At 70.3% G+C, this 43453-nt stretch carries 32 protein-coding genes and 2 pseudogenes; 14 read left to right on the top strand and 20 right to left on the bottom strand.

Annotated features, from left to right (window positions below; genetic code table 11):
- Together RMT89_RS32645 and RMT89_RS32650 are read left to right on the top strand one after the other, a co-directional pair.
- Positions 1–178: substrate-binding domain-containing protein (locus RMT89_RS32645; protein ID WP_315887383.1), on the top strand; the 178-nt coding region annotated here is incomplete at its 5' end.
- Between the two features lie 66 nt (positions 179–244).
- On the top strand, positions 245–2287 hold the full coding sequence (locus RMT89_RS32650; RefSeq protein WP_315887353.1) for a glycoside hydrolase family 31 protein: 2043 nt from the start codon (positions 245–247) through the stop codon (positions 2285–2287).
- Positions 2288–2339: 52 nt separating this feature from the next.
- Here the strand turns inward: RMT89_RS32650 and RMT89_RS32655 are convergent, their stop codons facing one another.
- From RMT89_RS32655 to RMT89_RS32675, 5 genes are all read right to left on the bottom strand, one after another.
- Positions 2340–3059: a GH12 family glycosyl hydrolase domain-containing protein gene (locus RMT89_RS32655; RefSeq protein WP_315887354.1), complete on the bottom strand. Its 720-nt coding sequence runs from the start codon at positions 3057–3059 to the stop codon at positions 2340–2342.
- A 36-nt stretch (positions 3060–3095) separates the two neighbouring features.
- Positions 3096–5282, bottom strand: a complete 2187-nt coding sequence (locus tag RMT89_RS32660; protein WP_315887355.1) for a glycosyl hydrolase family 95 catalytic domain-containing protein — start codon at positions 5280–5282, stop codon at positions 3096–3098.
- A gap of 88 nt (positions 5283–5370) precedes the next feature.
- Positions 5371–6300, bottom strand: a complete 930-nt coding sequence (locus tag RMT89_RS32665) for a carbohydrate ABC transporter permease (RefSeq protein ID WP_315887356.1) — start codon at positions 6298–6300, stop codon at positions 5371–5373.
- Positions 6297–7331 (bottom strand): ABC transporter permease subunit, encoded by a 1035-nt coding sequence (locus RMT89_RS32670; RefSeq protein WP_315887357.1) that lies wholly within the window; start codon positions 7329–7331, stop codon positions 6297–6299. Before RMT89_RS32670 ends, RMT89_RS32665 begins: the two co-directional genes overlap by 4 nt.
- Before the next feature lie 27 nt (positions 7332–7358).
- The gene (locus RMT89_RS32675; RefSeq protein ID WP_315887358.1) at positions 7359–9053 is read right to left on the bottom strand and encodes an extracellular solute-binding protein; all 1695 of its coding nucleotides are present in this window, start codon (positions 9051–9053) and stop codon (positions 7359–7361) included.
- Positions 9054–9376: 323 nt separating this feature from the next.
- On the opposite strand from RMT89_RS32675, the gene RMT89_RS32680 reads away from it, so the two are divergent.
- Positions 9377–12196, top strand: a complete 2820-nt coding sequence (locus RMT89_RS32680; protein WP_315887359.1) for a glycoside hydrolase family 3 C-terminal domain-containing protein — start codon at positions 9377–9379, stop codon at positions 12194–12196.
- A 157-nt stretch (positions 12197–12353) separates the two neighbouring features.
- On the top strand, positions 12354–12680 hold the full coding sequence (locus RMT89_RS32685) for a hypothetical protein (protein ID WP_315887360.1): 327 nt from the start codon (positions 12354–12356) through the stop codon (positions 12678–12680).
- 63 nt (positions 12681–12743) lie between these two features.
- On the opposite strand, the gene RMT89_RS32690 is transcribed toward RMT89_RS32685, so the two are convergent.
- The 3 genes from RMT89_RS32690 to RMT89_RS32700 form a co-directional block, all read right to left on the bottom strand.
- On the bottom strand, positions 12744–14189 hold the full coding sequence (locus RMT89_RS32690; protein WP_315887361.1) for an aldehyde dehydrogenase family protein: 1446 nt from the start codon (positions 14187–14189) through the stop codon (positions 12744–12746).
- A 135-nt stretch (positions 14190–14324) separates the two neighbouring features.
- A complete protein-coding gene (locus RMT89_RS32695; protein ID WP_315887362.1) occupies positions 14325–16010 on the bottom strand; it encodes a PucR family transcriptional regulator in 1686 nt (561 codons plus the stop codon).
- 110 nt (positions 16011–16120) lie between these two features.
- Positions 16121–18220: an ATP-binding protein gene (locus tag RMT89_RS32700; RefSeq protein WP_315887363.1), complete on the bottom strand. Its 2100-nt coding sequence runs from the start codon at positions 18218–18220 to the stop codon at positions 16121–16123.
- Positions 18221–18459: 239 nt separating this feature from the next.
- On the opposite strand from RMT89_RS32700, the gene gabT reads away from it, so the two are divergent.
- Both gabT and RMT89_RS32710 read left to right on the top strand, forming a co-directional pair.
- Positions 18460–19794: a 4-aminobutyrate--2-oxoglutarate transaminase gene (gabT, locus tag RMT89_RS32705; RefSeq protein ID WP_315887364.1), complete on the top strand. Its 1335-nt coding sequence runs from the start codon at positions 18460–18462 to the stop codon at positions 19792–19794.
- Positions 19795–19971: 177 nt separating this feature from the next.
- Complete coding sequence (locus RMT89_RS32710) at positions 19972–20814, top strand: phosphatase PAP2 family protein (protein WP_315887365.1); 843 nt, start codon at positions 19972–19974, stop codon at positions 20812–20814.
- Here RMT89_RS32710 and RMT89_RS32715 read toward each other — a convergent pair.
- The 8 genes and pseudogenes from RMT89_RS32715 to RMT89_RS32750 all read right to left on the bottom strand — a co-directional run bounded on the left by RMT89_RS32715 (position 20753) and on the right by RMT89_RS32750 (position 30527).
- Positions 20753–22557 (bottom strand): annotated as a pseudogene (locus RMT89_RS32715) (chitinase). The gene RMT89_RS32710 and the pseudogene RMT89_RS32715 sit on opposite strands and share 62 nt — an antisense overlap.
- Positions 22558–22784: 227 nt before the next feature.
- Positions 22785–23231 (bottom strand): hypothetical protein, encoded by a 447-nt coding sequence (locus RMT89_RS32720; protein WP_315887366.1) that lies wholly within the window; start codon positions 23229–23231, stop codon positions 22785–22787.
- 122 nt (positions 23232–23353) lie between these two features.
- Positions 23354–24772, bottom strand: a complete 1419-nt coding sequence (locus RMT89_RS32725) for an FAD-dependent oxidoreductase (RefSeq protein ID WP_315887367.1) — start codon at positions 24770–24772, stop codon at positions 23354–23356.
- Positions 24773–24796: 24 nt separating this feature from the next.
- Entirely contained in the window at positions 24797–25597 is an 801-nt protein-coding gene (locus RMT89_RS32730; RefSeq protein ID WP_315887368.1) for an ABC transporter permease, read from the bottom strand.
- Entirely contained in the window at positions 25598–26521 is a 924-nt protein-coding gene (locus tag RMT89_RS32735; protein ID WP_315887369.1) for an ABC transporter permease, read from the bottom strand.
- Positions 26521–27696, bottom strand: coding sequence for an ABC transporter ATP-binding protein (locus tag RMT89_RS32740; RefSeq protein WP_315887370.1), 1176 nt, complete (start codon positions 27694–27696; stop codon positions 26521–26523). Before RMT89_RS32740 ends, RMT89_RS32735 begins: the two co-directional genes overlap by 1 nt.
- A complete protein-coding gene (locus RMT89_RS32745) occupies positions 27693–28940 on the bottom strand; it encodes a spermidine/putrescine ABC transporter substrate-binding protein (protein ID WP_315887371.1) in 1248 nt (415 codons plus the stop codon). Before RMT89_RS32745 ends, RMT89_RS32740 begins: the two co-directional genes overlap by 4 nt.
- Positions 28941–28994: 54 nt before the next feature.
- Entirely contained in the window at positions 28995–30527 is a 1533-nt protein-coding gene (locus tag RMT89_RS32750; protein ID WP_315887384.1) for a gamma-aminobutyraldehyde dehydrogenase, read from the bottom strand.
- Between the two features lie 211 nt (positions 30528–30738).
- On the opposite strand from RMT89_RS32750, the gene RMT89_RS32755 reads away from it, so the two are divergent.
- The 3 genes and pseudogenes from RMT89_RS32755 to RMT89_RS32765 all read left to right on the top strand — a co-directional run bounded on the left by RMT89_RS32755 (position 30739) and on the right by RMT89_RS32765 (position 33534).
- Positions 30739–31293 carry an NADAR family protein gene (locus RMT89_RS32755; RefSeq protein WP_315887372.1) on the top strand — a complete coding sequence of 185 codons (555 nt, stop codon included), beginning with the start codon at positions 30739–30741 and terminating at the stop codon, positions 31291–31293.
- 378 nt (positions 31294–31671) lie between these two features.
- A pseudogene (locus RMT89_RS32760) lies at positions 31672–32800 on the top strand (adenosine deaminase).
- Positions 32797–33534, top strand: a complete 738-nt coding sequence (locus RMT89_RS32765) for a glycerophosphodiester phosphodiesterase (protein WP_315887373.1) — start codon at positions 32797–32799, stop codon at positions 33532–33534. The pseudogene RMT89_RS32760 and the gene RMT89_RS32765 overlap by 4 nt, the downstream one beginning before the upstream one ends.
- Here the strand turns inward: RMT89_RS32765 and RMT89_RS32770 are convergent.
- The 4 genes from RMT89_RS32770 to RMT89_RS32785 all read right to left on the bottom strand — a co-directional run bounded on the left by RMT89_RS32770 (position 33479) and on the right by RMT89_RS32785 (position 38507).
- The gene (locus RMT89_RS32770; protein WP_315887374.1) at positions 33479–35122 is read right to left on the bottom strand and encodes a sigma-70 family RNA polymerase sigma factor; all 1644 of its coding nucleotides are present in this window, start codon (positions 35120–35122) and stop codon (positions 33479–33481) included. The two genes, RMT89_RS32765 and RMT89_RS32770, sit on opposite strands and share 56 nt — an antisense overlap.
- Before the next feature lie 65 nt (positions 35123–35187).
- Positions 35188–35727, bottom strand: a complete 540-nt coding sequence (locus RMT89_RS32775; protein ID WP_315887375.1) for a hypothetical protein — start codon at positions 35725–35727, stop codon at positions 35188–35190.
- A gap of 53 nt (positions 35728–35780) precedes the next feature.
- Positions 35781–36959 (bottom strand): spermidine/putrescine ABC transporter substrate-binding protein, encoded by a 1179-nt coding sequence (locus RMT89_RS32780; RefSeq protein ID WP_315887376.1) that lies wholly within the window; start codon positions 36957–36959, stop codon positions 35781–35783.
- 108 nt (positions 36960–37067) lie between these two features.
- On the bottom strand, positions 37068–38507 hold the full coding sequence (locus RMT89_RS32785) for a gamma-aminobutyraldehyde dehydrogenase (protein ID WP_315887377.1): 1440 nt from the start codon (positions 38505–38507) through the stop codon (positions 37068–37070).
- 167 nt (positions 38508–38674) lie between these two features.
- Between RMT89_RS32785 and RMT89_RS32790 the strand changes: the two genes are divergently transcribed.
- The 5 genes from RMT89_RS32790 to RMT89_RS32810 all read left to right on the top strand — a co-directional run bounded on the left by RMT89_RS32790 (position 38675) and on the right by RMT89_RS32810 (position 43334).
- Positions 38675–39205, top strand: coding sequence for an Lrp/AsnC family transcriptional regulator (locus RMT89_RS32790; protein WP_315887378.1), 531 nt, complete (start codon positions 38675–38677; stop codon positions 39203–39205).
- Between the two features lie 19 nt (positions 39206–39224).
- Positions 39225–40589 (top strand): aspartate aminotransferase family protein, encoded by a 1365-nt coding sequence (locus tag RMT89_RS32795; protein ID WP_315887379.1) that lies wholly within the window; start codon positions 39225–39227, stop codon positions 40587–40589.
- Between the two features lie 179 nt (positions 40590–40768).
- The gene (locus RMT89_RS32800) at positions 40769–41509 is read left to right on the top strand and encodes an ATP-binding cassette domain-containing protein (RefSeq protein ID WP_315887380.1); all 741 of its coding nucleotides are present in this window, start codon (positions 40769–40771) and stop codon (positions 41507–41509) included.
- Positions 41491–42828, top strand: a complete 1338-nt coding sequence (locus tag RMT89_RS32805; RefSeq protein ID WP_315887381.1) for a hypothetical protein — start codon at positions 41491–41493, stop codon at positions 42826–42828. Before RMT89_RS32800 ends, RMT89_RS32805 begins: the two co-directional genes overlap by 19 nt.
- A gap of 98 nt (positions 42829–42926) precedes the next feature.
- Positions 42927–43334, top strand: coding sequence for a VOC family protein (locus RMT89_RS32810; protein ID WP_315887382.1), 408 nt, complete (start codon positions 42927–42929; stop codon positions 43332–43334).
- The last annotated feature ends 119 nt before the right edge of the window (positions 43335–43453 follow it).

A 43453-nucleotide genomic window follows, 5' to 3' on the forward strand; every position in this document is an offset into this window, starting at 1 on the left:
CCAGGTCGCCGTCCAGGCCTCGGTACGCCTGACCTCCGTCTCCATCCCCGCCCAGGACATGGGACGGCACGCCGTGGAACACCTCGTCGCCAAGCTGGAAGGCCGGGGCAAGGACGAAGTCGTCCTCATCGCCCCCGAATTGACGGTCCGGGCGAGCTCGGGACCGACCGCTTCCTGACCAGTACGTCCCCCTGCGGCCCCCGCGGGGGCGGCTTCCCCCTGTCCTCGTTCAGGAGTACGCCTCGTGAATCAGCCTGCCGAAACCCAAGCAAAGGTCAGCCTGGCGCAGTCCTCCCCCACCGTCGGCACGTTCCGCGAGCGGGGCGGCGCGCTGGAGTGGTGCGGCCGTCAGGAGACCGTCCGTGTCGAGCCGTGGGGTCCGGACGCGGTGCGGGTACGGGCCCGGCTCGGTGGACCGATCCTTGAGGGGCTGCCGGGCGCGCTCCTCGACGAGGCGCCGGCGACCTCCTCCACCGTCAAGATCGAGGACGGGCGGGGGCAGTTGACCGTCGGCGCGCTCACCGTCGACATCGACGCCGAGGGCCTGATCCGCTTCCGGCGCACGGCGGACGGCGAGGAGCTGCTGGCCGAGGAGCGCGCCCACTTCTGGTGGCCGGGCTCGCGCCTCTACACGGCCGTCGGCAACGGCCACCACCGCCTGGAGCAGCGCTTCGCCGCCTACGACGACGAGAAGCTCTACGGCCTCGGCCAGCACCAGCACGGCCGTCTCGACCAGAAGGGCCTGGTCCTGGACCTGGTCCAGCGCAACGCCGAGGTCGGCATCCCGGTGCTCACCTCCAGCCGGGGGTACACCCTGCTGTGGAACAACCCGGCGATCGGCCGGGTGGAGCTGGCGCACAACGGCACGCGCTGGGTGGCGGACTCGGCCCGGCAGATCGACTACTGGATCACCGCGGGCGACCCGGCCGAGGCGCAGCGCCGCTACAGCGCGGTGACCGGCCGTACGCCGATGCTGCCCGCGTGGGCGGCCGGCTTCTGGCAGTGCAAGCTGCGCTACCGCACCCAGGACGAACTCCTCGCCGTGGCACGCGAGTACAAGCGCCGGGGCCTCCCGCTCGACGCGATCGTCTGCGACTTCTTCCACTGGACGCACCTGGGCGAGTGGAAGTTCGACCTCGGCGAGTGGCCGGACCCGGCGGCGATGGTCCGTGAACTGGACGAGCTGGGCGTCAAGTTGGTGGTCAGTGTCTGGCCGTCGGTGTCCCCGCTGTCCGAGAACCACCCGGTGATGGAGCAGCGCGGCTACTTCATCGGCACCCAGTACGGCCCGATGGCGCACGCCGACTGGCCGGACAAGGAGGTCGCCTCCACCGTCCAGGTCGCCTTCTACGACGCCACCAACCCGGACGCCCGCGAGTTCGTGTGGTCGAAGGTGAAGTCGAACTATCTGGAGCCCTACGGCATCACCGCCTTCTGGCTGGACGCCGGCGAGCCGGAGCTGAAGCCGGGCTTCCAGGAGAACCTGCGCTACTGGGCGGGCCCGGGCCTGGAGGTCGGCAACCTGTACCCGGCGGAGAACGCCCGCACCTTCTACGAAGGGCTCTCCTGCGAGGGCGAGTCCGACATCGTCACGCTCAACCGCTCGGCCTGGGCGGGCAGTCAGCGCTACGGCGCCGCGCTGTGGTCCGGTGACATCGGCACCGACTTCCCCACCCTGCGCCGCCAGATCGCGGCCGGTCTCAACACCGCGCTGTCCGGCATCCCCTGGTGGAACACCGACATCGGCGGTTTCCACGGCGGCGACCCCGAGGACCCGGCGTACCGCGAGGTCATGGTCCGCTGGTTCCAGTTCGGGGCACTGTCCCCGCTGATGCGTCTGCACGGCTTCCGCGACCCGGGCATGCCGCTGGGCCCGGACATGACCGGCGGCCCCAACGAGGTCTGGTCGTACGGCGAGGAGGCCGGGGCGATCCTGGAGCGGTATCTGCGGCTGCGCGAGCGGCTGAAGCCGTACGTCCTCCAGGTCATGCGGGAGGCGCACGAGGAGGGGCTGCCCGTGATGCGGCCGCTGTTCCTGGAGTTCCCCGAGGACCAGGCCGCCTGGTCGGTGGACGACGCCTATCTCTTCGGCCGGGAGCTGCTGGTGGCGCCGGTTCTGACGGCGGGCGCCACGGCCCGGACGACGTATCTCCCGGCGGGCGCGAGCTGGACGGACGCGTGGACGGGTGAGACGTACGAGGGCGGTACGGCCCTGACGGTCGACGCTCCGCTGGACCGCATCCCGCTGTTCCTGCGGGACGGGGCCGAGCTGCCGATCGCCGGATGACGTGTGCGGCCGGTCCCTTGGCGGAGGGTCCGGCCGCACGCCCGCTACCCGGTCAACTGCTGCTGACCGTCAGGTTGTTGGTGATGAAGTCCAGGCCGCCGGAGGACGAGGTGATCTCGTAGCCGAACTGGACGTCACCGATCGTCTCGTTGCTGGACATCCAGCCCTTGGTGTTCGCGATCCAGGTGAGGATCGGCTTGATGTTCACCGTGCCGGAGTTCGAGTCCGAGGTGCGCAGGAACGAGAAGACCTCGTTGGCGCCGTTGTTGCCCTTGTAGACGTTCCAGGTGTGGCCGCCGAGGGTGACCGAGCCCTGGGATGTGCCGAGCGGGCCGACGGCGCCGTTGTAGTTGACCCACAGCATGATCTCGTAGTCGTAGTCCGTGTCCCAGATGTCGTACGACGTGTTGTAGGCGCCGGCCGACGGGACGGTGACGTTGTAGTTGCTGGTCAGCGAGGCGATCGAGGAGATCGTCTTGTTGACCACCTTCTTCGTGTTCGGGTACGACTTGATGCCGCCGGTGTTGGGGTGGTTGGCCCAGACACCCCAGTTGGTGCCGGAGTTGGCCCAGACGCACTGGCTGCCGGCGCCGGAGCCCCAGATGTTGTTGTAGAGCGTGTAGCCGTTCAGGGTGGTGTTGCCCCACTGGTCGCAGGAGCTCCAGACGGCGGCGTGGGCGGGGGCGGAGGCGAGGCCGACGGTGGCGCCGAGAGCGAGCGCCGGGGCCAGCAGGGCCTTGGTGATGCGGCTGAGCGTGCGGGTTGTTGCCATGGTGTCCCTTCCATGGGTGGGGGGAATTGCGGGGAGTTACCACGTCCCTGGGGTGAGGACGTGGTCTTCTCCGGCGACGAGGTCGAGCGGTCTCGCGCCGGTGGAAGTCCTGAGCTCGACACGGCAGGTGCGGCCGGGGCGGACGACGGCTGTGCGGGTGGTGCCCCAGCTGAGGTCGATCTCGGCGCCGAACCTGGTGCGGATGCCTCTGAGCCGGCCGCTCGCGGAGGGCGGCGCGGGCAGTAGCACCAGCCGGTCGGGGGTCGACTGGACGAGCGCCTCGATCAGCACCGCGGGCAGGGCGTGTGCGGCGTCCGCGTTGTAGACGTGGCGGTTCGGGTAGTGCGCGCTCATCAGGGAGGCGTGGAAGAAGTCGCCGTCCAGGACCTGGCCGAGGGCGTGGGTGACGCGTTCGCCGTCACGCAGGCGGGCGGCGACGAGGGCGTGGTGCAGATGGCCGTGCGCGGAGTCGTTCTCGGCGCCGCGGAGTTCGAGGGCGCGGTGCGCGGCCCGGGCGAGGTCCGGGGTGTCGTAGGGGTTGATCTCGTGGAGGGGCCAGACGCCGTAGAGGTGGCTCAGGTGGCGGTGGTCGTAGGTGTCCTCCAGGCCGGGCCAGGCCCATTCGGCGAGGGCGCCCTGGTCGTTGACGCGGTGCGGGGGGAGGCGGTCGGCGAGGGCGCGCCACCCCGCCGCCCGCTCCGGGTGGTACTCGGCTGCCGTACGGAGCGCGTGGCGGGCGGCCGACAGGTCCATGGCCGCGTTGACCGTGCCCCAGCTCGCGTTCGCGGGCCGGTTCTCGGGCGAGTAGGAGGGGACGACGACCAGTCGGCCCTCGTCGTCGGTGCGGGTGAGGAAGTCCTCGTAGAACTGGGCGACTTCGGCGAGGGCGGCGGCCGTACGGGGGTCGCGTGCGCCGTGCGTCTCGTCGTGCTCGACGAGTGGCTTGAGCAGCCAGTCGGCGCCCGCGGTCCACAGGTGCAGCGGGTACTCACGGCTGAAGTGGTACGTGTGCCCGGACTCGCCGTCGGTGTGGGAGGGCGCGAGGATGCCACGGCTGCCGAAGATCGCGCGGGCGTTGTCGCGCCAGTCGGAAAGCTGACGGTGGATCAGGGCAGCGAGGGCCTCGGTGACTTCGGGGAGGGCCGCGGCGGCCGCTGACGCGGTCTGGAGGTTGAGGTTGGCGTTGGTCGTGAAGGCGCCCGACCAAGCCGTGTTCCAGTCGCCGGTCCACAGTCCGGTGAGCCGGGGCGGCAGCAGACCGCTGCTGGACAGGAGGTGGTAGCGGCCGGCTGCGAAGAGCCGCTCCAGCAGCGCCGCGCTACGGGTCCGCTTGAGCAACTCCGAGCCGGGCAGGGCGCGTTCCGTCGGGTCGCCGCCCAGGTCGAGGGTGACGCGTTCGTAGGCGGTGCGGTGCAGCGGCAGATGGCGGGCGAGGAGAGCGTCGTAGGGCCGCTCGCTGTCGGGGAGCAGGTCGCGCAGGGCGCGGCCCTCCTCGATCACGTCGAGTTCGCCGGTGTGGCGACGGACCCGGGTGAGCAGCAGGACCGACGCGGCCCCCTCGAGGCGCAGGCCGGGGGGCGCGAGCGCGGCGGTGCCGCCCGTGACCATGACGAGGGTGACGCCGGTGCAGGCCAGGTCGCTGCCCGGGTAACGGGCGCGCAGGCCGAGCAGGGCGCCGTCGGAGGTGAGCAGCGCGCTCTGGCCTACGCCCAGGCCGTCCGGGGCGCCGGGGAGGCGGTGGTCGAGGGCGATGTCGAGGTGCGGGCCGGGGGTGGTGACCCGCTGGACGATCACGTCGTCCGCTCGGGAGACGAAGACACGGCTGGACCAGCCTTCGGTCAGGGCTGTCGTCTCGCCGGTGGTGAAGTCGACGGAGCGGCGGTAGCCGGGGGCGTCGCCTTGTCTGCGCAGCCGTGTCTGGAAGGCGGGGTGGAAGGGCTGCACCCATTGGAGGGGGCGGTTGTCGGTGAAGCTCTCGGCGGCGGTGGTGTCGCCGGCCAGCAGGCGGTCCTGGAGTTTCCGGAGTTCTGCGGCCAGCTGCGGAGGGCGGGCGTCCTCGCTGCCGTTCGGGCGGACCAGGGTGTGCTGGGTGACGATGACACGGTCGTCGTTCGGATCTCCGAACACAAGGGCGCCGTGATGGCCGTTGCCGCTCAGGAAGGCGTCCTCCCAGCGGGCGGCGGGGGCGGGTTCCCAGGTGCCGTGGACCGGGGCGTCGGTCATGGCTTCAGCCCTTATGTGTGGCGCGCGCATGACACATACCTCGCTCTAGGAGAAGGGGGGCGGGGACCAGCCACGACGAACCCGCAGGTCAACCCTTGACCGCCCCCGTCAACATGCCCTTCTTGAAGTGCCGCTGGACAAAGGGAGAGAGCACAGCCACCGGGAGCAGCGCCATCACCATGACCGCCATCTGCACAGCGAGCCCCGACAGTTGCCCCGTCTTGATGGCCTGCCCCAGCCCCACCGGCGCCTCCTGCTTCTGCACCAGCTGAATCATCACGTTCTGCAGCGGCATCATGTCCTGATCGTTCAGGTACAGCGACGCGTTGAACCAGGCGCTCCAGTACCCGACCGCGTAGAACAACGTGATCACGGCGACCACGGCCCGGGACAACGGCAGGATGATCTGCCAGAGAATCCGGAAATCCCCCGCTCCGTCGATCCGCGCGCTGTCGGTCAACTCCTGCGAGATCCCCATGAAGAACCCGCGCAGCACCAGGATGTTGAAGACACTGATGGCACTCGGCAGGATCAGCGCGAGATAGCTGTCGGTGAGACCGAGCGTCTGCACCAGCAGATACGTGGGAATCAGCCCCGCGCTGAAGAACATCGTCGCCAGCAGGGTCATCAGAATCCACCGGTGGGCGAGCGACCCACTGCGGGAGAGCCCGTACGCGCACAGCACGGACACCGTCATCGAGAACGCCGTACCGACGACCGTGACCAGCACACTGATGATCGCCGCCCGTGTCACCTGCCCACCGCTCAGCAGCTCTTGATACGCCACGAAGGTGATGCCCTTGGGCACCATCACCAGACCGCCGGCCTCGTCGATGGTCTTGCGCGTGGAGAGGCTGGTGACGATGACGATCCAGAGCGGGAAGAGGATCGCGAGGCAGGCGATGCCGAGCACCAACCCCTTGCCGGCGAGACCGACCTTCGTGGGCTGTTCCTCCCAGACCGGCCGGGGCGGCGCGGCCCACCGCTTGCGTACTGACTTGTCGATCACCGCGGTCACTTCTTGTACACCCCCTGCTCGCCCATCAGATGGGCCACCTTGTTCGCGGCCAGGACGAGTCCGATGCTGATGACGCCCTTGACGAGCCCCGCGGCGGCCGCGTAGCCGAAGTCCTGGTTGCGGACGCCGTTCCACCACACGAAGGTGTCGAGCACTTCCGACGCGCCCGGTCCCACGGCATCGCGTTGGAGCAGGATCTGCTCGAAGCCGACGGTCAGCGCGTCGCCGACGCGCAGCACCAGCAGCAGCGCGATCACCGGCCGCAGCGCGGGCAGCGTGACGTGCCACATCCGGCGCCAGCGGTTCGCGCCGTCCATCGCCGCGGCCTCGTACAGGTCGGGGCTGACGGCCGCCAGCGCGGCCAGGAAGACGATGATCCCCCAGCCGGCGTCCTTCCACACCGCCTGCGCGGTGACCAGGAACTTGAAGGTGCTCGGGTCGGTCATGAGGTCGAGCCCGTCGTACCCGTGGTCGCGCAGCAGTGTCGAGAGCAGCCCGGCGCCCCCGAGCAGCTGCTGGAAGACCGCGATCACCAGCACCCACGAGAAGAAGTGCGGCAGATACAGAACGGCCTGCGCGATCGCCCGCACCCGGGGCCTGACCACGCTGTTGATGAGCAGCGCGAGCAGGACCGGGATCGGGAAGAACAGCACGAGCTGGAGGAAGAACAGCACCAGGGTGTTCTCGACCGCCTGCCAGAACGCGGAGTCCTCGAAGATCCGCTGGAAGTTCTCCAGGCCCACCCAGGGGCTGTTCCAGATGGAGACGATGCCGTTCTCGCTGATGTAGGGGTCGTAGTCCTGGAAGGCGACCACATTGCCGAGGATCGGCACGTAGTTGAAGAGCAGGACCAGGACGACGGCCGGCAGCGTCATCAGCAGCAGGAGGCGGTCGCGTCCGAACCTGTGCCGCAGACTCGGTTTCCCCGAGGGCGGCTTACCCCCCGGCCCGGTGGCGCCGTCGGACGCCACCGGGGACTTCGCCGTCGTGTCGGCCTCGGCCCTGCTCCGGGGCACCGTGCTGTGGGACACGGCCTTCTCCTTGCCTCGAACCGCGGATCAGTTGGCCGCACTGCCGTTCTCGTCGAGGATCTTCTGGTACCAGTCGCGCAACTTGTCGCCGCCCTTGCTCTTCCACTCCGAGACGAACTGCTGCACGTCGCTGATCTTCTTGCGGCCGCGGACGACGTCGTCCTCGAGCTGCTCCAGGTCGTTGGTGAGGTTGGTGTAGCGGGCGGGCTCGGTGATCTGCATGCCGTAGAAGGCGGGCTTCTTGGTGAAGGCGCCCATCCGCTGCTGCCACTCGACCTGCCCCTTGGCGACGTCCGGGAAGTCCGGGTGGGCGATGGTGGCGGCGGGACTTGCGACCATGACAAAGGCGTTGAGGACCTCGTTGTTGCCCTTGTCGTTCTTGATCGGGACGCCGTCCTTGACGGTGTAGTGGGTGCCCTCGACGCCGTAGTTGGTGAGCATGTACTCCTTGGTGCCGTACGGCGCCGCGGTGACGTTGGCGACGGCCAGCGCGTCGCGGATCACCGCCTCGGAGGCGTTCTTGCTGACGAAGGCGAAGATGTTGGCCGGGTTCGTGGCCCACAGGATCGGGTCGCCGCCGTCGTGGCCGAAGATGTCCATGCCCCAGATCTTGAAGTCGGGGTTCTGGGTGGCCTGGGAGGCGGTCTGGCCGTACCAGTTGGAGATGTCGTTGTGCCAGATCAGGAACTCGCCGGCGGCGAACTTGGGGGCCGGGTCGGTGGCCTGGCTCTTGCCCAGCTCGAAGTCGGGGTGGACGACCCCGGCAGCGAACAGCTTGCGGGTCCACTCGAGCGCCTCGAGGAACTCCTCGGTCTCGATGCGGTTGACCAGCTTGCCGTCGACCACGTTCCAGCCGAGCGGCTTCTCCCCGCCTCCCAGGGAGCCGAAGGAGTTGAAGGCGGTCCACTTCATGTCGCCGCACGCCCACCGCTTGGCCCTGGCATTGGTGATCTCCTTGCACAGGGCCAGGAACTCGTCGGCTGACCTGGGAACTTCGTAGCCCTCCTTCTCGAAGATGTCCTGGCGGTAGCAGGGCACGATGTTCGGGACGTACGAGGCCGGCATCGGCAGACCGCGCAGCGCGCCGCCGAAGATGGAGCGCTGCCAGGCGTCCGTCGGGATCGCCGCGAGGTTCGGGTACTCCTTGACCTTGTCCCCGGAGAGGTAGGGGCCCAGGTCGGCGAACTTGCCGATGATGGCGTTGGGTATCTTGCCGCCCATGTTCCAGCCGGGGATCACCACGACGTCCGGGATGTCGCTGGAGGCGAGCACCGCGCCGAGCTTCTGGTCGTAGGTGTTGCCGTCCTGGTTCTGCCACTGGACGTCGACGCCGATCAGGTCGTTCATCGCCGTGTAGTAGGGGTTGTTCCCCTTGGGCGGCGAACCCCAGAACGGCGACATGATGGTGACCTTGCCGCCCTTGCCGAGCTTCTTCGGGACCGACGTCTTCAACCCGGCGAGGTCCAGCTTGCTGGTGAAGCCGATCGCGGAGCCGTTCTTGGACGGGATGTCCGGCGTCACCACATTGCTGGCGACGTAGGCCGGAAGGATCTTCTTCGCATCCTTGCCCGACGTGGTGCCCTCGCGCGAGCCGCCGCCCGAATCGCCGCACGCGGCAAGCAGCGGCATGCCTCCCGCCACCGCTGCGGCGGCGACCGCCGACGAGGCGAGGAAGCTTCTCCGGCTGGGTGCGGAGGAGTCGGAGGAGGCGTTCGGCGTCATTGCGTCAACCCTTCATGGCGCACCTGGACACCCGGCGGTGGGCCGTCGGCTGCGGTGTCGTAAGTGGAACTGGCTGAGCTGAAGCAGTCCTTCGATCTCTGTACGACCGGCAGTCGAAGCGCTTCGATGTTGCTGTGAGGTTAAGTGAACGCCCATGGACGCACAAGGGTCGCTCCCAAGATTCCTCCGGCGCAGAAGACCCAACCCTTTCTTATGCGCTGCTTGAATGGACCGTCCTGATCCCTTGACACCCGCCCCTGTGTCGAATGAGCATCGAAGCGCTTCGAAGCAGCCGCGCCGATCCATCGCAAGGGGATCTCCAAGTGATCGCACCATCGCCACCCAACCCGCCGTTCCGCGAGCCGCGCTTGCCGTTCGCGAAGCGCGTCGACGACCTTCTGTCGCGGCTCACGCTCGACGAGAAGATGGGATTTCTGCATCAGTTCGCGCCGGCCGTGGAGCGGCTCGGTGTCGCCGCGTTCCGCACCGGTCAGGAGGCGCTGCACGGTGTGGCGTGGATGGGTCCGGCCACGGTGTTCCCGCAGGCGGTCGGGCTCGGCGCGACCTGGAACCCGGATCTCGTGCGCCGGGTGGGCGAGGCGGTGTCGAAGGAGGTCCGTGCGATGCGGGCCCGCGACGAGCGGGTGGGCCTGAACGTGTGGTCCCCGACGGTCAATCTGCTGCGCCACCCTTTGTGGGGCCGCACCGAGGAGGGCTACTCCGAGGACCCGAAGCTGACCTCGGCCATCGCCACCGCCTACACCCAAGGGCTGCGGGGCGATCACCCGGTGTACTGGCGCACCGCGCCGGTCCTCAAGCACTGGCTGGCCCACAACAACGAGACCGACCGCGACACCACCTCCGCCTCGGTCCGCCCGCGCGTCCTGCACGAGTACGACCTGCGCGCCTTCCGCGAGACGGTCGAGGCGGGCGCGGTGGCCGGGGTGATGCCGGCGTACAACCTGGTCAACGGCCGCCCCAACCACCTCTCCCCGTACCTGCGCGAGCAGTTGCGCACCTGGACCACCGAGGAGCTGCTGGTCTGCTCGGACGCGGGCGCGCCGTCCAACCTGGTCGACTCCGAGCACTACTTCGACACCCACGAGGAAGCGACCGCGGCCGCGCTGCTGGCCGGTGTCGACAGCTTCACCGACCACGGCACCGACGGTTCGAGGATCACCGCCCGGGTACGGAAGGCGTACGAACAGGGCCTGTTGGGCGAGGACGACATCGACACCGCGGTCCGCCGCCAGCTCTCGGTCCGCTTCCGCCTCGGCGAGTTCGACGGCCACGAGGACCCCGGCGCCTTCGACACCCCCGACCACCGCGCCCTCGCCCAGGAAGCCGCCGAGCAGGCGGTCGTCCTGCTCCGCAACGACGGCGTACTGCCGCTCGCCCCCGGCACCCGGATCGCCGTGGCCGGACTGCTCGCCGACGAGTGCAAGCTCGACTGGTACAGCGGCACCCTCCTCCACCGCTCCACCCCGCTGGAGGGGCTCTACGAGCGCTTCGGCGCCGAGCTCGTGCAGTTCGCGGAGGGCGTCGACCGCGTACGGCTGAGGACGTCGTCGGGTCTTTTCCTGTACGTCCCGGAAGGCGCCGCCTCCGACGAGGTGCGCGGCGCCGAGGGCGCCCTGGATCCCGCGCTGCTCGCGGGCCGCACCGATCTCCCGCCCCTCACCACCGCCGCCCTGGGCACCGAACTCGCGCTCGTGGACTGGGGGGAGGGCGTGCTGACGCTGCGCGCACCGGACGGCCGCTATCTGTCGGTCGCCGAGGACGGGTACGTACGCGCGTCCGCCGACCAGCCCGGCGGCTGGGTCGTCCAGGAGACCTTCCGGCTGGAACCGCACGGCAACGGACACCTCCTTCGGCACATCGGTACCGGTCGCCACGTCTCTGTCGCCGCCGACGGCGTGAAGGTTGCCGAGGAGAACCCGGAGGTCTTCGACCTGGTCGTGAGCGAGCGCGGCGAGCAGGCGGTGACCCGGGTCGCGGCCCAGGCCGACGTGGTGCTGGTGGTCGCGGGCAACGACCCGCACATCAACGGCCGCGAGACCGAGGACCGTACGACCCTGCAGCTGCCCGCCCACCAGGAGCGCCTCCTGCACGCGGCCCGAGCCGCCAACCCGAACACGGTGCTGGCCCTGGTCTCCGCCTACCCGTACGCGGTCGAACCAGGCTCCCTGGCAGCCCTCCTCTGGACGGCCCACGGCGGCCAGGCCGCCGGCACCGCGCTGGCCCGGATCCTGGCCGGCGACGTCTCCCCCGCCGGCCGCCTCCCGCAGACCTGGTACGCGAGCGACGCCGACCTCCCCGACCTCCTCGACTACGACGTGATCGGCGGCCGTCAGACCTACCTCTACTTCGAGGGCACCCCGCTCTACCCGTTCGGCCACGGCCTGTCGTACGCGTCCTTCACCTACGGCGACCTGGCCACGCGCGTGACCGGGGAGTCGGTGCGGGTGTCCTTCACGGTGACCAACACCGGCGACCGGACGGCCGACGAGGTCGCCCAGGTCTACACCCGCGCCGTGGACCCGTCGGTCCCGCGCCCCCGCCGGGAGCTGCTGGCGCACCGCCGGGTCACTCTCGCCCCGGGCGAGCGCACCGGGCTCAGCTTCGAAGTCCCGTTGTCCGCCTTCGAGTTCTGGGACGTGGCCCATGGCCGCCGGCATCTCGACCCGGGCCCTTACGACCTGATGGCCGGCGGCTCCAGCGAGGACATCCGGCTGCGGACGACGGTGGCCCTGGACGGGGAGCCGGTGCCCCCGCGTGCGGTGCGTGAACGCGGGCTGGACGCGGCCGACTTCGACGAGCAGAGCGGTACCGCGATCGTCGACCGCACGAAGACGGCGGGCGACGCGGTGACGCCCGCCGGGGACCGCGCGGGCGAACTCCTCTTCCGCGCCTGCGACTTCGGGACCGGGGTCACAGAGGTGACGGCGACGGTGGCCGGCCAGGGAACGGTGGAGGTGTCCCTGGACGGCGCCCCACCGCCGGCGACACTCACAGCGAACGCTCCGTCAGGACCGTACGCCTACGCCACACTCACCGCCGACTTCACGGCGGAGGGCGTCCATGACGTCCGCCTCAGACTGCGCGGCCCGCTGCGGCTCGCGCACGTCGGCTTCTCCGGTTGAGGGTCCGGAGCAGGCCGACACAGAGGAAGGGGCCCGGGACCGGAAGGCATCGGCGCCGGGCCCCTTCGGCAGCCTATATGAAAATGGCTCCCATTAGTCAGACGCCGGGCGCGGAAAGACCGCGACGGCCGGGAACCGGCTGTGGCAGTCTGCCGCCATGTCAGCCGAACTCCGCGAGCACGCGGGCCGCCACTACGCCGTCCAGTTCACCTACGCGCTGCCCGACGACGCCTGGGCCGTGGAGCTGAGCGAGGCCAGGCCGGCGCCGGAATCCTGGGGCGACACCCCCGGCGCGCAGACCCATCTGCCCGGACCGGCCTTCGCGGTGGCACTCGTCCCGGACGAGGACCCGGAGCGGGAACCGACCGTCCGCCTCTACAGCCCCGACGAGCGCGTGATCCCGTACGAGATCATGCGGTGGTACATGGAGCTGGTGGCCGACCAGGTGGAGAGGTGCCGGATCGCCTACGAGGCCGAGGGCTGACCTACGCCGACGGCCGGAGCCCCCGCACAGTGGGCTCCGGCCGTCGGGGCCGTCGGGTCCGGCTCAGAGGGCGAGGCCGGTGAGGACCAGCACCCGCTCGTAGGTGTAGTCGTCCATCGCGAACTTCACGCCCTCGCGGCCCACACCGGACTGCTTGGCGCCGCCGTACGGCATCTGGTCCGCGCGGTAGGACGGGACGTCACCGACGACCACACCGCCGACCTCAAGCGCGCGGTGGGCGCGGAAGGCGGCCTGGAGGTCGTGGGTGAACACGCCCGCCTGGAGGCCGAACTTGGAGTCGTTGACAGCGGCGAAGGCCGCGGCCTCGCCGTCCACCTTCTGCACGGACAGCACAGGACCGAAGACCTCCTCGCAGGCCAGCGTGGTGCCGGCCGGCAGGTCGGTCAGGACGGTCGGCGCGTAGGAGGCGCCGTCGCGCTTGCCGCCGGTGAGCAGCGAGGCGCCTGCCTCGACCGCCTCCTGGACCCACGCCTCGACGCGCTTGGCGGCGTCCTCGCTGACCAGCGGGCCGACGTCGGTCTTGTCGTCGGAGGGGTCACCGGTGACCTGGGCCTCGACGGCGGCGACGATCCGCGGGAGCAGACGGTCGTAGACCGAGGCGTCCGCGATCACGCGCTGCACCGAGATGCAGGACTGGCCGCCCTGGTAGTTGGAGAAGGTCGCGATCCGGGTCGCGGCCCGGTCGAGGTCCTCGTCGCTCGCCCAGTCGCCGAGCACGACGGCAGCGCCGTTGCCGCCCAGCTCCAGCGTGCAGTGCTTGCGCGGCACCGAGTCCATGATCGCGTAGCCGACCTTCTCGGAGCCGGTGAAGGAGATCACCGGCAGCCGCTCGTCCTGGACGAGGGCGGGCATACGGTCGTTGGCGACCGGCAGGATCGACCAGGAACCGGCGGGCAGGTCCGTCTCGGCGAGGAGGTCGCCGATGATCAGGCCGGAGAGCGGGGTCGCCGGGGCCGGCTTGAGGATGATGGGCGCACCGGCGGCGATCGCGGGCGCGATCTTGTGCGCGCACAGGTTCAGCGGGAAGTTGAACGGCGCGATGCCGAGCACGACGCCCTTCGGGAAGCGCCGGGTCAGCGCGAGCCGGCCCTGGCCGCCGAGGTCGGTGTCCAGGCGCTGGGCCTCGCCGCCGTTGAAGCGGCGGGCCTCTTCGGCGGCGAAGCGGAACACGGAGACGGCACGGCCGACCTCACCGCGGGCCCACTTGATCGGCTTGCCGTTCTCGGCGGAGATCAGCTGCGCGATCTCCTCGGTGCGCTCGACCAGACGGCGGCTGACGTGGTCCAGGGCGGCGGCCCGTACATGCGCCGGGGTGGCGGCGAACTCGTCCCGCACGGCGTACGCGGCGGCCACGGCCTCCTCGACCTGGGCGTCGGTCGGCACGCTCACCTTGCCGACGACACGGCCGTCCCACGGCGAGGTGACGTCGAAGGTGTCCTCGCCGGAGACCTGGCGGCCGGCGAGCCAGAAGGCGTGGGTGGAAGTCATATGAGTCCCGGCCCTTCCGCGTTGGGGGTGGGTGTTCCTTGGTTCGGGGTCCACGGTAGGGGCGCGGGGGCGGTGTGGCGTTTGTCCGAGTCGTAGTAGTGGCGGGTGGGGGGCACTACGGATTGGCGGGGTGGCCTACTCGGCCGACGTCGCCTTCAGTGCCAGCCACAGCTCCATGCGTACGTCCGGGTCGTCCAGGGAGCGGCCGAGGATCTCCTCGACGCGCCGCATCCGGTAGCGCAGGGTGTGCCGGTGGACGCCGAGGTCGGCCGCGGCGGCGTCCCACTGGCCGTGCCGGGACAGCCAGGCCCGCAGCGAGGCGACCAGGTCGCCGCGGCCGGTCGCGTCGTGCTCGTGCAGGGCCCTGAGCAGCCCGTCCGCGAACGCCCGCACGGCGTCGTCCGCGAGCAGCGGCAGCACCGATCCTGCGGCCAGCTGCTCGTGTTCCACGATCACCCGCCCCCGCCGCCGGGCCACCGACAGCGCCTGTTCGGCCTGCTTGTAGGCGGCGGCCGCGGCGATCGGACCGGCCGGCGCCGAGAGCCCGACGACCAGTTCGTCCTCCTCACCGGTCGCCGCCTCCCGTACGGCGCTGCCCGCCCGCGCCGCCTCCAGCGCCGTCGCGTACTCCGCGCACGCGGACACCGCGGCGCCGTCGTCCGCGGCGAGCACCACGAGACGCTCCCCCTCCGGTACGACCAGCACCGCCTCCCCGGCGCGCGCGGCTGCCGACTCGACGATCTCGGCGAGCGCGCCGAGGGGGTCGCCGTTGGCGTCGGAGGCGGCGGCGAGGGCGGCGGCCGAGGGCTTGGCGCCTGCGGGCACGCGCGGTGGGTTCTCCACGGCGGCCAGGGCGGCCGACGCCGAGCCCGACACCGCCACGGACTCCGCGACGATCATCCGGAAGGGCGCGTCGAGCAGGACGCCGTACAGCTCCCCGGCGACCGCGCGGGCGTGGTCCGGCTCGCCCGCGAGCAGCATGCGCAGTACCGCCGTGCCCAACCGCTGCTCGGCGGCGTGCAGGGAGCGGGAGCGTTCCGTGGTCAGGGTGAGCAGTGCGATGGCCGAGTGGACGGCGTAGCGCTCGGCGGTGCCGAGGGCCGCGGCCGTGCCGACCGCGAGCGCCGCGCGCGGCCTGCGGCCGGTGCCCAGGCTGTGCAGTTCGACCCGGTCCTCGTTCTCCGGGCCGCCGACCACGGACGAGGCGGGCGCAGGGCGTTCCCGCAACCGCTCCACGTCCGCCGTGATCCGTGCCGCCCTGCGGCCCGCCCACTCGGGGGCGGTGGCGACGACCGCGCCGGAGGCGTCGTAGAGCGCGGCCCAGCCGTCGACCTGCGAGGCGAGCGCGGCGAGCAGCCCCTCGGGCCCGTCGGTCAGCGCCTGCTTGGTCAGCTCGCGCTGGGCGGCGAAGCCGGCCGTGACCGCCCGGTACTGGTCGGCCGCGATGGCCGCCGACACGGCCTTGCTGATGGCGAGGAAGGGCGTGCGGCGCGGGACCTCCAGCAGCGGCAGCCCCTCCTGCCGGGCCGCCTCGACCAGGGCGGCCGGGATGTCCTCGTAGTTCACCCCTACGGCGAACCCGAGCCCGACGACCCCGGCGCCGACCAGCCGCTTCACATAGCGGCGCATCGCCTCGGGGTCCTCCGCGTCCAGCTTGAGCGCGGTGATCAGGAGCAGCTCCCCGCCCTCCATGTAGGGCACGGGGTCGGCGAGCTCGCTGACATGCGCCCAGCGGACGGGCACGTCCAGGCGGTCCTCGCCCGCACGCACGGTGAGTTTGAGCGCGGAGTGATGGACGAGCGAGGCGAGCGTGGGGGGCATGAGGCCTTCAGGTCGGTGAAGTCTGCGTGATCATTGTGATCATTTGGCCGCCGCGTATGAACGGCCTATGCCGATTCTGCCTCACCGTATGGTCGCCGTGCCGCCTCGATTCAGTCCCGCAGATCCACCAGCAGCGGCGGCGCGTGCTCGCCCCGCACATCCGTCAGCGACAGCACCGCGTGCCCCGGCGGCACGGCGTGCGCCAGCTCGGACGCCGACCAGCGCTCCCTTTCGACCTGCCGCACCGTGACGGCCCGCGCGGTCGGCGCCTTGCCGGTGATCACCCGCCGCACCGCGTGCAGCGCCTTCCCGGCCGGCGTCTCCGCGATGATCTGCCGGTCGGTGACGTCCCGCGCCTCGGTCCACTCCTTGCCCCACACCTCGGCGAAGTCCTGCCCGTCCCACGGTGTCAGCCCCGACAGCGCCATCCGGCACCCGGCGGCCCCGAGCAGCGGCCCGCGCAGCGGCCTGGGCACGTCGTCCAGGCTGCGCAGGGTCAGCACGGCCCCGGCGTTCCCGGACCGCAGTCGCTGGATCCCGCGTACGGCCTCGGGCGTCACCACGCCCGTCGCGTCGTCGAGGATCAGACAGGCGAACAGCGACCGGTCCTCGCGCACCGCCACGCTCGCGCTGAACTGGGCGAGCACCAGACGCGCCAGCATCCGCGAGGCGTCCGCGTGCCCGCGCGCGGGCAGGTCGATACGGACCCGCACGGGATGGTCGAGCGCATTGAGCGAGAACGGCCGCGACTGCCCGGACGTATCGAAGAACCCGGCGAACGCGGGCCGGTCCAGCAGCGCCACCCGGTCGGCGAGGACTCCCCCGACATCACCGGGATGCCCCATCTGCCGCTCCCGCGCGTCCAGTTCCCGCAGCAGCGACTCCTGCCCCGAGCCGTCCAGCGCGGTACGCAGCGCCGCGAGCGGTCCGGGCGCGCCGTCGAGCAGCCGGCGCAGCTCGGGCACGGACGGGAAGCGCCCGTGCACCGCCCGGAACGGGCCGAGCAACTGGGCCAGCACGGTCGTGGAGCGGCGGCTGTCGCTGCCGGGATGCGGATCGGCGAGGTCCCCGACCAGCGCCTCGGCGAGCACGGCCGCGGCCTCGTCGGGGTCGGTGGTCCCGCCGTACAGGTCGAGGTCGTACACCGATTCCGGATTCCCGATGCGTACGACGACGTCGTAGGCGTCGGCCGGGCCGAGCCCCGCGCCCGCGGCGCCGACCACCACGACCGCGGCGCGACCGGCGAGGGCGTGCAGGCACAGCGACTCGGCGAGCGGACGGACGACGGCGCCGGTCTTGCCGGAGCCGGCCGGGCCGACGGCGAGCAGGGAGGTGCCGAGGAGCTCGGGGCCGAGGGCGAGTCCTGTGCTCCGGTAGGCGTAGGGGTTGCGGGGGTCGTCGGCGGTGGTGCCGAGGCGGACCTGGCCGGTGACCAGGTCGTGCCGGGAGAGCCGGGTGGGCAGATCGCGTTCGCCGGAGGGGTGCAGACAGGCGGCGGCGCCGTCCTTGAGCACGGCGCCGGTGAAGGTGGCGAGGCTGTGCCGGCCGCTGCGCACGCTCTGCCAGGCGCGGGTGATCCGGGCGTGGTCGACGTCCCGCATCAATCCGGCCTTCGCCTCGGCGGCGAGCCGCTCGGCTGCGTCGACGGCGCCTGCGGCACGCAGCTGGGGCCATTCGGCGGGGTCCTGCTCGGGCGCGGGTGGACGTTCGGCCACGGGGGCCCGGCGGGGCCAGGCGGACGGGCCGTAGCGGCGCCAGACCTCGCTCCAGCGGCCGAGGCGGCCCACCGCGAACATGATCGCGAGGGCGATGAGGGTGTAGTAGGTGTACCAGAGGATCGCGTTGCCGACGCGGTCGTTGTTCTCGCGCCAGGAGTCCGGGGTGAACAGCTCCAGCGGCAGCACCCACCAGCCGCCGAGATAGCCGTTCCACAGCAGCGACCAGATCAGCCACCCCACCAGAAACGCGATCAGCGCCCCGCTCAGCAGCTGCCGCCCCGGGATCTGCTCCGGCTCCTCGTCCGGCCGCGGCCGATGCCCGAACCGCCAGACGCCGGGCAACGCCTCCGGCCGGGGCGTCCGCAGCCACGCCAGGAACGCCGAACCGTCCGGCATCGGCGGCGCCGAGGGCCTCGGTGGGACAGCGGAGCGTGATCGCGGCACCGGAGTCGCATGCGTACCCCGCGCGTCCTGCGTCCCGTCGCTGTCCATCGCCCTTGCCCCCTGACCAGCCGTTCCCTACACCGTCAGCGAGCCAATCTAACGCCCCCGCAAGGGGAGTTCACGGTTAGCCGCCCCGGCACGGTCGGGGGAGCCTTACTCCCGCTATGTCCATCACGGACAACGGGGCCCGCCGACAACGCCCACATGGAGCATGCCCACCCCCCGTTCCCCGCCCTAGCCTGCGAGAAAAGAGAAGACAAGCGTCCGCAACACCCCAGGAGCCCCTCATGACCGACCTTCCGCAGGAGCGCCGCGTCGTCACCGCCATCCCCGGCCCGAAGTCGCAGGAGCTGCAGGCCCGCCGCACCGCCGCGGTGGCGCAGGGCGTGGGCTCCGTGCTGCCGGTGTTCACCGCGCGCGCGGGCGGCGGCATCATCGAGGACGTCGACGGCAACCGCCTCATCGACTTCGGCTCCGGCATCGCCGTGACCTCCGTCGGAGCCTCCGCCGAGGCCGTCGTACGGCGCGCCTCCGCGCAGCTCGCCGACTTCACCCACACCTGTTTCATGGTCACCCCGTACGAGGGCTACGTGGAGGTCGCCGAGGCCCTCGCCGAGCTCACGCCGGGTGACCACGCCAAGAAGTCCGCGCTGTTCAACTCGGGCGCCGAGGCCGTCGAGAACGCCGTCAAGATCGCCCGTGCGTACACCAAGCGCCAGGCCGTCGTCGTCTTCGACCACGGCTACCACGGCCGCACCAACCTGACGATGGCGCTGACGGCGAAGAACATGCCGTACAAGCACGGCTTCGGCCCGTTCGCGCCCGAGGTCTACCGCGTGCCGGTCGCCTACGGCTACCGCTGGCCGACCGGTGCCGAGAACGCCGGTCCGGAGGCCGCCGCGCAGGCCATCGACCAGATCACCAAGCAGGTCGGCCCGGAGAACGTGGCCGCGATCATCATCGAGCCGGTGCTCGGCGAGGGCGGCTTCATCGAGCCGGCCAAGGGCTTCCTGCCGGAGATCGTGAAGTTCGCGAACGCCCACGGCATCGTCTTCGTCGCCGACGAGATCCAGTCCGGCTTCTGCCGTACCGGCCAGTGGTTCGCCTGTGAGGACGAGGGCATCGTCCCGGACCTGATCACCACCGCCAAGGGCATCGCGGGCGGTCTGCCGCTCGCCGCCGTCACCGGCCGCGCCGAGATCATGGACGCCGCGCACGCGGGCGGCCTGGGCGGCACCTACGGCGGCAACCCGGTGGCCTGCGCCGGTGCGCTCGGCTCGATCGAGACGATGAAGGAGCTCGACCTCAACGCCAAGGCGAAGAACATCGAGGCGGTCATGAAGGCCCGCCTCGGCGCCATGGCCGAGAAGTTCGAGATCATCGGCGATGTCCGCGGCCGTGGCGCGATGATCGCCATCGAGCTGGTCAAGGACCGTGCCACCAAGGAGCCCCACGCGGAGGCCACCGCCGCGCTCGCCAAGGCCTGCCACGCCGAGGGCCTGCTGGTCCTGACCTGTGGCACCTACGGCAACGTGCTGCGCTTCCTGCCCCCGCTGGTCATCGGCGAGGACCTGCTCAACGAGGGCCTCGACATCATCGAGCAGGCCTTCTCCCGTATCTGACGCACCTGTGGCCCCAGCCCTTTCGCGCCGTGTGCTCGGGGGACTGGGGCCGCGGGGGTCAGAGGGTGTGAAGAAGGTGTGCGAGGTCTCTGTCAGGACTCGATTCCGACTGTCTTGGACGCACCCCCTGTCGTAGGTTCTACCCAGATGAGAGATACACCCCGCCCACAGGGGACTGTGGGCGACATCAGGACGGGGCCTCCCCAGCTTCGACCTGGTCGTGCCCTCGCGCACATGAACGGGGCCTCTGGCTCCGGATCTCCTCACCGATCGGACAGTCGCTCGCCCCAAACCCCCCGGGGCGCGCGACCATCCGATCCGGACGGCCGCCTCGGAACCACCCCCCCTGTTCCGGGGCGGCCGACCTCCCTCCTCTCCCTTCTGGGACTTCTCGGGCTTCCCGCCCTTCTCTTCGCGCTGATCACCTGGCAGGTCGTGGCCGACGGCCCGCTGGTGAGGGTGGACGAGCGGCTCAGCAGAGCCCTCGTCCACCCCGATCACGTCTCCGAACTCCTGTCCGACCTGGGCAACATCCAGGTAGCGGTGCCCGTCCTCGTGGCGAGCCTGGTGTACGTCGCCCTGCGGTCCCGGCGCAGTGGTACAGACCGTTGGTGGCTGCCGGCCGGCTGCGCCCTGCTGCTCATGGCCCTGGTCCCGGTCCTGGTCGTCCCCCTCAAGGAGCTGACCGACCGCCCGGGCACCCCGGCCGTCCCGCCGGCCACCGGCTACTTCCCGTCCGGCCACACCGCGACCGCCGCCATCGCCTACGGCGCCGCCACCCTGCTCCTCCTCCCCTGGCTCCGCTCCACGTTCGCCCGCCGTCTCTGCGTGACGGTCTGCGCCGCCCTCGTGCTCGGGGTCTCCTACGGTCTGGTCCGGCGCGGCTACCACTGGCCGCTGGACGTCGTGGCCAGTTGGTGCCTCGCGGCGGTCCTGCTGACCGGCTACATCCTGTTCGTCAGCCGAAGCAGCCGTCGAAGGTCCGCTGGAACTCCCAGTTCGAGTACCGGTCCCAGTTGATCGACCACGTCATCAGGCCCCGCAGCGCGGGCCAGGTGCCGTGGGTGGTGTACGAGCCGCAGTTCACCTTCTTCGTCAGGCAGTCGAGGGTCTTCACGACCTCGGCCGGAGGGACGTGACCGTTGCCCGCGTTCGTGGACGCCGGCATGCCGACGGCGATCTGGTCGGGGCGCAGCGGCGGGAAGACGGTGTTCGCGTCGCCCGCGACCGGGAAGCCGCTGAGCCGCTGAGCCGGTGAGCCGGTGAGCCGGTGAGCCGGTGAGCAGCATGTCGGTCATCGCGATGTGGAAGCCGGCGCCGCCCATGGAGTGGTACTGGTTGTCGAGGCCCATGACCGGGCCGAGTTGTAGTCCTGGACGTACAGCAGGGTCAGGTCGTCGCGCAGGGCGTGGATGACCGGGAGATACCGCCCGCCCTCGGGTCCTGGCCGCCCCACTTGCCGGTGCCGTAGTACTGGTAGCCGAGCTGGACGAAGAAGGTCTCCGGGGCCGTCGTCAGCACGAAGTCGTCGCCGTACCTGGCCTTCAGGGTCTTCAGGGCCGAGATCAGGTTCACGATCACCGGAGTCCTGGGGTTCTTGAAGTCCGTGTCATCGGCGTTCAGGGAGAGCGAGTGGCCCTCGAAGTCGATGTCCAGGCCGTCGAGGCCGTACTCGTCGATGATCTTCGAGACCGAGCTGACGAAGGTGTCCCGCGCGGCGGTCGTCATGAGCTGCACCTGGCCGTTCTGGCCGCCGATGGAGATCAGCACCTTCTTGCCCGCCGCCTGCTTGGCCCTGATCGCGGCCCTGAAGTCGGCGTCGCTCTCGACGTCCGGGCACTCGGCGACCGGGCAGCGGGTGAAGCGGATGTCGCCGGAGGTGACCGAGGTCGGCTCGCCGAAGGCCAGGTCGATGACGTCCCAGCTGTCGGGGACGTCGGCGAGCCGGGTGCAGCCGGAGCCGTTGGCGAAGCCGGCGTGGAGTTAGCCGACGAGGGCGTGCGGCGGGAGGTCGGAGGAGCCGCCTCCGCCCGCGGTGGTGGTCGCGATGACCGTGGCGGACCTCGCGGACTCGCCGGCGTCGTTCACGGCGGTGACCTGGAAGGCGTACGCCGTCTGCGGTGACAGTCCCGTCACCGTCGCCGAAGTACCGCTCACCGTCCGGACCTTGACCCCCTCGCGATAGACGGCGTATCCGGAGGCACCCGTCGCCGCGGTCCAGGACAGCGCGACGCTGGAGGAGGTGATGGTGCCGGTCCTCAGGCCGGTGGGCGGGGCGGGCGGCCGGCCGGGGTCGACGGACGGGCCGACCAGGGAGATGTCGTCGGCGTGGTAGGCGCCGGTGCCGTACCAGCCGTGGGTGTGGACCGTGACCTTGGTGGTGGACGGGCCGGTGCGGAAGGTGGTGCTGAGCTGCTGCCAGGCCGGGGCGGACCGGGTCCAGGCCGAGACGTCGGTGGTGCCGGTGCCGCTCGCGCCGAGGTAGACGTAGGAGCCCCGGACATATCCGGACAGCGCGTACGAGGAGTCCGGTTTCACGGTCACCGTCTGCGCGCACCGGGCGTTGTCGCTGCCGGCCGGCGTCGCCTGCAGCGCCGAACTGCCGCTGCGCACCGGTGAGGTGACGGTGGTGCCCGCCGTACAGGTCCAGCCGTCCAGGCCGGACTCGAAGCCTCCGTTCCTCGCCAGATCCGCGTCGGCCGCACGGGCGGCCGACGAGAGCGCGGTGATGCCGGACACGGCCGGCAGGACGGCCGTGAGCATGGCGACAATGGGTCTGGAGCGGTCCACAAGCGCCTCCGGGCATGGGGGAATTGGAGGGGTGGAACGCGGCTCAACTTGGTCCAGACCAATCAGCTTGTCAAGACTTGTCGCCGGGTGCCGTGACCTCCCTCAAGGGAGCGAGGCTGTATCGAAGTGCGGCTCCGCCGCGGGGCGCGACCAGCCACGACGCCGCCGCAGCCGACCGACAACCCGTCGCGGCACCCGGCTCAGTCGTCATCGGCCAAGCCGGCGGCAGCCTCGTGCATGGCCAGTTCGAGCAGCGCGGGATCGGTGAGGGTGCCGGAGCCGTCCGGCGGGACCAGCCAGCGGACGCCGCCGGTGGCCCGGCCGGGGTAGGGCACCACGATCCAGGTACCGGGCCCCGCCGTGCGGATGCCGGTGCCGAGCCAGCGGGCCGCGGTGCCCGGCGGTACGAGGAAGCCCATACGTGCGTCGCCGAAGTCGACGAGCACCGGGCCGGGTTGGTCGAGGATACGGGTCAGTACATCGAGCGTCGGATAGCCGAGCTCGGCCGGCAGGATGAGCACGTCCCAGGCCTTCCCGGCGGGCAGCAGCGCCACCCCGAGCGGGTTGCGCTCCCATTCCCAGCGGCACGCCTCCGGATCCGGTGCCACGGACGCGAGCCACTCGACCGCCGTCTTCGCCCCTGTCATGACGGGGACCTCCCTTTCCGTCGTGGACGCCTAGTGCGTCACGAGGGAGAGGGAGGTCCCCGCCGGGCATTACGCGGGTTTCCGCAACCTTTTGAAGTGAACGGGAGCGCGGCCGGAGCGCGTCAGCTGTCGAAGCCCAGACCCAGCCGGTCCATCGTCTTCAGCCACAGGTTGCGCCGCCCGCCGTGCGCGTCGGCCCGGGCCAGCGACCACTTGGTCAGCGCGATGCCGGTCCAGGCGAACGGCTCGGGTGGGAAGGGGAGCGGCTTGCGCCGGACCATTTCCAGTTCGGTCCGCTCGGTGGGCTCCCCCGCCAGCAGGTCCAGCATCACATCGGCACCGAAGCGGGTGGCCCCTACGCCCAGCCCCGTGTAGCCCGCCGCGTAGGCCACCTTGCCCTGGTGGGCGGTGCCGAAGAACGCCGAGAAGCGCGAACAGGTGTCGATCGCGCCGCCCCAGGCGTGGGTGAAGCGAAGGCCCTCCAGCTGCGGGAAGCAGGTGAAGAAGTGGTCGGCAAGCTTGGCGTAGGTCTCCGGGCGGTCGTCGTACTCGGCGCGCACCCGGCCGCCGTACGGATAGATGGCGTCGTAACCGCCCCACAGGATCCGGTTGTCGGCGGAGAGCCGGAAGTAGTGGAACTGGTTGGCGCTGTCCCCGAGGCCCTGGCGGTTCTGCCAGCCGATCTCCTTGAGCTGGTCGTCGGTGAGCGGCTCGGTCATCAGGGCGTAGTCGTAGACCGGGACGGTGAAGGCCCGCACCCGCTTGACCAGGTTCGGGAAGATGTTGGTGCCGAGGGCGACCTGACGGGCGCGGACCGTTCCGTACGGGGTGCGTACGGCCATGCCGGCGCCGTACGGCTTCAGGTCCAGCGCGGGTGTGTGCTCGTAGACCCGCACCCCGAGCCGGACGCAGGCCGCCTTCAGGCCCCAGACCAGCTTGGCCGGGTTGAGCATGGCGACGCCCCGGCGGTCGTGGAGGCCGGCCTGGAATGTCGGTGAGTCGACTTGTTCCCGTACGGCGTCGGCGTCCAGGAACTCGACGCCCTCGGCGAGTCCACGGCGCTCGATCTCCTCGTACCAGTCGCGCAGTTCCCAGGCCTGGTAGGGCTCGGTGGCGACGTCGATCTCGCCGGTGCGTTCGAAGTCGCAGTCGATGCCGTGCCGGGCGACCGCCGCCTCGATCTCGTCGAGGTTGCGGGCACCCAGCTCCTGAAGCTTGTGGATCTCGTCCGGCCAGCGGGTGAGCCCGTTGGGCAGACCGTGGGTGAGGGAGGCGGCGCAGAAGCCGCCGTTACGGCCCGAGGCGGCCCAGCCCACCTCGCGGCCCTCCAGCAGGACGACATCCCGCCCGGGGTCGCGCTCCTTGGCCAGGAGCGCGGTCCACAGTCCGCTGTATCCGCCGCCGACGACCAGCAGATCGCAGGTCTCGGCGCCGGTGAGGGCGGGCTCGGGATGGGGCTTGCCGGGGTCGTCCAGCCAGTACGGGACCGGCTGGGCTTCAGAAAGTGCCTTTGTCCAACGGCTCATGGCGCTTGGGGCCATGATTTCAACTCCCTACGACTGCGCTTATGCCTTTTGCTTGTTGCGGCGGTTGCTGATGACCATCGAGGCCAGGACGAACAGTACGGCGATGATGAACATGGCCGTGCCGATGACATTGATCTGAACGGGCGTTCCGCGCTGTGCCGAGCCCCAGACGAACATGGGGAAGGTGACCGTCGAACCCGCGTTGAAATTGGTGATGATGAAATCGTCGAAGGAGAGCGCGAAGGCGAGCAGCGCGCCCGCGGCGATTCCGGGTGCCGCGATCGGCAGGGTGACCCGGAGGAAGGTCTGCAGCGGGCCGGCGTAGAGGTCCTGCGCGGCCTGCTCCAGCCTCGGGTCCATCGACATGACGCGCGCCTTGACGGCCGTCACGACGAAGCTGAGGCAGAACATGATGTGGGCGATGAGGATCGTCCAGAAGCCCAGTTGCACGCCCATGTTGAGGAACAGGGTGAGCAGCGAGGCGGCCATGACGACCTCGGGCATCGCCATCGGCATGAAGATCAGCGAGTTCACCGCGCCGCGCGCCCGGAACCGGTAGCGGACCAGGGCGAAGGCGATCATCGCGCCGAGGACCGTGGCGCCCAGCGTCGCCCAGAAGGCGATCTGGAGGCTGAGGGCGAGCGAGGAGCACAGCCCCGACACCCCGCACGGGTCGGTCCAGGCGTCGGTGGAGAACTTCTGCCACTCGTAATTGAAGCGGCCCTTCGGGTCGTTGAAGGAGAACACCGTCACGACGACGTTGGGCAGCAGCAGATATCCGAGGGTGACAAGCCCCGCGATGACGACGAGATTGCGCTTGAGCCAGTTGACGAAGGCCATTTAAACCAGGTCCTCCGTCCCCGACCTGCGGATGTAGAGCGTGACCATGATGAGGATCGCGAACATCAGGATGAAGGAGAGCGCCGCGGCCGTCGGATAGTCGAGAATCCTGAGGAACTGCGACTGGATGACATTGCCGACCATGCGGGTGTCGGTGGAGCCGAGCAGATCGGCGTTGACGTAGTCACCGGCGGCCGGGATGAAGGTGAGCAGGGTGCCGGAGACGACACCCGGCATCGACAGCGGGAAGGTGACCTTCCGGAAGGTCGTGATCGGCTTGGCGTACAGATCGTTCGCCGCCTCGTGCAGCCGGCCGTCGATGCGCTCCAGCGAGGTGTAGAGCGGAAGGATCATGAACGGCAGGAAGTTGTACGTCAGACCGCAGACGACCGCCAGCGGGGTGGCCAGCACCCGGTCCCCCGCCGTCATGCCGAGCCAGCTGGTGACGTCCAGGACGTGCAGCGAGTTGAGCGCGCCGACGACCGGGCCGCCGTCCGCGAGGATCGTCTTCCAGGCGAGGGTGCGGATCAGGAAGCTGGTGAAGAAGGGCGCGATCACCAGGATCATGATCAGGTTCCGCCAGCGGCCGGCCCGGAAGGCGATGAGATACGCCAGCGGATAGCCCAGCAGCAGACACAGGATCGTCGCGGAACCGGCGTACAGCACCGACCGCAGGAACTGCGGGTAGTACTCGGTGAGCGCGTCCCAGTAGGTGGCGAAGTGCCAGGTGACCTCGTAGCCCTGCTCCAGCGAACCGGTCTGCACCGAGGTGGAGGCCTGGTAGACCATCGGCAGCGCGAAGAACACCAGCAGCCAGGCGAGTCCGGGCAGCAGCAGGAGGTACGGCGTCCAGCGGCCCCTCTTGCGCGGGGGCTTCTTCTCGGGGGCGGGCGCCAGGGGCGGCGCCTCGGTGACCGTCGCCATCAGACCGCCTCTTCCTCGGTGCCCGCGGAGCCCACTGTCCCGGCAAGCAGGGACTGGGCGGCGTCCATGCCGAAGGTGTGCGCCGGGGACCAGTGCAGGACCACGTCGGCGCCGGGGACCAGACGGGCGTCGCGGTCGACGTTCTGGACGTAGACCGAGAGCTCGGGGCAGACCGGGCTGTCGATGACGTACTGCGTGGAGACGCCGATGAAGGACGCGTCGGCGATCTTTCCGGTGACGCGGTTGCGGCCGTCCGGGATCTCCCCCGCGTCGTCGGCGTGCGTGAGGGAGATCTTCTCGGGCCGCACGCCGACCAGCACCTTGCCGCCGGTCGTGGTGGGCGCGGAACAGCGTGCCTCGGGCAGGACGAGCTTGCCGCCGCCCGCCTTGAGGACGATGTCCTCGCCGCTCTTCGCGTCGACCTCCGCCTCGATGAGGTTGGAGGTGCCGAGGAAGTTGGCGACGAAGGTGGTCTTCGGGTTCTCGTACAGATCGGCGGGGGCGCCGAGCTGCTCGACCCGGCCCGCGTTCATCACGGCGACCGTGTCGGCCATGGTCATGGCCTCCTCCTGGTCGTGCGTGACATGCACGAAGGTGATGCCGACCTCGGTCTGGATGCGCTTGAGCTCCAGCTGCATCTGGCGGCGCAGCTTGAGGTCGAGGGCGCCGAGCGGCTCGTCGAGGAGGAGCACCTTGGGGTGGTTGATCAGCGCGCGGGCGAGGGCGACGCGCTGCTGCTGGCCGCCGGAGAGCTGATGCGGTTTCTTGCGCGCCTGCTCGCCGAGCTGCACGAGCTCCAGCATGTCCTCGACCTGCTTCTTCACGCTCTTGATGCCGCGTCGGCGCAGGCCGAAGGCGACGTTCTCGAAGATGTCGAGGTGCGGGAAGAGGGCGTAGGACTGGAAGACCGTGTTCACCGGCCGCTTGTAGGGCGGCAGCCGGGTCACGTCCTGGTCACCGAGGAAGACGGTGCCGGAGGTCGGCTCCTCAAGTCCCGCGATCATGCGCAGGGTTGTGGTCTTGCCGCAGCCGGAGGCGCCGAGCAGGGCGAAGAAGGAGCCCTGGGGAACGGTCAGGTCCAGCGGGTGTACGGCGGTGAAGGAACCGTACGTCTTGCTGATGCCCGTGAGGCGGACGTCGCCGGTGTTGTCGTTCTTGGTGGTCACGTCGATCACGCCCCAGTCAGCTTCGCGAACTTCGTTTCGAATTCGGTCTCTTCCTTCGAGCTCAGCGAGCGGAAGGCGCGGGACTTCGCGGCCATGGCCTTGTCGGGGATGATCAGCGGGTTGTTCGCCGCATCCTCGTCGATCTTCGCCAGCTCCTCCTTGACCCCGTCGACGGGACAGACGTAGTTGATGTACGCGGCGAGTGCGGCGGCCGCCTTCGGCTCGTAGTAGTAGTCGATGAGCCGTTCGGCGTTGGTCTTGTGCCGGGCCTTGTTGGGGACCAGCAGGTTGTCGGTCGACGTCATGTAGCCGCTGTCCGGGATGATGAAGTCGATGTCCGGGCTGTCCGCCTTGAGCTGGACGACGTCTCCGGCCCAGGCGATACAGGCGGCGAAGTCTCCGCTGGACAGGTCGGAGGTGTAGTCGTTGCCGGTGAAGCGGCGGATCTGGCCCTTGTCGACGGCCTTCTGGATACGGGCGATCGCCGCGTCGTAGTCGTCGGCGGTGAAGTTCCCCGGGTCCTTGCCCATGTCGAGCAGCGTCATGCCGATGCTGTCGCGCATCTCGGACAGGAAACCGACCCGGCCCTTGAGCTTGGGGTTGTCGAGCAGATCGGAGAGGGTCTTCACCTCGACGCCGTCCAGCGCCTTCTTGTTGTAGGCGATGACCGTCGAAATGCCCTGCCATACATACGAGTAGGCGCGCCCCGGGTCCCAGTCCGGGGAACGGAACTGGGAGGACAGGTTGGCGTAGGCGTGCGGCAGGTTGGAGGGGTCCAGTTTCTGGACCCACCCGAGGCGGATCAGCCGGGCCGCGAGCCAGTCGGTGACGCAGATGAGGTCGCGGCCGGTGTCCTGGCCGGCCGCCAGCTGCGGCTTGATCTTCCCGAAGAACTCGACGTTGTCGTTGATGTCCTCGGTGTACTTGACCTTGATGCCGGTCCGCTCGGTGAACCGGTCGAGCGTCGGGTGGCGCTTCCCGCTCTCGTCCACGTCCATGTACTCGGTCCAGTTGGAGAAGTGGACGGTCTTCTCCTTGGCCGAGCGGTCGTCCGAGGAGACTCCGCCCTCGGTCTTGCCGGCGGCCGGGATGCCGCAGGCGCTCAGCGTTCCCAGACCGCCGACCGCGAGCGCGCCGCCGGCGGAGGCGCGCAGCAGGGAACGGCGGCTGAGTGATGCCCTGCCGTTGCGGAAGCTGCGCCGCATGGCGGCCACTTGGGCCGGGGACAGGCGGTCTGGCTCGAACTGCTCCATGCGCTTGGTGCCCTTTCGGGAGGGTGGGCGGCCGCGGATCAGGCGGCCTGGCTGCTATCGGTCCCCGAAGATCGTGCGGTGCCAGTCCTTCCTGACGACCGCCGTGTTGTCGAACATGACGTGCTTGAGCTGCGTGTACTCCTCGAAGGAGTAGGCTGACATGTCCTTGCCGAAGCCGGACGCCTTGTAGCCGCCGTGCGGCATCTCGCTGATGATCGGGATGTGGTCGTTCACCCACACACAGCCCGCCTGGATCTCGCGGGTGGCACGGTTGGCCCGGTAGACGTCCCGGCTCCAGGCGGAGGCGGCGAGTCCGTACGGGGTGTCGTTGGCGAGCGCGATCCCCTCGTCGTCGGTGTCGAAGGGCAGCACGACCAGAACCGGGCCGAAGATCTCGGACTGGACGATCTCGCTGTCCTGGCCGGCGTCCGCGACGAGGGTGGGCCGGTAGTAGGCGCCCTTCTTCAGCTCCCCCTGCGGGGCCTCGCCGCCGGTCACCACGCGCGCGTAGGCGCGCGCCCGGTCCACGAACCCGGCGACCCGGTCGCGCTGGACGTGGGAGATGAGCGGGCCGAGGTCGGTGCCGGGGGCGAAGGGGTCGCCGAGCCGGACGCTCTCCATGAGGGCGGCGGTCCGCTCGACGAACGCCTCGTACAGCGGCCGCTGGACGTACGCGCGCGTGGCGGCGGTGCAGTCCTGGCCGGTGTTGATCAGGGCGCCCGCGACCGCGCCGTTGGCCGCGGCCTCCACGTCGGCGTCGTCGACGACGAAGGGCGCCTTGCCGCCGAGCTCCAGGTGGATCCGCTTGACGGTGGCGGTGGCGATCTCGGCGACCCGCTTGCCGACGGCGGTGGACCCGGTGAAGGAGGTCATGGCGACGTCCGGGTGCCCGACGAGATGCTCACCCGCCTCCTTGCCCGTCCCGGTGACGATGTTGACGACACCGTCGGGGATGCCCGCCTCGGTGCAGGCCTCGGCGAACAGCAGCGAGGTCAGCGGGGTCAGCTCGGCGGGCTTGAGCACGATGGTGTTGCCCGCGGCGATCGCCGGGAGGATCTTCCAGGCGGCCATCTGGAGGGGGTAGTTCCAGGGGGCGATGGAGCCGACGACGCCGATGGGCTCACGGCGTACGTAAGAGGTGTGGTCGCCGGAGTACTCACCGGCGGACTGCCCCTGAAGATGCCGGGCGGCACCGGCGAAGAACGAAGCGTTGTCGATCGTCCCCGGCACATCGAACTCGCGGGTCAGCTTCAGCGGCTTGCCGCACTGGAGGGACTCGGCGCGGGCGAACTCCTCGGCGCGGTCGGCGAGGACTGCGGCCAGCTTGTGCAGCGCGTCGGAACGCTCGCCGGGGGTGGCGGCGGACCAGCCGGGGAAGGCCTCTCGGGCCGCGGCGACGGCGGCGTCGACGTCGCTTGTGCCCGCCAGTTCGTAGGTGAGGACCTCCTCGCCGGTGGCCGGGTCGACGACGCTGTGGGTACGGCCCGAGGTGCCCTTGACCGTACGGCCGCCGATGTACTGCGCGCCGGCCGCGAAGCGCTCGTGTGCGGGGAATCGTTCCGGGGTGGCGTTGCCCGGGTTGTGCATGTCGCTCTCCTCCGCCTTCGCCTCGCTGTCCACGGGGGCGGGTGGCGTAGCTCCAGCTCGATTTGAGTGCCGATCCTGACAGAGCAAGTGGACTCCAACAAGTGATTCCGTTGTTGCCTTTTGGTTACGCGACGGAATCTGTCGACCAGGTGTCGAGTGAAGGGGAAAAAGCCAGGACGGAGTGTCAGTGGTGCGTGCCAGACTCGCGTGCATGGGAAAGATCGATTCTCGGGATGTCCTGGTCAGGGAGGTCCGCGCGGGGGCGGGTATCAAGTATCTGCACTTCTGGGGACATCGGCAGAGGCCCGACGGCCGGATCGGCGCGAGCTGTCTGAGCCAGTGGTGGCCGTCGCCGTTCACGGTGGACGGGGTGGCGTATGCGACGGCCGAGCACTGGATGATGGCCGGAAAGGCCCGCCTGTTCGGCGACGCGGAGGCCGAGCGACGGGTTCTGGCCGCCGAGCATCCCGTTCAGGCGAAGAACGCCGGGCGGCTGGTGCGGGGGTTCGACGAGGAGATATGGGGGCGCGAGCGGTTCGGCATCGTGGTCGAGGGCAGCGTGCACAAGTTCGGGTCGGACGAGGCGCTGCGGGGGTTTTTGCTGGGGACGGGGGAGCGGGTGCTGGTGGAGGCGAGTCCGGTGGATCGGGTGTGGGGGATCGGGCTCGCGGCGAATGACGAGGCGGCGGGGGATCCGGAGCGGTGGCGGGGGCCGAATCTGTTGGGGTTCGCGTTGATGGAGGCGCGGGAGCGGTTGCGGGGGTAGGGGGTTGTCGCCCCCGCCGCCCCTGCCCGTCCCTCCCCCGGAGGGGGGACCCCCAGCAGGGGCTGCCGCCCCTTCGACCCGGCCCCGAGGCCCCCGGGCCCCGACCCCGAAGCCACGGTATGCCGAAGCCCCTCCGCGCCCGCCGAGGCGGCGCCCGGGGACGGCGGTGCCCCAGGGCTCCGCTCCGCCCCGGACCCGGCGGCGTCCGGCCCGCCGCCCTTCGTCAGCCCGACCTTCCCCGCGGCCCCGGACTCCCCCGGCGCAGCCGGCGTCGGCGTGTCGTCGGACCTGCGCGGGACCCCCTCTGTCTGCGTCCCGTCATGCTACGGCGCCGCCCACCACCGCGCGGCCCCGGCCTACGATGATCCGGAGTCATCGATCAGCCGATCACCGCGTCCCGCCGCACCCCGGCCGAGGACGCCGTTCCCGGGGAGGAACCTTGACCGACCACACCGCCGCCGGCCTCGTGGGCGCCACGCGCGACCTGCACGCCTTCATCGCCGGACTGCCCAAGGCCGAACTCCATGTGCACCACGTCGGCTCCGCCTCCCCCCGGATCGTCTCGGAGCTGGCCGCCCGCCACCCCGACTCCAAGGTGCCCACCGACCCCGAGGCCCTGGTCGACTACTTCACCTTCACGGACTTCGCCCACTTCATCGAGGTGTATCTGTCCGTCGTGGATCTCATCCGCACCCCGGAGGACGTACGTCTGCTGACGTACGAGATCGCCCGCGATCTGGCCCGGCAGCGGGTGCGGTACGCCGAGCTGACCATCACCCCCTTCTCCTCCACCCGCCGCGGCATCGACGAGCGCGGCTTCATGGACGCGATCGAGGACGCCCGCAAGGCTGCCGAGGCCGAGTTCGGGACCGTACTGCGCTGGTGCTTCGACATCCCCGGCGAGGCGGGTCTTGAGTCGGCCGAGGAGACCGTACGGCTCGCCACCGATGACCGGCTGCGCCCCGAGGGCCTGGTGTCGTTCGGGCTCGGCGGGCCCGAGATCGGCGTACCGCGGCCGCAGTTCAAGCCGTACTTCGACCGGGCCATCGCCGCGGGCCTGCACTCCGTGCCGCACGCCGGTGAGACCACGGGGCCCGAGACGGTCTGGGACGCCCTGACGCATCTGGGCGCCGAGCGCATCGGACACGGCACCAGTTCCGCGCAGGACCCGAAGCTGCTCACGCACCTCGCGGAGAACCGGATCCCCCTGGAGGTGTGCCCGACCTCCAACATCGCCACCCGCGCGGTGCGCACCCTCGACGAGCACCCGATCAAGGAGTTCGTCCGGGCCGGCGTCCTGGTCACGATCAACTCCGACGACCCGCCGATGTTCGGCACCGACCTCAACACCGAGTACGCGGTGGCCGCCCGTCTGCTGGAGCTCGACGAGCGCGGTCTGGCCGAGCTCGCGCACACCGGCGTCGAGGCGTCCTTCCTCGACGAGCCCGGCAAGGCCCGTATCAAGGCCGAGATCGACACCTACACCGCCGCCTGGCTCGCCCCATGAAGCACCTGAACCGGACGATCACCGCGGTCGCCCACCGCGGCGACCCCTATCTGTTCCGCGAGAACACCCTCGACTCGCTGCGTTCGGCGATCAGCAGGGGCGCCGACGCCGTGGAGATCGACGTACGGCTGACCCGCGACGGCGTGCCCGTCCTGCTGCACGACGCGTCGCTGAAGCGGCTGTGGGAGCTGGACCGCCCGCTGCTCGCGCTGTCGGCGGACGAGGTACGCGAGCACACGGTCGGCAAGGTTCCGACGCTGGCCGAGGCACTCGCCCGGACCGACGGCACCCGCGTCATGCTCGATCTGCCCGGCACCCCGGATGTGCGCACCGCGCGCCGGGTCGTGGACGTCGTACGGGAGGCGGGCGCGGCCGACCGCGTGTACTACTGCGCCGGTGCCCCCGCCATGCTCGCCGTGCGCGCCGCGGACCCGCGCGCCGAGATCGCGCTGACCTGGACGACGCTGGCGCCGCCGCGGCCCGCGCTGCTGGACGCGGTGCGGCCGCGCTGGCTCAACTACCGTTTCGGGCTTGTCGACCGGGCCCTCGCCGAGCGGGTCCACCGCGGGGGGCGCCTGCTGTCGGTCTGGACCCCCGACACCCGCCGGTCGATGCGCCGGCTGATCACCCTGGGCGTCGACTCGATCACCACGAACCGCATCGACGCGCTGCACACGCTCACACGCGCGAACGCCGCGCCACCGTCGCCGGATCGGCGGGGGTCGCGCGCGTGACGTACTGCGGGACGGGCGCGGTGTCGTCGCCGGTGTCACGGACCAGGCCGTAGCGGATCGCGCCCTGGTCGGGGCCGTAGTGGACGTCCTTGTCCACTGCGGCCCAGTCCGTCGGCATGACGGTCAGCCCGTAGGAGGCGCCGCGCTCGTTCACGTGGAGGGTGACGGTGCCGTCGATGTAGAAGTACTCGTTCTGCCACATCTGCTGGGTGCCGTCCGGCAGCACCGTGTAGCCGATGTCCGGGCCGCCCATGCCGGTGACGTACCCGCGATCGGAGCCGTCCCCGGTGACGTCGTCCATACGGCGCCCGCCACCGGACGCGACATGGAACAGCTTGCCCTTCAGACCGGTCCAGGTCGGCATCGTCAGACCGCCGGGCCGGTCGTGCGGGGCGATCTGCCAGCGCACCAGCACATAACCCCGCCCGCTGAGCGTCACGCTCTCGCCCCGGTGCTGCATGACGGCCTTCGGGCCCCAGGTGCTGGTGAGCCCGGCCTCGGTACGGCGGGGCAGGGCGCCGGGGTCCGCGTCGGGGTCCGGCGCCTTGTCGACGGTGTCGACGACCGTGCCGTAGAGCTGGACCTTCCGCTGAGTCACCGACGGGGTGGGGGAAGGACTCGCCGAGAACTTCGGCGACGGCGAGGGGCTGGTCACGGTGGGTGCGGAGGCACGCGGCGGCGGTTCGTCGGACGGGACGGTGACGACGTAGGCGCCGCCCGCGACGATGGTCGCTCCGGCGGTCACCGCGACCACGGGCTGGGTCAGCGCGCCCAGCACCTTGGCGGACCAGCCGGCGGAGGCCGCCGCGGCGGCCGTCTTGCCGCCGAAGGCCAGGGAGAGCGTGAAGCCGACCGGGAGGGGGACGAGGGCGAGGCCGACGAGAAGCCGTTCGGCCGGTACGACGGTCTCGCGGGCGTCGCCGCAGTAGCCGCAGCCCCTGATGTGCCGGGCCAGCCGCTTGCGCCAGACCGAGTCGGGGCGGCCGTTCCAGCGGGAGGTGAGGTCGCGCAGTTCCGGGCAGGCGCCGTCGAGGGCCCGCACGATGCCGCGCGCGGTCTCCAGCCGTTCCTTCACCCGCTGCACCCGCACCGCCGCGTGCTGCCGGCTGATCCCGGCCGCTGCCGCCAGCTCGCGCCGGCTCAGCTCGCCCGCGACCTCCAGCCACCACAGCGACAGCAACTGCCGGTCCTCGTCGTCGAGCCACGGCACGGCCTCGGCGACCTCGCGCCGCTGGCCCTCAAGTCCCAGGCGCAGCACGGTGAGTTCGGCGAAGTCCTGCTGAGCCGCCGCCTCGTCGAGCGGCGCGGACTGTCTGCGGCGCGCCCGGTCCCGGATCTGTCGCATGGCGATGGCGATGAGCCAGGACCGGAAGCTGTCCGGATCCCGCAGCGACCCGAGGTTGCCGACGGCCCGCAGCATGGTCTCCTGAACGACGTCGTCGACATCGGCATGTCCGTCGAGCGCCCGTCCGACGACGTTGTAGACGAGCGGAAGCCATCCCGCCACCAGCTCGTCCAGGGCACGCCGGTCCCCCGCCTGCGCGGCTGCGATGGTGGAGCGCCACTGCCTGCCGGCTGCCTCGTCCACGGACGTCCTCTCTGGTGTCGTTCCCTCTTCGTACGCGCTCTGTCAGGGACCGGCCATGAGGGAGATCACAGGGAGGGAGACGGAGTGGGGGCGCCCTCGATAACACTTTTCCCGGTCAGCGCCTCCAGCCGCTTGATCTTCTGCCGTACGAGGTAGAGCGGGATCACCCCGAACACCCCGAACGCCATGTCGATCACGCTCCACCAGAAGGGAATCCCGCGGATCGGTCCGCAGATCAGGGCGAGCGGGATGATGCCGGCGCAGGCGATCATCCCGAACTCGACGACCCAGATGTTGCGGACCGGGTCCCGGTAGGGCCCGTAGAAGGCGACGGCGATGACGAGATGGGCGAAGGCCAGCCAGTCCGTGCCGTAGAGCAGGAAGGGGTAGTCGGCGTCGGCGGTGTCGAGGCCGAGCCGGACGCGCTCGATCCAGTCCATGAGCGCGGGCAGGTGGTCCCCCACCGACAGCGACCTCAACACGTCCTCGGTCCAGCGCAGTTCGTGGACGAGCGGGAAGGCGGTGGCACCGCTCAGCACGAGACATACGACGAAGAACACCAGCCGGCCGCGAATGCCCTTCAACAGGGCGGCTCTGTCGCTCATGGCAGCAGCGCACGCCGTTGTTGAACGCGTTCAAAAGCGTGCCGGGGTGTGATCTACAACCCCAGGAGCGCGTTCCACCGCCTGGCGAAGTCCACCCGTTCCTCCGCCGTGATGTCCCGGGCCACGGCGAGGCGCTCACGCATGGCCGAGTCCGGGAAGATCAGGGGGTCTTCGGCAAGGGCCGCGGTCTCCTTGTCCTTCGCGGAGGCCAGGACGTCCTGCGCGGCGGGGACCGGGCAGACGTAGTTCACCCAGGCGGCCAGGTCCGCGGCGACCTCGGGCTCGTAGTAGTAGTCGATCAGGCGCTCGGCGTTCGTCTTGTGGCGGGCGAGGTTGGGGATCATCAGGGACTCCGACCAGAGTTCGGCGCCCTCCTCGGGGACGACGAACTCGATGTCCGGGTCGTCCGCCTGGAGTTGGATGACATCACCGGAGTACGCCTGACAGGCCAGGACATCGCCGCTGGAGAGGTCCTTGATGTAGTCGTTGCCGGTGAAGCGGCGGATATGGCCGCTGCCGACCCGCCGCTCGATCTGCTCGCAGACCGTGTGGAAGTCGTCCGCCGTCCACTTCGTGATGTTGACGCCGTTGCCCTGCATCAGCAGCGCGAAGGCCTCGTCGAGCCCGGACAGCAGCGTGACCCTGCCCTTCAGATCGCTCGCCCACAGATCGGAGACCTGCTGTATCTCCCGGCCCAACCGGCGGCGGTTGTACGCGATTCCGGTGATCCCCGACTGCCACGGCACGGTGAACTTGCGTCCGGGGTCGAAGGCGGGCGAGCGCAGCAGCGGATCCAGGTACCGCGTCACGTTCGGCTGACGGGCCCGGTCCATCTCCTGCACCCAGCCCAGTCGTACGAAACGGGCGCACATCCAGTCGCTGATGACGATGAGATCGCGGCCCGTCTGCTGATGGTTCATCAGGGAGGGGCTGATCTTCCCGAAGAACTCGTCGTTGTCGTTGATCTCCTCGACGTAGTCCACCGAGATGCCGGTGCGCTCCTCGAACGCGTCCAGCGTGGGCCGCTTCGTCTCGTCCGCGTCGTCGACGTCTATGTACAGCGGCCAGTTCGCCCAGGTCAGCCGCCGGTCCGTGGTGGACAGATCGGCGGCGGAGCGGTCACCGGGCTTGACGTAGGCAGCGGGCACCCCGCAGCCCGCGAGCGCGGCGGCGGCCGACGCGAGCAGCAGGGAACGGCGGGAGACACGGGAGGTGTACGAGGGGGGCAGCATCCCAGCAGGATGCCGCCCCCCTCACGAGCCGGACAATGGACGGCGCGTCGAGCGAAGCCGCGGGTATCGGACACGTTGTCAACGCATACCCCGGCCCTGTCGGGACTCTCAGCCGTCCAGCGACGTCATGACGTGCTTGATCCGCGTGTAGTCGTCGAACCCGTACCCGGACAGGTCCTTGCCGTACCCGGACTTCTTGAAGCCGCCGTGCGGCATCTCCGCGACCAGCGGAATGTGCGTGTTGATCCACACACAGCCGAAGTCCAGCGTCTTCGACATCCGCATCGCCCGCGCGTGGTCCTTGGTCCACACCGAGGACGCGAGGGCGTAGTCCACACCGTTCGCCCACTCGACGGCCTGCGCCTCGTCCGAGAACGACTGGACGGTGATGACCGGTCCGAAGACCTCGTTCTGGATGATCTCGTCGTCCTGCTTGAGTCCGGAGACGACGGTCGGGGCGTAGAAGTAGCCCTTGTCACCGACCCGCTGACCGCCGGCCTCGACCTTGGCGTGCGCGGGGAGGCGCTCGATGAAGCCGGAGACCTGCTTGAGCTGGTTCGGGTTGTTCAGCGGGCCGAAGAGCACGTCCTCGTCGTCCGGCTGGCCCGTCTTCGTCTCGGCGGCGGCCTTCGCGAGCGCGGCCACGAACTCGTCGTGGATGGACTCCTGGACGAGGACGCGCGTGGCGGCCGTACAGTCCTGGCCGGCGTTGAAGAAGCCCGCGACGGAGATGTCCTCGACGGCCTTCGCGATGTCCGTGTCCTCGAAGACGACGACCGGCGCCTTGCCGCCCAGCTCCAGGTGGACCCGCTTGAGGTCCTTGGCCGCGGACTCGGCGACCGACATGCCCGCACGGACCGAGCCGGTGATGGAGGCCATCGCCGGGACCGGGTGCTCGACCATGAGCCGGCCGGTGTCACGGTCGCCGGTGATGACGTTGAAGACGCCCTTGGGCAGGATCGAGCCGATGATGTCGGCCATCAGGACGGTGGACGCCGGGGTGGTGTCCGACGGCTTCAGGACGACCGTGTTGCCCGCGGCGATGGCCGGGGCGAACTTCCATACGGCCATCATCATCGGGTAGTTCCACGGCGCGACCTGCGCGCAGACGCCGACCGGCTCACGGCGGATGATGGAGGTCATCCCCTCCATGTACTCACCGGCCGAGCGCCCCTCCAGCATCCGGGCCGCACCGGCGAAGAACCGGATCTGGTCCACCATCGGCGGGATCTCCTCGGACCGGGTCAGCCCGATCGGCTTGCCGGTGTTCTCCACCTCGGCCGCGATGAGCTCCTCGGCGCGCTCCTCGAACGCGTCCGCGATCTTCAGGAGGGCCTTCTGGCGCTCGGCGGGGGTGGTGTCGCGCCAGGCGGGGAAGGCGCGGGCGGCGGCCTCCATGGCGGCGTCGACATCCGCCTGCCCGGACAGCGGCGCGGTCGCGTACGCCTCGCCCGTCACGGGGTTGACCACCTCGGTGGTCCGTCCGTCGGCGGCGTCGCGGAACTCACCGTCGATGTAATTGCGCAGACGACGCAGCTCGGTGCTCACTGCCGGCCTCCTGTCAGGTTCAACTGTCCGATTGCTGAGACACCCACCCTAATCGGCAAGCCCACGTTTTCAACACCCCTGATCCCGCTCGACTGCGAAATCCGCAGGACTCACACACGTAAACAACGAATTTCATCGCCGTGCCCTTGCGAAACTGTCGAGACCTCGTGCACAGTGAGCGCGTGGCCAGTCGAAGCGCAGACCCCAGGGACTCCCGCGAGTCCCCCCGCGAATCCAGGAACGGCAGCACGCCGCACCTGGACGCCGTCTCCCTCGCCATCATCGAACAGCTCCAGCAGGACGGCCGCCGGCCGTACGCCGCCATAGGCAAGGCCGTGGGCCTGTCCGAAGCGGCCGTGCGCCAGCGCGTCCAGAAGCTGCTCGACCAGGGCGTGATGCAGATCGTCGCCGTCACGGACCCGCTCACCGTGGGCTTCCGGCGCCAGGCGATGGTCGGCATCCATGTGGAGGGGGACGTGGAGTCCGTCGCCGACGCGCTCACCGCGATGCCCGAGTGCGAGTACGTGGTGATGACGGCAGGCTCCTTCGACCTGATGGTGGAGATCGTCTGCGAGGACGACGACCACCTGCTGGAAGTCATCAACCGCCGCATCCGAGCCATCCCCGGAGTGCGCTCCACCGAGAGCTTCGTCTATCTGAAGCTCAAGAAGCAGACCTACATGTGGGGAACCCGATAGCCGTGAGGACCCGATAACCGTGAGCACCAAGGACCTCAGCCAGACCGCGTACGACCACCTGTGGATGCACTTCACCCGCATGTCCTCGTACGAGAACTCCCCCGTCCCCACCATCGTCCGGGGCGAGGGCACCTACATCTACGACGACAAGGGCAAGCGCTACCTCGACGGTCTCGCGGGCCTGTTCGTGGTGCAGGCCGGCCACGGCCGCACCGAGCTCGCCGAGACCGCCTCCAAGCAGGCGCAGGAGCTGGCCTTCTTCCCGGTCTGGTCCTACGCCCACCCCAAGGCCGTCGAGCTGGCCGAGCGCCTCGCCCACGAGGCCCCTGGCGACCTGAACAAGGTCTTCTTCACCACCGGCGGCGGCGAGGCGGTCGAGACCGCCTGGAAGCTCGCCAAGCAGTACTTCAAGCTCACCGGCAAGCCCACCAAGTACAAGGTCATCTCCCGCGCGGTCGCCTACCACGGCACCCCGCAGGGCGCCCTGTCCATCACCGGCCTGCCGGCCCTGAAGGCCCCCTTCGAGCCGCTGGTCCCGGGCGCGCACAAGGTCCCGAACACCAACATCTACCGCGCCCCGATCCACGGCGACGACCCCGAGGCCTACGGCCGCTGGGCCGCCGACCAGATCGAGCAGCAGATCCTCTTCGAGGGCCCGGACACGGTCGCGGCGGTCTTCCTGGAGCCCGTGCAGAACGCGGGCGGCTGCTTCCCGCCCCCGCCCGGCTACTTCCAGCGGGTCCGCGAGATCTGCGACCAGTACGACGTCCTGCTGGTCTCGGACGAGGTCATCTGCGCCTTCGGCCGGCTGGGCACGACCTTCGCCTGCGACAAGTTCGGCTACGTCCCGGACATGATCACCTGCGCCAAGGGCATGACCTCGGGCTACTCCCCGATCGGCGCCTGCATCATCTCCGACCGTCTGGCCGAGCCGTTCTACAAGGGCGACAACACCTTCCTGCACGGCTACACCTTCGGCGGCCACCCGGTCTCCGCGGCGGTCGGCCTCGCCAACCTCGACCTGTTCGAGCGCGAGGGCCTCAACCAGCACGTCCTCGACAACGAGGGCGCGTTCCGCTCCACGCTGGAGAAGCTGCACGACCTGCCGATCGTCGGCGACGTCCGCGGCAACGGCTTCTTCTACGGCATCGAGCTGGTCAAGGACAAGGCCACGAAGGAGTCCTTCAACGACGAGGAGACCGAGCGCGTCCTGTACGGCTTCCTCTCCAAGGCCCTCTTCGACAACGGCCTGTACTGCCGTGCCGACGACCGTGGTGACCCGGTCGTCCAGCTCGCCCCGCCGCTGATCTCCAACCAGGACACGTTCGACGAGATCGAGCAGATCCTGCGCGGGACGCTGACGGAGGCGTGGACGAAGCTGTAGCCCCCGGCGGTTCCGTGGCCCGGGTACACCCATGCGAGTGAGAAGGGTGCACCCGGGCCGCGTGCTGACCGGCGTCGCTGTCCCGGATCCTTAGCGTGCCTGGTAACCGATCGGCCCTGCTTTCGTTCCCCCGCACGGGGGACTGCAAGGCACAACGGACCAGAACGAGGTGTACGCCCATGGAGGCTCCGCCGGACAACGACGTGCTCTGGGCACGGTCCCTGCACTTCACGCACCTGGATGGCTCACCCGCGCTGAGTGGCGTCTCCCTCGGCGTGCGCGAGGGGGAGATCCTCGCGGTGTGCGGCCCGCGCGGCAGCGGCAAGACGACCCTGCTCACCTGCCTGGCGGGGCTGGCCCCGACGCGACGCGGTGAGGTGTGGTTCAACAGCGTGCCGGTGCACACCATGGGCTCCGTCGGCCGCGAGCGGCTGCGCCGCGACCGCTTCGGCTGGATCGACCCCGAGCCGGTGCTGGTCCCCGAGCTCAACGTCTGGGAGAACGCCGCCCTGCCCTTGATGCTGCGCGGCACCAGCCGCCGCCGGGCCAAGACGGCCGCGCTGGAGTGGCTGGAGCGCCTCGACATCGGGGACGGCGCCCGCAGGCGCCCGCGCGAACTGACCCAGGCGCAGCGTCAGCGGGTCTGCATCGCCCGCGCGCTGGCCCCGGCCCCGACCGTCCTGTTCGCCGACGAACCGACGGCCCCGCTGCACCGGGCCGACCGGGCGCATGTCCTGCGTACGCTGACGACAGCGGCCCGCTCGCACGGCATCACGGTGGTCCTGGCGACCCACGACGCGGAGACGGCGGCCCTGGCCGACCGCACGGTGTCCCTACTGGACGGCCGCCGCGTGAACACCGTGCACCTTCCCCCGATGGCCGAGTCGGAAGGCCGGGCCGCGTGCTCGCTCTCCGCCTGACCCGCCGCGCCCATCCCGCCGTACAGCTGCGCCGTCTGCTGGTGGCAACCGCCTCGGCGGGCACGGGCTTCCTCCTCCTGTGCGCCCTGGGCCACGCGTTGACCCACCCCGACTCCCCCGGCGGGTCCTTCCTCCGCCTCACCTGGTGCGCGGCACCGCTGGCGGCAACGGTCCACTTCGCGGTAGCGGTAGCCCGAACGGACCCGGGCACCCGCCCCCGCCCGGGTCTGGCGGCGATCGGCCTCGGCCCGGTCCGTCTGATGGCCGTCTCGGCAACGACCACAGCCCTGTCGACGCTGCTCGGCTCCATGCTGGCCCTGCTCTTCTTCCTCCACCTGCGAGGCGACCTGACGGGAATGCCGTTCGACGGAGCGGCAGCGGACTTCCTGGCGGCCTCGGAGCCCCTCCCCCTCCCCGCGGCCCTGACCCTGCTGTCCCTGGTACCGGCGGCGGCATCCCTGTCGGTGGCAGTGACGCTACGGCCCCGGGAGCCAAGGCCAACCCCCTCCGAGGGCCCCAGACGCTTCGGCCGCTTCGGGGCGTACGGCACGACGGGGGCACGGGAAACGTTCGGGGCGTACGGGAGATTCGGCGCCCGTCTACGGCATCCCGCGGGCAGCCGTGCCGCTGGGGCGGCTCCCGACCCGAAGGAGAGCGACACCCCGTCGGCGAGCGAATCCCACCCACCCGCACCGACCTCAGCAGACGCACCCACCACCCCCGCAGGCCTCCCCTGGGGCACGGCCGTCCTCGCCGCAGGCCTGGCCGTAGAGGCCTACGCCAGCACCGCCACCACCACCGCCCCCATGCCAGGCGGCCTCCCCACCGGCCCCGCCGCAGTCCTCATCGGCTGGGCCCTCACCGCGGTCGGCCTGGCCCTCGGTGGCCCCGGCCTCACCCACCTCTGCGGCCGCCTCCTCCAGTCCGCCCGCCCCGGCGCCCTCCGCCTCCTCGCGGGCCGAGTCCTCATGGAGGAAGCCACCCGCATCGGCCGCCCCCTCGGCGTGGTCTGCGCCGTAGCCTCCGCCGCGTACGCCATGGCCGTACTCCCCGGCCCCGCCGCGGACGGCCGCTCCCTCGGCCCCCTGACCACCCTCGGCGCCACAGTGGTCACCGGCTGCGCGATCGCCACCCTCCTCACCGCCGCCGTGGAAGCGAGGCAGGCGCGGGCCGACACCACGGCCGCCCTCCTCCGCCTCGGCGCCCCGCCCACGATGCTCCGCAGCGCGGCCGCCCTCCGCGCGAGCGCGCTCCTGGCCGTGTTCGGCCCGCTCACACTGATCGTCGCCGAGCTCGCGGCGCTGCCATTGGCCCGCTGAAAAATCCGCACGAAAAAAATCTTCGAACCGCGATGAGTTCCGCCCCACCCCCCGGTCTACCCCACCGAACAGACCAACCCCGATGGGAGAGACTCCAGATGTACCAGCAGATGATCTTCGTGAACCTGCCCGTCGCCGACCTCGACGCCTCCAAGAAGTTCTTCACGGAGCTGGGCTACTCGATCAACCCGCAGTTCAGCGACGAGAACGCGGCGAGTGTCGTGATCAGCGAGACCATCGTCGCGATGCTCCTCACCAAGCCCTTCTACGCGAGCTTCACCGACAAGGAGATCGCGGACGCGACGAAGACCAGCGAGGTGATGATCGCTCTGAGCGCCGAGTCCCGCGAGAAGGTCGACGAGCTGGTGGACAAGGCGATCGCCGCCGGCGGCACCGCTTCCGAGAAGGTCCAGGACATGGACTTCATGTACGGCCGCGCCTTCGACGACCTCGACGGCCACACCTGGGAGGTCGTCTGGATGGACCCCGCCGCGATCGAGGGCTGAACCGCCGCCGTGTCCAGTGCCGCGGCAGGCAACGTTTGCCCCTCAAGGAGCGGCGTCCGGTGCGTGCTCTCGGCGTGCCGGCCGGAAGCCCTCGTACTGGATGTACCTGGGCTTTCGGC

Source organism: Streptomyces sp. P17, assembly GCF_032436805.1.
Taxonomy (GTDB): domain Bacteria; phylum Actinomycetota; class Actinomycetes; order Streptomycetales; family Streptomycetaceae; genus Streptomyces.

What these genes read in the sequence shown, in the direction of transcription:
- RMT89_RS32725 (WP_315887367.1), bottom strand. Translation starts at nt 24,772, where the DNA reads ATGGCCCCAAGCGCCATGAGCCGTTGGACAAAGGCACTTTCTGAAGCC.
- RMT89_RS32780 (WP_315887376.1), bottom strand. Translation starts at nt 36,959, where the DNA reads ATGCTGCCCCCCTCGTACACCTCCCGTGTCTCCCGCCGTTCCCTGCTG.
- RMT89_RS32690 (WP_315887361.1), bottom strand. Translation starts at nt 14,189, where the DNA reads ATGACTTCCACCCACGCCTTCTGGCTCGCCGGCCGCCAGGTCTCCGGC.
- RMT89_RS32730 (WP_315887368.1), bottom strand. Translation starts at nt 25,597, where the DNA reads ATGGCCTTCGTCAACTGGCTCAAGCGCAATCTCGTCGTCATCGCGGGG.
- RMT89_RS32660 (WP_315887355.1), bottom strand. Translation starts at nt 5,282, where the DNA reads ATGACCGACGCCCCGGTCCACGGCACCTGGGAACCCGCCCCCGCCGCC.
- RMT89_RS32700 (WP_315887363.1), bottom strand. Translation starts at nt 18,220, where the DNA reads ATGGACAGCGACGGGACGCAGGACGCGCGGGGTACGCATGCGACTCCG.
- RMT89_RS32800 (WP_315887380.1), top strand. Translation starts at nt 40,769, where the DNA reads ATGGAGGCTCCGCCGGACAACGACGTGCTCTGGGCACGGTCCCTGCAC.
- RMT89_RS32695 (WP_315887362.1), bottom strand. Translation starts at nt 16,010, where the DNA reads ATGCCCCCCACGCTCGCCTCGCTCGTCCATCACTCCGCGCTCAAACTC.
- RMT89_RS32655 (WP_315887354.1), bottom strand. Translation starts at nt 3,059, where the DNA reads ATGGCAACAACCCGCACGCTCAGCCGCATCACCAAGGCCCTGCTGGCC.
- RMT89_RS32750 (WP_315887384.1), bottom strand. Translation starts at nt 30,527, where the DNA reads ATGCACAACCCGGGCAACGCCACCCCGGAACGATTCCCCGCACACGAG.
- RMT89_RS32745 (WP_315887371.1), bottom strand. Translation starts at nt 28,940, where the DNA reads ATGGAGCAGTTCGAGCCAGACCGCCTGTCCCCGGCCCAAGTGGCCGCC.
- RMT89_RS32810 (WP_315887382.1), top strand. Translation starts at nt 42,927, where the DNA reads ATGTACCAGCAGATGATCTTCGTGAACCTGCCCGTCGCCGACCTCGAC.
- RMT89_RS32775 (WP_315887375.1), bottom strand. Translation starts at nt 35,727, where the DNA reads ATGAGCGACAGAGCCGCCCTGTTGAAGGGCATTCGCGGCCGGCTGGTG.
- RMT89_RS32755 (WP_315887372.1), top strand. Translation starts at nt 30,739, where the DNA reads ATGGGAAAGATCGATTCTCGGGATGTCCTGGTCAGGGAGGTCCGCGCG.
- RMT89_RS32685 (WP_315887360.1), top strand. Translation starts at nt 12,354, where the DNA reads ATGTCAGCCGAACTCCGCGAGCACGCGGGCCGCCACTACGCCGTCCAG.
- RMT89_RS32765 (WP_315887373.1), top strand. Translation starts at nt 32,797, where the DNA reads ATGAAGCACCTGAACCGGACGATCACCGCGGTCGCCCACCGCGGCGAC.
- RMT89_RS32675 (WP_315887358.1), bottom strand. Translation starts at nt 9,053, where the DNA reads ATGACGCCGAACGCCTCCTCCGACTCCTCCGCACCCAGCCGGAGAAGC.
- gabT (WP_315887364.1), top strand. Translation starts at nt 18,460, where the DNA reads ATGACCGACCTTCCGCAGGAGCGCCGCGTCGTCACCGCCATCCCCGGC.
- RMT89_RS32735 (WP_315887369.1), bottom strand. Translation starts at nt 26,521, where the DNA reads ATGGCGACGGTCACCGAGGCGCCGCCCCTGGCGCCCGCCCCCGAGAAG.
- RMT89_RS32720 (WP_315887366.1), bottom strand. Translation starts at nt 23,231, where the DNA reads ATGACAGGGGCGAAGACGGCGGTCGAGTGGCTCGCGTCCGTGGCACCG.